49 protein-coding genes (2 of these 49 running past the window's edge) are annotated in these 57,671 nt (G+C 68.4%); 24 read left to right on the top strand and 25 right to left on the bottom strand.

What is annotated here, in order from left to right; all coding sequences use genetic code 11:
* The 4 genes from AC3A4E_RS14620 to AC3A4E_RS14605 all read left to right on the top strand — a co-directional run.
* Positions 1-1,671, top strand: the 3' portion of a protein-coding gene (locus AC3A4E_RS14620; RefSeq protein WP_487632428.1) for a TonB-dependent receptor. 1,425 nt of this gene lie to the left of the window's left edge; only the last 1,671 of its 3,096 coding nucleotides appear in the window; the start codon falls outside the window, past its left edge; it ends in the stop codon at positions 1,669-1,671.
* Positions 1,672-1,747: 76 nt separating this feature from the next.
* Complete coding sequence (locus AC3A4E_RS14615) at positions 1,748-2,647, top strand: pectinesterase family protein (protein WP_487632223.1); 900 nt, start codon at positions 1,748-1,750, stop codon at positions 2,645-2,647.
* 8 nt (positions 2,648-2,655) lie between these two features.
* Positions 2,656-3,705 (top strand): pectate lyase, encoded by a 1,050-nt coding sequence (pelA, locus tag AC3A4E_RS14610; protein WP_487632222.1) that lies wholly within the window; start codon positions 2,656-2,658, stop codon positions 3,703-3,705.
* Positions 3,706-3,760: 55 nt separating this feature from the next.
* Positions 3,761-7,576, top strand: a complete 3,816-nt coding sequence (locus tag AC3A4E_RS14605) for a LamG-like jellyroll fold domain-containing protein (protein ID WP_487632221.1) — start codon at positions 3,761-3,763, stop codon at positions 7,574-7,576.
* A gap of 59 nt (positions 7,577-7,635) precedes the next feature.
* Here the strand turns inward: AC3A4E_RS14605 and AC3A4E_RS14600 are convergent, their stop codons facing one another.
* The 3 genes from AC3A4E_RS14600 to AC3A4E_RS14590 form a co-directional block, all read right to left on the bottom strand.
* Complete coding sequence (locus AC3A4E_RS14600) at positions 7,636-8,511, bottom strand: rhamnogalacturonan acetylesterase (RefSeq protein ID WP_487632220.1); 876 nt, start codon at positions 8,509-8,511, stop codon at positions 7,636-7,638.
* 101 nt (positions 8,512-8,612) lie between these two features.
* Positions 8,613-10,217: a carboxylesterase/lipase family protein gene (locus AC3A4E_RS14595; RefSeq protein WP_487632219.1), complete on the bottom strand. Its 1,605-nt coding sequence runs from the start codon at positions 10,215-10,217 to the stop codon at positions 8,613-8,615.
* On the bottom strand, positions 10,214-11,167 hold the full coding sequence (locus tag AC3A4E_RS14590; protein ID WP_487632218.1) for an alpha/beta hydrolase: 954 nt from the start codon (positions 11,165-11,167) through the stop codon (positions 10,214-10,216). The genes AC3A4E_RS14595 and AC3A4E_RS14590 overlap by 4 nt, the downstream gene beginning before the upstream one ends.
* A 141-nt stretch (positions 11,168-11,308) precedes the next feature.
* Here AC3A4E_RS14590 and AC3A4E_RS14585 point away from each other — a divergent pair, with 141 nt between their 5' ends.
* From AC3A4E_RS14585 to AC3A4E_RS14570, 4 genes are read left to right on the top strand one after another with little or no spacing between them, the layout of a single operon-like run.
* Positions 11,309-12,163: a 2-keto-4-pentenoate hydratase gene (locus AC3A4E_RS14585; protein ID WP_487632217.1), complete on the top strand. Its 855-nt coding sequence runs from the start codon at positions 11,309-11,311 to the stop codon at positions 12,161-12,163.
* Positions 12,160-13,152 carry a TRAP transporter substrate-binding protein gene (locus tag AC3A4E_RS14580; protein WP_487632216.1) on the top strand — a complete coding sequence of 331 codons (993 nt, stop codon included), beginning with the start codon at positions 12,160-12,162 and terminating at the stop codon, positions 13,150-13,152. The genes AC3A4E_RS14585 and AC3A4E_RS14580 overlap by 4 nt, the downstream gene beginning before the upstream one ends.
* Before the next feature lie 29 nt (positions 13,153-13,181).
* Positions 13,182-13,700: a TRAP transporter small permease gene (locus AC3A4E_RS14575; protein ID WP_487632215.1), complete on the top strand. Its 519-nt coding sequence runs from the start codon at positions 13,182-13,184 to the stop codon at positions 13,698-13,700.
* A 1-nt stretch (position 13,701) separates the two neighbouring features.
* Positions 13,702-14,985: a TRAP transporter large permease gene (locus AC3A4E_RS14570; protein ID WP_487632214.1), complete on the top strand. Its 1,284-nt coding sequence runs from the start codon at positions 13,702-13,704 to the stop codon at positions 14,983-14,985.
* A gap of 99 nt (positions 14,986-15,084) precedes the next feature.
* On the opposite strand, the gene AC3A4E_RS14565 is transcribed toward AC3A4E_RS14570, so the two are convergent.
* The gene (locus AC3A4E_RS14565; RefSeq protein ID WP_487632427.1) at positions 15,085-15,954 is read right to left on the bottom strand and encodes a methylglyoxal synthase; all 870 of its coding nucleotides are present in this window, start codon (positions 15,952-15,954) and stop codon (positions 15,085-15,087) included.
* 319 nt (positions 15,955-16,273) lie between these two features.
* Here AC3A4E_RS14565 and AC3A4E_RS14560 point away from each other — a divergent pair, with 319 nt between their 5' ends.
* The 7 genes from AC3A4E_RS14560 (at position 16,274) to AC3A4E_RS14530 (ending at position 24,664) form a co-directional block, all read left to right on the top strand.
* The gene (locus AC3A4E_RS14560; RefSeq protein WP_487632213.1) at positions 16,274-17,899 is read left to right on the top strand and encodes a family 43 glycosylhydrolase; all 1,626 of its coding nucleotides are present in this window, start codon (positions 16,274-16,276) and stop codon (positions 17,897-17,899) included.
* 97 nt (positions 17,900-17,996) lie between these two features.
* Positions 17,997-19,052, top strand: a complete 1,056-nt coding sequence (locus tag AC3A4E_RS14555) for a LacI family DNA-binding transcriptional regulator (RefSeq protein ID WP_487632212.1) — start codon at positions 17,997-17,999, stop codon at positions 19,050-19,052.
* 135 nt (positions 19,053-19,187) lie between these two features.
* Positions 19,188-20,036, top strand: a complete 849-nt coding sequence (kduI, locus tag AC3A4E_RS14550; RefSeq protein WP_487632211.1) for a 5-dehydro-4-deoxy-D-glucuronate isomerase — start codon at positions 19,188-19,190, stop codon at positions 20,034-20,036.
* 46 nt (positions 20,037-20,082) lie between these two features.
* A complete protein-coding gene (kduD, locus tag AC3A4E_RS14545; protein ID WP_487632210.1) occupies positions 20,083-20,838 on the top strand; it encodes a 2-dehydro-3-deoxy-D-gluconate 5-dehydrogenase KduD in 756 nt (251 codons plus the stop codon).
* Positions 20,839-20,920: 82 nt separating this feature from the next.
* The gene (locus AC3A4E_RS14540; protein WP_487632209.1) at positions 20,921-21,559 is read left to right on the top strand and encodes an RpiB/LacA/LacB family sugar-phosphate isomerase; all 639 of its coding nucleotides are present in this window, start codon (positions 20,921-20,923) and stop codon (positions 21,557-21,559) included.
* Positions 21,560-21,631: 72 nt separating this feature from the next.
* Positions 21,632-22,756 (top strand): GDSL-type esterase/lipase family protein, encoded by a 1,125-nt coding sequence (locus AC3A4E_RS14535; RefSeq protein WP_487632426.1) that lies wholly within the window; start codon positions 21,632-21,634, stop codon positions 22,754-22,756.
* Between the two features lie 336 nt (positions 22,757-23,092).
* Complete coding sequence (locus AC3A4E_RS14530; RefSeq protein WP_487632208.1) at positions 23,093-24,664, top strand: SDR family NAD(P)-dependent oxidoreductase; 1,572 nt, start codon at positions 23,093-23,095, stop codon at positions 24,662-24,664.
* Positions 24,665-24,803: 139 nt separating this feature from the next.
* On the opposite strand, the gene AC3A4E_RS14525 is transcribed toward AC3A4E_RS14530, so the two are convergent.
* The 3 genes from AC3A4E_RS14525 to AC3A4E_RS14515 form a co-directional block, all read right to left on the bottom strand.
* Positions 24,804-26,078 carry a glutamate-5-semialdehyde dehydrogenase gene (locus AC3A4E_RS14525; RefSeq protein WP_487632207.1) on the bottom strand — a complete coding sequence of 425 codons (1,275 nt, stop codon included), beginning with the start codon at positions 26,076-26,078 and terminating at the stop codon, positions 24,804-24,806.
* Between the two features lie 17 nt (positions 26,079-26,095).
* Positions 26,096-27,238, bottom strand: a complete 1,143-nt coding sequence (proB, locus tag AC3A4E_RS14520) for a glutamate 5-kinase (protein ID WP_487632206.1) — start codon at positions 27,236-27,238, stop codon at positions 26,096-26,098.
* A 542-nt stretch (positions 27,239-27,780) separates the two neighbouring features.
* On the bottom strand, positions 27,781-28,002 hold the full coding sequence (locus AC3A4E_RS14515; RefSeq protein ID WP_487632205.1) for a hypothetical protein: 222 nt from the start codon (positions 28,000-28,002) through the stop codon (positions 27,781-27,783).
* 61 nt (positions 28,003-28,063) lie between these two features.
* Here AC3A4E_RS14515 and AC3A4E_RS14510 point away from each other — a divergent pair, with 61 nt between their 5' ends.
* Positions 28,064-28,840, top strand: a complete 777-nt coding sequence (locus AC3A4E_RS14510) for an SDR family oxidoreductase (protein ID WP_487632204.1) — start codon at positions 28,064-28,066, stop codon at positions 28,838-28,840.
* Positions 28,830-29,306, top strand: a complete 477-nt coding sequence (locus AC3A4E_RS14505; RefSeq protein WP_487632203.1) for a methyltransferase family protein — start codon at positions 28,830-28,832, stop codon at positions 29,304-29,306. Before AC3A4E_RS14510 ends, AC3A4E_RS14505 begins: the two co-directional genes overlap by 11 nt.
* On the opposite strand, the gene AC3A4E_RS14500 is transcribed toward AC3A4E_RS14505, so the two are convergent.
* From AC3A4E_RS14500 to AC3A4E_RS14450, 11 genes are all read right to left on the bottom strand, one after another.
* Positions 29,276-29,941, bottom strand: coding sequence for a DUF4124 domain-containing protein (locus tag AC3A4E_RS14500; RefSeq protein ID WP_487632202.1), 666 nt, complete (start codon positions 29,939-29,941; stop codon positions 29,276-29,278). The genes AC3A4E_RS14505 and AC3A4E_RS14500 overlap by 31 nt on opposite strands.
* Positions 29,941-30,627: a hypothetical protein gene (locus AC3A4E_RS14495; RefSeq protein WP_487632201.1), complete on the bottom strand. Its 687-nt coding sequence runs from the start codon at positions 30,625-30,627 to the stop codon at positions 29,941-29,943. Before AC3A4E_RS14495 ends, AC3A4E_RS14500 begins: the two co-directional genes overlap by 1 nt.
* A 268-nt stretch (positions 30,628-30,895) precedes the next feature.
* Positions 30,896-32,377, bottom strand: a complete 1,482-nt coding sequence (locus AC3A4E_RS14490; RefSeq protein WP_487632200.1) for an FAD-dependent oxidoreductase — start codon at positions 32,375-32,377, stop codon at positions 30,896-30,898.
* Entirely contained in the window at positions 32,377-36,834 is a 4,458-nt protein-coding gene (gene gltB, locus AC3A4E_RS14485) for a glutamate synthase large subunit (protein ID WP_487632199.1), read from the bottom strand. The genes AC3A4E_RS14490 and gltB overlap by 1 nt, the downstream gene beginning before the upstream one ends.
* Before the next feature lie 286 nt (positions 36,835-37,120).
* Positions 37,121-37,687 carry an L-threonylcarbamoyladenylate synthase type 1 TsaC gene (tsaC, locus tag AC3A4E_RS14480; RefSeq protein ID WP_487632198.1) on the bottom strand — a complete coding sequence of 189 codons (567 nt, stop codon included), beginning with the start codon at positions 37,685-37,687 and terminating at the stop codon, positions 37,121-37,123.
* 10 nt (positions 37,688-37,697) lie between these two features.
* Positions 37,698-40,274 (bottom strand): DNA topoisomerase I, encoded by a 2,577-nt coding sequence (locus AC3A4E_RS14475; RefSeq protein ID WP_487632197.1) that lies wholly within the window; start codon positions 40,272-40,274, stop codon positions 37,698-37,700.
* Positions 40,275-40,420: 146 nt separating this feature from the next.
* Positions 40,421-41,428 carry an RDD family protein gene (locus AC3A4E_RS14470; protein WP_487632196.1) on the bottom strand — a complete coding sequence of 336 codons (1,008 nt, stop codon included), beginning with the start codon at positions 41,426-41,428 and terminating at the stop codon, positions 40,421-40,423.
* A 58-nt stretch (positions 41,429-41,486) separates the two neighbouring features.
* Complete coding sequence (locus AC3A4E_RS14465) at positions 41,487-42,176, bottom strand: GYF domain-containing protein (protein WP_487632195.1); 690 nt, start codon at positions 42,174-42,176, stop codon at positions 41,487-41,489.
* A gap of 143 nt (positions 42,177-42,319) precedes the next feature.
* Complete coding sequence (locus tag AC3A4E_RS14460; protein ID WP_487632194.1) at positions 42,320-42,793, bottom strand: DUF494 family protein; 474 nt, start codon at positions 42,791-42,793, stop codon at positions 42,320-42,322.
* Between the two features lie 33 nt (positions 42,794-42,826).
* Entirely contained in the window at positions 42,827-43,978 is a 1,152-nt protein-coding gene (gene dprA, locus AC3A4E_RS14455; RefSeq protein ID WP_487632193.1) for a DNA-processing protein DprA, read from the bottom strand.
* Positions 43,979-44,065: 87 nt separating this feature from the next.
* Positions 44,066-45,229 (bottom strand): LysM peptidoglycan-binding domain-containing protein, encoded by a 1,164-nt coding sequence (locus tag AC3A4E_RS14450; protein ID WP_487632192.1) that lies wholly within the window; start codon positions 45,227-45,229, stop codon positions 44,066-44,068.
* A gap of 135 nt (positions 45,230-45,364) precedes the next feature.
* Here AC3A4E_RS14450 and def point away from each other — a divergent pair, with 135 nt between their 5' ends.
* From def to AC3A4E_RS14430, 4 genes are all read left to right on the top strand, one after another.
* Entirely contained in the window at positions 45,365-45,883 is a 519-nt protein-coding gene (def, locus tag AC3A4E_RS14445; RefSeq protein WP_487632191.1) for a peptide deformylase, read from the top strand.
* 115 nt (positions 45,884-45,998) lie between these two features.
* Positions 45,999-46,925, top strand: a complete 927-nt coding sequence (fmt, locus tag AC3A4E_RS14440) for a methionyl-tRNA formyltransferase (RefSeq protein WP_487632190.1) — start codon at positions 45,999-46,001, stop codon at positions 46,923-46,925.
* 1 nt (position 46,926) lies between these two features.
* Positions 46,927-48,222, top strand: coding sequence for a 16S rRNA (cytosine(967)-C(5))-methyltransferase RsmB (rsmB, locus tag AC3A4E_RS14435; protein WP_487632189.1), 1,296 nt, complete (start codon positions 46,927-46,929; stop codon positions 48,220-48,222).
* Positions 48,223-48,261: 39 nt separating this feature from the next.
* Entirely contained in the window at positions 48,262-49,110 is an 849-nt protein-coding gene (locus tag AC3A4E_RS14430; RefSeq protein ID WP_487632188.1) for a glycosyltransferase family 2 protein, read from the top strand.
* A gap of 20 nt (positions 49,111-49,130) precedes the next feature.
* On the opposite strand, the gene AC3A4E_RS14425 is transcribed toward AC3A4E_RS14430, so the two are convergent.
* Positions 49,131-49,877, bottom strand: coding sequence for a glycosyltransferase family 2 protein (locus tag AC3A4E_RS14425; RefSeq protein ID WP_487632187.1), 747 nt, complete (start codon positions 49,875-49,877; stop codon positions 49,131-49,133).
* A gap of 100 nt (positions 49,878-49,977) precedes the next feature.
* Here AC3A4E_RS14425 and AC3A4E_RS14420 point away from each other — a divergent pair, with 100 nt between their 5' ends.
* The gene (locus tag AC3A4E_RS14420) at positions 49,978-50,949 is read left to right on the top strand and encodes a glycosyltransferase (RefSeq protein ID WP_487632186.1); all 972 of its coding nucleotides are present in this window, start codon (positions 49,978-49,980) and stop codon (positions 50,947-50,949) included.
* 37 nt (positions 50,950-50,986) lie between these two features.
* On the opposite strand, the gene AC3A4E_RS14415 is transcribed toward AC3A4E_RS14420, so the two are convergent.
* The 5 genes from AC3A4E_RS14415 to AC3A4E_RS14395 form a co-directional block, all read right to left on the bottom strand.
* The gene (locus AC3A4E_RS14415; protein ID WP_487632185.1) at positions 50,987-51,436 is read right to left on the bottom strand and encodes a beta/gamma crystallin-related protein; all 450 of its coding nucleotides are present in this window, start codon (positions 51,434-51,436) and stop codon (positions 50,987-50,989) included.
* 81 nt (positions 51,437-51,517) lie between these two features.
* Positions 51,518-53,068: a PH domain-containing protein gene (locus tag AC3A4E_RS14410; protein WP_487632184.1), complete on the bottom strand. Its 1,551-nt coding sequence runs from the start codon at positions 53,066-53,068 to the stop codon at positions 51,518-51,520.
* Positions 53,055-53,573 (bottom strand): PH domain-containing protein, encoded by a 519-nt coding sequence (locus tag AC3A4E_RS14405; RefSeq protein ID WP_487632425.1) that lies wholly within the window; start codon positions 53,571-53,573, stop codon positions 53,055-53,057. Before AC3A4E_RS14405 ends, AC3A4E_RS14410 begins: the two co-directional genes overlap by 14 nt.
* Positions 53,574-53,622: 49 nt before the next feature.
* Positions 53,623-54,543: a lauroyl acyltransferase gene (locus tag AC3A4E_RS14400; protein ID WP_487632183.1), complete on the bottom strand. Its 921-nt coding sequence runs from the start codon at positions 54,541-54,543 to the stop codon at positions 53,623-53,625.
* A 184-nt stretch (positions 54,544-54,727) separates the two neighbouring features.
* Positions 54,728-55,594: an outer membrane protein assembly factor BamD gene (locus tag AC3A4E_RS14395; RefSeq protein WP_487632182.1), complete on the bottom strand. Its 867-nt coding sequence runs from the start codon at positions 55,592-55,594 to the stop codon at positions 54,728-54,730.
* Between the two features lie 90 nt (positions 55,595-55,684).
* Between AC3A4E_RS14395 and rluD the strand changes: the two genes are divergently transcribed.
* Complete coding sequence (gene rluD / locus AC3A4E_RS14390; RefSeq protein WP_487632181.1) at positions 55,685-56,674, top strand: 23S rRNA pseudouridine(1911/1915/1917) synthase RluD; 990 nt, start codon at positions 55,685-55,687, stop codon at positions 56,672-56,674.
* Complete coding sequence (pgeF, locus tag AC3A4E_RS14385) at positions 56,671-57,444, top strand: peptidoglycan editing factor PgeF (RefSeq protein ID WP_487632180.1); 774 nt, start codon at positions 56,671-56,673, stop codon at positions 57,442-57,444. Before rluD ends, pgeF begins: the two co-directional genes overlap by 4 nt.
* An 18-nt stretch (positions 57,445-57,462) precedes the next feature.
* Here the strand turns inward: pgeF and AC3A4E_RS14380 are convergent, their stop codons facing one another.
* Positions 57,463-57,671: the end of a TonB-dependent receptor plug domain-containing protein gene (locus AC3A4E_RS14380; protein WP_487632179.1), read on the bottom strand. The gene runs 2,233 nt beyond the window's last position; 209 of the gene's 2,442 nt are visible here — the last part of the coding sequence; its start codon lies off the right edge, out of view; the stop codon is at positions 57,463-57,465.

The following is a 57,671-nucleotide window of genomic DNA, read 5'->3' as shown; positions in this document are numbered from 1 at the left end:
ACGTTCCCGTTCGACACCGGCAGCGCCGACGCGTGGCAGTGGCTGGGCTACGGCGCGGTGCCGGTCAACAGCAACGGCACCGCCCGCGGCGCGAACATCAGCGAAGTGCGTCTGAATCCGAGCTACGTGAAGAACGCCTTCGATTCTGCCAAGGTCGACCTCTCGTTCGACATCAATCCCACTTTCACCTTCCGCACGGGCCTGGCGTGGAAGGACTACGACATGCGCAGCGAGGAGTACCGGCATATCAGCTACGGCCGTCTGCCGCAGGCGTTGCCGGCCGGCGTGACCATCGGTGACCTGAGCACCACGCTCGAGGGCTTCGGCAAGAACCTGTCGGGCAGCATGCCCGCCGCGTGGCTGATTCCGGACTTCGACAAGATCGCCGGTCTGCTGAACATCTACAGCGATGCCGACAACGGCGTGCCGGGCGGCGACTATCGCCTGGCCGGCGTCGGCCATTTCGGTGCGTCGAACAACAACTTCTCGGTCAACGAACGCAGCATGGCGACCTACGCCCAGCTCGACTTCAACAGCGACCTGTTCGACCGTCCGTTGCGCGGCAACCTGGGTGTGCGTCTGGTCAAGACCCAGATCAACGCCTCGGGCTACGCGCCGTGTCCCACCGGTGGCGAGGCGAACTGCGAAAGCGTGTTCGGCGTCGCGAACGCGACCACGGCCGCCGGCGACCGCTTCGTCGTGGAGAGTGTGGTCGGCCACAACTACACCGACGTGCTGCCGTCGCTGAACCTGTCCTGGGATCTCACCGACACCTTCGTCCTGCGCTTCGGCGCCGCCAAGACGATGGCGCGTCCGACGCTGGCCTACATGTCGCCGAGCGTCACCGGTGGCCCGACGAACTTCTTCGACGACGGACGCTTCTACTCGATCAACCTCGGCAATCCGAAGCTCGATCCGTTCCGCTCGACCAACTACGACCTGAGCGCCGAGTGGTACTTCGGCGAGGGCGCCCTGCTGTCGGCTGCCGTGTTCTACAAGGACATCGACAGCTACGTGCAGCGCACACGCCTGCTGAGCACGTGGTCGGACCTGGGTTACTCGCTGGATCTGCTGCCGCCCGGCTTCACCGCCGACACCATCTTCAACGTGCAGAGCTACTACAACACGCCGGGTGGTCCGCTGAAGGGCTGGGAGCTGACCTACCAGCAGCCCTTCACCTTCCTGTCGGGCATCTGGAGCAAGTTCGGCGTGCAGATGAACTACACGCATGTCGATTCGGACATCGAGTACATGTTCAGCACCGCGGCCAGCAACAACACCGCGGTCGTGACCCAGATCACCGAGAACCAGCTGGTGAACCTGTCGCCGAACTCCTACAACGCCACGCTGTATTACGACGACGGCCGCTTCAGCGCACGCGTGTCGACCAGCTACCGCGACGGCTACATCGGCGAAGTGCTGAGCCGCGAGAACGTGTGGGACCTGGACGGCAACCAGTTCGGCACTGCCGACGTGACCGGCAAGCACAGCGTGCGCAACGTGGACTTCAACACCTCGTACAAGGTCAACGACAAGCTCAGCCTGACGTTCGAGGCGATCAACCTGCTCGACACGCCGGACCGCCGCTATGTCGATTCCGATCTGATGCTGCCCGACCGCTACACCGTGACCGGTCGCCAGTACTACGTCGGTGCCCGCTATCGTTTCTGAGGTCTCCCGGCGTCGCCCACCGCCGCCGTCCGCACGACGGCGGCGGCAACGCATCTGCTTCGCGCTTGCGTTGTGGATGCTCGCGCCGGCCGCCATGGCCGCGCGCACCTTCGATGTCGGCACCGGCAACGGTGCCTTCGGCACGCTCCAGGCCGCGGTGGATGCCGCGGTCGCGGCCGGCGACACCGCCACCATCCGTATCGCCGCAGGGACGTGGCGCGGCGTCGTCGACGTGCCGCCGGACGCACCGGCACTGCGGCTCGTCGGTGCGGGCGCGGCGCAGACACGTATCGTCCACGACCACTACGCCAGCCGGATCGATCCACGCACCGGAAACGCCTTCGGCACCTACGGCTCGGCGACGATGTTCGTGCGCGCCGATGACTTCCATGCCGAGGCACTGACCATCGCCAACGACGCCGGCCCGGTCGGGCAGGCGGTCGCGCTGGTGGTCGATGGCACGCGCGCGTCCTTCGACCGCGTCCATCTGCTCGGCCACCAGGACACGCTGTACCTGCGCAAGGCCGGCACGCGTGCATGGTTCCGCGACTGCCGCATCGAAGGCACCGTTGACTACGTGTTCGGCGCAGCCACCGCCCTGTTCGAGCGCTGCACGCTGCACTCGGTGGGCGATGGCTACGTGACCGCACCGTCTACACCGGCGGATCAGGCCGACGGCTTCGTGTTCCGCGACTGCACGCTGAGCGCCGCGCCCGGTGTGCGTCGCGTGTATCTCGGACGGCCCTGGCGGCCGCACGGTGCCACGCGTTTCGAACGCTGCCGCATCGATGCACCGGTGCCGGCCGAGGGCTGGCACGACTGGGGCAAGCCGGAGAACCGGGCGACCGCGCGTTTCGTCGAGTACGGGAACACCGGCCGGGGCAGCGCGCTGGGCGGCCGCGTACCGTGGTTGCACGACACCGCCACCGCGGCCGACACCGCAACGCTGATGCAGGACTGGAGACCGTTCGAATGAGAATTCCGATGCGCGCGATGCAGTGCGCCGTGCTGCTGGCAGGTCTGGCCGTCGTCAGCGCCGCGCTCGCCGCCGGGGCGGATCCGGTCGCCGAGCGCATGCTGCAGGCGCAGACTGCATCGGGGGGCTGGCCGAAGCATCTCGCCGGCAAGGCCATCGATTACGCGAAGCCCTTCGACGCCGCCGCGACTGCGGCACTCGCGCAGGCCGATCGGGCCGACGACGCGACGATCGACAACGATGCGACCACGCGCGAGATCGTGGGTCTGGCCGAGGCCTGGCGCGCGCACGGCGACGACCGCTACCGCGATGCGGCACTGCGTGGCGTCGACTATCTGCTGGCTGCGCAGTACGCCAACGGCGGCTGGCCGCAGTTCCATCCCGACCGTTCCGGCTATCGCGGCCAGGTCACCTTCAATGACGACGCGATGACCCAGGTGGTCGGCTTGCTGCAGGACATTGCCGAGGGCGAGGGCGCCGTCGCGCCGTTGCAGCCGCTGCGTGGCGACGCCGCCGCGGCGGCCGCCGGGCGTGCGATCGCGCTGATCCTCGACCTGCAGGTGCGCATCGACGGCACGCCGACCATCTGGGCCGCGCAGTACGACGAGACGACCCTGCAGCCGGCGACCGCGCGCAGTTACGAGCTGGCGTCGCTGGCGACCGCCGAGTCGGTGACGATCGTGCGCCTGTTGATGCGTCAGGCGCCGTCGCCTGCCATCACCGGGGCGATCGACGCAGCGACCGCATGGTTCGAGGCGCATGGCCTCACCGATACCGCGGTCGAACGCATCGGGCAGGACGGCACGCGCCCGCGTGACGTCCGCCTCGTCGCGCAACCGGGCACCACGACCTGGGCGCGGTTCTACGATCTGCAGCGGCAACAGCCGTTGCTGGTCGATCGCGGCGGCGCGGTGGTCGCGTCGCTCGCTGACATGTCGGACGAACGCCGCACCGGCTATGCCTGGTACGGCATCTGGCCGCAGGCGCTGCTGGAAAAGGATCTGCCGCAGTGGCGCCGACGCCATGCGCTGGCGGGCCCCCGGGCCGACAATCCGTAACCCACGTGCCGGCGATTGCCGGCGCGTCGCTGTCGAGGAGAAAGGTTTGAACCAGATGTCGAAGCGAGTCCTGGCCGTCGCCTGTGCGCTGGGCCTGTCCGCCGCCGTCCATGCGGACGATACGCCCCGCCTGCTGTTCCACGTGTCGGCCGATCAGGATTTCGTCGCCGATACCGCGGCCGGCGATCCGGTGCCGAACTTCAAGGACAAGGTGCGCCTGGTCGATGATGGCGTGCGCGGCCGCGCGATCGAATGGGACGACGACGGCGTGCTGTCGTGGAACGCACCCGGCAACATCGACGCCGCGCGCGGCACGCTGAGCTTCTTCTGGCGCTCGCGCGATCCGGTCGGCGAGGCGCCGTTCGTGATCTTCCGCGTCGGCTATGCCGACCACTCCAGCTGGGACATGGCCTGGCTGCGCATCGACTGGAACGGCGAAGGCTTCGACGCCTTCGTGACCGACGCCAACCTGGCGCGTACGCGCGTGTCGTTCAAGATGGACGCAGCCCCCGCCGCCGATGCGTGGACGCATGTGGCGTTTGCCTGGGACGAGACCATCGGCGTGCGCCTGTACATCGACGGCCGCGAGGTCGCGCGCGAAGAACGCCCGGCGAATGCGCAGGCGGGCTTCGACTACGACGCGGGCCTGGACCAGTTCGGGCTCGCCGCGCGCATTCTTGCGCCGCACCAGGTGCAGAGCCGCTACAACTTCCTGCGCGGCAGCGATTTCGACGACATCCGCGTGCACGACCGCATGCTCGACGCCAGCGGCGTGCAGGCCGTGCGCAGCTTCCGCGCGCCGACCGCTGCGGTCGCGCCTAACGATCGCCATGCCGCGTGGCTGTTCCGCCACGGCTGGGAAAACGGCGCCGCGCCGCCGGTGCTCGACGCGCCGGTGACGACGATCCGCAAGGTCGAGTTCGCCGACACCAAGGACCTGAAGCAGTGGATGTGGAAGGCCACCGACGGCATCGCCGAGACGACGTGGCCGGGCGTCTATAACCGCTCGCGGCTGCGCGGGCGCGACGACTACTTCCAGCTGCCCGACTGGAACACCTATGTCGACGGCGGCAAGGCGCTGGATCTGACCCTGCCTGACGAGCCCTTCAACCGCATCGAACTGCGCGGCGCCGCCTACGGCGAAGCGACCTACGGCGCCGATGCCGACACCCAGCAGCCGTTGTTCGCGCGGCCGCAGGGTGTGGTGCGCAGCGTCGATGATTTCGAGACCCGCCAGGGCGGGCATCTGCGCTTCGCCAACACCGCGCAGGAAACCCCGATCCAGGAAATCTGGGCGTATCACGTCAGCGATGCTGCCGAGCCCGAGGGCTCGGTGAAGCAGGCCTACACGATCCGCAGCAATGCCGAGATCGACTACACCAACCTTGCCGATCTGCGCGAGTTCATCGAAGGCCGTTACGCCCCCGAGGAGCGCAGCATGGTGCTGGCGCTGCCGGGACGCGCGGCGTTCCGCGAACGGACCACGTCGCCGGTGCGCGAGGCCAAGCAACCGATCGTGCATGTGCTGATTCCGTCGGGCATCGGCAATGCGCCTGCCGCGCAGCCGTTGATCCGCAGCTGGGCGCACAGCTGGGAGAATATGTACGACGGGCTCGACGGCATCGCCATCGATATTCCCGCGCTGGACCTGCCGGCGACGCACAGCGTGGACGGTGCGGCCGCGATCCCGCTCAACATCCGCATCAAGGATCCGATCTGGCCGGCGCGCGACATGATCGACGTGTCGGTCTCGGTGACGCCGGGCGAGAAGCGCACGCTGTGGCTGGACATGCGCGACCGCATCCTGACCAAGGACAGCCTCTGGATCAGCATTGCCTCGGCCGCACCGGGCTTCGATGCGACCGCGCTCGACGGCGCCGAAGTGCGCATGGTCTACAAGCCGCGCGAAGAGGCCATTGCCGAGCACGTCGCCGACCGCTTCAACCAGGTCCGCGACAACTGGGGCTTCCTGGTCGAGGAGCACACCACGTCGAAGCGTCAGCGTCTGTATGCGCGCGCATTCGCCGACATCAGCGATCTGCTGCGGGTGGATCCGGGCCACGAACTGGGCCGGCGTTACTGGAACTACATGAGCTACAACAGCCAGGGCCTGCCGCCGTTCGAGCAGCCCGAGGCGCCGGCTGGCGTGCCGTTGTGGGCGTTCCGCCAGCTCGAAGACCTCAAGGCCGTGCGCCACTTCATCGAGTGGTGGATCGACGAGCGCCAGGTCGAATTCGGCGATTTCGGTGGCGGCATTTCCGATGACAGCGATCTGTCGCAGCAGTGGCCGGGTCTGGCGCTGATGGGCGTGATCCCGGACAAGATCAACGCCTCGATCACCGCGCTCGCGGATGCGGCCTACGAGAACGACATGTTCGTCGGTGGCCTGTCGACAATCGAGACCGACGAGCTGCATGCCTACGAGGAAGGCATCAACACCAACAGCGCGATGTACCTGCTCAACTGGGGCGACCCGCTGACGACAACGCGGCTGATGGAAACCGTGCGCGATCTCGACGAGAAGATCGTGCTGCGCAATCCGCAGGGTCACGTGCTGTTCTCGAGCAACTGGTTCGGCGGCAACAAGGTCTACCGCGAGCCGCGCTGGCAGTGGCAGAAGCCGTATTCGTTCCCGGTGCTGCATCCGGCGTTCCTGCTGGGCGTGTTCAATGCCGATCCGACCAGCCGCGCGATGATCACCGGCTTGGCCGATGGCTATCTCGCACACGCCTACACCGACGAGAAGGGCGCCTGGCAGCTGCCGAACGAGATCAACTGGGCGACCGGCGAGCGCCGCGGCGGCGATCTGTTCGACGGCTCCGGTGGCGCCGACACCATGCACCTGTACTGGGCCGCGTGGCGCTGGACCGGTGACGACAAGTACCTGCAGCCGCTGCAGTACCGCGTGGACCGCAGCGGACCGGCGGGCCTGTCGAATCTGGCCGAGAACTACGTCGACGTGCTCGGCAAGCGCGAGGACTGGGGCATGCGTCTGCAGCAGTCGGCCGACAAGGGCGACACCGGCGTGCAGAGCGTGTTCGCCTGGCAGCAGACCGGCAACAAGGCGTATCTCGAAGCCCTGCATGCCGACGGCATCCAGGCCAAGGCGATGCGCGAATACATGAACACCGAAGGCCACTGGTGGTCGGATCGCGTCGATGCGCCGAGCGAGTTCCTGCAGCGCGCTCGTCTCGGCGGTCTGGCCCTGCGTCGCAACACCACGTATCCCGGTCACACGGTGAGCTGGCGCTTCGCCGACGACGCGCAGGCGGAAACTGTCGCACTGCTGGTGTCGGCGCCATCGCGCGAGGCGTTCAAGGTGATCGCGCACAACACCGGCGCGCGTACCGCGAACGCGGCGATGACCGGCTGGAACGTCGCGCCCGGCCGCTGGCGCATCACCAGCGGTGTGGACCGCAACGGCGACGAGATCATCGACGGCCGCGCGCAGACGCGCGAGGTGCTGCTGGAGTCCAGCACGTCGGTGGAGCTGTCGTTCGCGTCCGGCCAGACCCAGGTGTTCGAGTTCGAGCTGATCGAAGCCGGCACGCCGGTGGAGATGCGCGCCGACATCGGCATCGGTCGCGGCGACGTGCGCGTGGTCGACGGTGCGGTCGAGGTGACCGTGCACAGCCTCGGCCATGCCGATGCGCCGGGCGGCGTCGCGATCCTCGAGGACGCGCGTGGCCGCGAACTTGCGCGTGCCGACATTCCCGCACTGGCAGCACCGCGCGATCTGCAACCGCGCACTGCCACGCTGCGTCTGGAACCTGCATCGGGCGTCGATCCGCGCGGTGGGCATGTGCGCATCGCCCTGCCGGGCGACGCGGAGGAAGTGACGCGGCTCAACAACGTCGCGCCGGTCCCCTGAGCAAGGACGCGCTTCGGCCCTGCTACGGGCCGGAGCGCGTACTTTCGAGGGATGCCGCGTCAGGGCATCAGATCGGGGCGTAGCGCGGGCACCTGACGTGCGAGTTCGTCTGCAACGATCGCCGCTGCCAGCGCGGCGCCGTCGGGTCCCAGATGCGTGTAGTCGAACGCAAGCTTGGGCGTGCCCATCGGTTCGACGGCGTTGTCGTCCTGGCGGGGTGTGCCGGCCGACGCGGTCGCGGAGACCGGGGCAGCGGGCGGTGCGCCGATCGTCGTACCGGCCTGGGCCGCGGTCACCTGTGCGGGCGCGGCGGGCCGTTGCGCCATCCGCATGGCCAGTACCGGTCCCATTCCCTGCACCAGCGCACGGCTGCGTGCATGCAGGTCGAGCAAGGGCACGTCGAGCTCGCGCGCCACCACCCGTGTCGCTTCCGCCCAGGGCGCCAGGTCGTCGATCAGCACACCGTCCTCGAACTGGCGGCGCGTCAGGGGTGTGAGCAGTACCGGAAGCGCGCCTGCCGTACGGATCTCGGCGACGTAGCGGCGCAGGTTGTCCGGATATTCGGTGGCGAGATCGGTCGAACGTCCCGGCTTGCCCGGCTGGTCGTTATGGCCGAACTGCACGAGCACGTAGACCGCATCGAATGGTCCGGCACGCATCTCGTGCAGGGCGATCGCCCACGAGCCTTCGGCGCGGTAGTTGTAGGTGCTGCGGCCGCCGCGTGCGAGGTTGGTGCAGGCGAGGAACGAGGCGACGTGGCGATCGCAGAACGCACCGCCCCAGCCACCCTGCACGGCGGTCGTGGAATCGCCGACCAGCACGATCTTGCTCGCGCGGATCGGTGTGACCGGCGGCCGCATGGGGTCATCGGCCGCGATCGCAGGCCACGGCGCGAGCAGCGCGCAGGCGAGGGCGGTGGCAAGACATCGACGCATCGGAACGGTTCCGGTCATGGAGCGGGAGGCGACGGTCCGTGTCGCGGAATCAGGCGGCGTGTAAGCCGCCTGCAGCGCGAGTGCGCAGGCCGAGGCCGCGCTTACTGGGTGCCGCGCTGGACGAACGGTGCCTGCTGGTAGAGCCGGCGCTCGCCGCCGCGTGGATCGTCCTCGAGACGCGGCGTCGCGTCGAACACCATCGTCTCGCGCGAGGCCATCGAGTAAGGCGCCCAGGCGGGCATGCCGGCGTGGTTGGGATCGCCGCTGCGCGCGAAGGCCAGCAGCGCGTCGCGCATGGTCGCAGCGACCGCGCGGGCGTCATCGGTGTTGCCGGTCTTCGCATCCGCCACGGCGGTGTTGCCGAATACCAGCGGAATGTCGAGCGTGTGGAACGCCCGCAGACGCGCGCCTTCTCCGGTGCGCGGATACCAGTCGAGCTGGTAGGCCCAGGTGTTGGTGCCCTGCGCGGCGCGCACTTCCAGTTCCTCGACGGCGCCACGCCACGAGCGTCCGGCCGTCGTCGCGGCGAAGAACACCTCCGACGGCGTGTAATCCGGATACAGCCGCCGGTACTCGGCGACGACGACTGCGGGATCGAGATCGACGAACTGCTGCGTGCGCAGCTTGCCCGGCAACGCGTCCCAGGTCAGCGTGAAGTTGTCCGGATCATTGCCGAGGAAGGCGCGCGTCTCGTCGCGCGTGTTGCCGATGACCATCGGAATGCCGGCCGACTGCGGCGGCGCATCCGGCCAGAACGGATGGCGCGGCAGATGCACGGTGTCGACGACCGGGCCGAAATACAGGGCGCTGTCTTCCACGCGCGAGGGGTCGCGCGCGCGCTGCGCATCGAGCAGGGCCTGCACGGGCAGCGTGCGCAGCCGGTCGAGATCGCCGGGCGCGATGCCGAGCGCATCGAGATAGATCTGTGCGCGTTGCGTGGCGGCGCGCGGTCCTGCGGCGGTGACCTGCTGGCCGCTCATCGTCCACGCGCGGTGGAACAGGCCGCTCGCCGCCGGCATCGCCATCAGCGTTGCGATCTTTGCACCACCGCCGGACTGGCCGAACACGGTCACGTTGCCGGCATCGCCGCCGAACTCGCTCGCGTGCGCACGCACCCATTCCAGCGCCTGCACCAGATCGAGCTGGCCGACGTTGCCCGCGTGCGCGAACGAGGTGTCGCCCAGATCGCGCAGATGCAGATATCCGAACGCGTTGAGCCGGTGATTGACCGTGATCACCACGACATCGCCACTGCGCGACAACGCGCCGCCGTCGTAGAGCGCATCGCTGCCCGAGCCGGTGTTGAACGCGCCGCCATGGATGTAGACCAGCACCGGGCGCTTCGCGCCATCGCGCAACGCAGGCGTCCAGACATTGAGGCGCAGGCAGTCCTCGCTGCCGGGGCCGTCACTGCCGCGCTGCGGCGCGGACGGGCCGTACTCGACCGCATCGCGCACGCCGCGCCACGCGGCTTCCTGCAGCGCCGGCTGCCAGCGCCGCGTCGCGGTATCGGCGCCGTAGGCCACGCCGCGGAAGACGTGCACACCGTTCTCGACGCTGCCGCCGATCCGGCCGCTGCGCACGCGCGCGATGGTGGTGCGGGGCGATGTGGCGGCGAATGCGCCGGGCAGCGCGGACAGGGCCGCGACGCAGGCGCCGACGCGCAACCAGTGGCGGCGGCCGGGATCGGTCGGGAAGTCGGTCATGGAGAGATGGTCTGTTCCTGGATCCAGTCGAGCGCGAGCTGCGGCCAGCGGGCGAGGGCGCCCGTTGCGCCGCGTGTGCCGAAGCCGTGCCCGCCATGCGGGAAGACATGCAGCGAGGCCGGTACGCCAGCGCGCATGGCGGCGGCATGCATCGCCAGGGCATTGCCGACCGGCACGACGTCGTCGTCCTGCGCATGCAGCAGGAACAGCGGCGGCGTTCGACCGTCGACATGCAGATCCGGCGAGTATCGGTCGAGCGCGGTCGCTTCGGGTGTGTCGACAGCGGCGAGTACACGCGTGCGCGAGCCGGCATGCGCCAGCGGCGCGTGCATCGATATCACCGGATAGACGAGCAGGGCGAAGTCGGGCCGCAGCGATTGTGTGTCGGCAGCATCGACGGCGGTGTAGACCGCAACCGGCGTCGTCGCCAGTCGTGCAGCGACGTGGCCGCCTGCGGAAAACCCCATGACCCCGACGCGTGCCGGATCGATGCCGTAATCGGATGCATGCGCGCGGATCAGTCGCATCGCGCGTTGCGCATCGGCCAGCGGTGCATCCGCGCCTTCGGCATGCGCGCGATCCGGCAGCCGATAGCGCAACACGAACAGGGTGATGCGGGCCGCGTCCACGAACGCCGGCACCAGTGCGGTGCCTTCCTTGTCGAGCACGATGCGCGCGTAGCCACCACCGGGCGTCACCAGCAGCGCCGTGCCGTTCGGACGTTCGGGTGCATACACGGCGAGGTAGGGTGCGCGGACGTCCTCGATGATGCGATCGGGCACCGCGGAATCGTCACTGCGCTCGGTGATCCGGCCTGCCGGTGCGCTTTCTTCAGCAGTCCACAGGACGATTTTGGGCACCGCATCGTCGCGTGCAGGTGCAGCATGAACAGCTGCAGGCAATGCGAGCAGGAATCCGCACAGGAGCGCTGTAAATCCGCGTTTCCGCATTGCAACCGCTTCCTCGTCCGAGTGCTTCTTCGTGTTTTTGCCGCACTGCACATTGAAGATGACACCGGTTTACCATACAAGACACCCCCAGGCACCGCGATCTGCGGTGCAGCAAACGGACCCAGGCCAGGAGCAACCCGCTTGAACAACGCCTCCGCGCATCCGTCGACGTCGAATCCGACGTCGAGCGACGCCACCCGCGGCATCGTCGACGCCTTTCTCGACGCGCGTCGCAACGGGCAGTCGCTGCCCGGTTTCCCCGGTGACATTCCCGACGACCTCGTCGCCGCCTATGCGGTGCAGGACGCTGCGATCGCGCAGTGGCCCGACACCTTGGTCGGCTGGAAGGTCGGTTACATCGCGCCGGAAAAGCGCGACGCCTCCGGCGACGAGCGTCTGCTCGGCCCGGTGTTCCGCAACCGCCTGCAGCAGGCCGGCGAGGCCACCGAGTTCCACGTCTTCGCAGGCGGCTTCGGCGCGATCGAAGCCGAATTCGTGCTGCGCCTCGACGCTGACGCACCGGTGGACAAGATCGACTGGACGCCGGACGAGGCCGCTGCACTGCCGGCGACGCTGTTCATCGGTCTGGAAGTCGCGAGCAGCCCGCTGGCCACGATCAACCAGCTCGGCCCGCGCGTGGTGGTGTCGGATTTCGGCAACAACAACGGTCTGGTCGTCGGCGGCGAAATCGCCGACTGGACGTCGCTCGACGAAACCACGCTGACCGCCGAGAGCTGGATCGACGACACGCGCGTCGGCACCGGCGGCGCGACGACGTTACCCGGCGGCCTGCGCGCGGCATTCGCCTTCGCACTGTCGCGCTCGGCGCGTCGCGGCCGTCCGCTGAAGCGCGGCGAGCTCATCGCGACCGGCAACGCCACCGGCATCCACGACATCCTGCCGGGCCAGCGTGCCCGTGTGGTGTTCGCCGGTCACGGCGAGCTGGTGCTGACGGCGCGCGCCGCGGCACCGCAGGCGGAGGAGAGCGCGGCATGACGACACGGCGCGCCTTCCTCGCCGGACTCGGCGCGGCCTGCGCCGCGCCGTTGCTCCCGTCCGTGTTGCGCGCCGACGAGGCGAACACGGTCCTGACCGCCACCGATGTCCACGTCGCCGATTACCCCACCGTCAACGCGGTGAAGTGGATCGGCGAAACGATGGACCGCGAAACCGGTGGCCGTGTGCGTCTGCGCCAGTACCACTCCGGCCAGCTGGGCCGCGAGTCGGAGGCGATCGACATGGCGCGCTTCGGCGCGATCGACATGACGCGCGTCTATGCCGGCGCGCTCAACAACGCATTTCCGCTGACTACCGCGCTGTGCCTGCCGTATGCGTTCGACTCCGTCGCGCACATGCGCCATGCGCTCGACCGTGGTGTCGCACAGACCGTGCTCGACGGCTTCGGCACGCGTGATCTCGTGGGTCTGGCGGTCTACGACAGTGGCGCGCGCTGCTTCTACAACACGCGCCATCCGATCGTCACGCCGAAGGACCTGCACGGCCTGAAGCTGCGCGTGGCCTCGTCGGACATGTTCATCGATCTGGTGCGTCTGCTGGGTGCTAACCCGACGCCGATGTCGCTGGGTGACACGTTCTCCGGCATGGAGACGCACATGATCGACGGCGCCGAAAACAACATGCGCAGCTTCCACTCCAGCCGTCATTTCGAGGCCGCGCACTACTGGTCGCAGAGCGAGCACTCGTATGCGCCCGACATCCTGCTGATCTCGCGCAGTTCGCTGGATGCATTGCGTCCGGGCGATCGCGACCTGCTGATCGATACCGCGCGTGCGTCGGTGCCGGTGATGCGCAAGATGTGGGACGAGTCCGAAGGCGCAGCCCGCCAGCAGGTCGCCGATTACGGCATCGAGTTCAACGATGTCGACATGGACGCGTTCCGTGCCGCGGCGCAGCCGATCCGCGACCGCTATCTGCAGCAGGCGGAACTGCAGACCCTCTACCGTCGCATCCGCGACCTCGCCTGATCCGACAGAATCCGACACGGGAATCCACGATGTCCGAAGACACGACCCTCGCGCCCGATGATGCGCCCAAGAGCGCGCTCGATCGCCTGGCCGATGCCGTCATCGCCATTGCCGCCACCGCCCTGTTCGGGCTGGTGATCGTGCAGGGCTGGCAGGTGTTCGCCCGCTATGTGATCAACGATTCGCCGAGCTGGACCGAGCCGGTGACCCTGCTGCTGCTGAGCATCGCGATGAGCTTGGGTGCCGCAGCCGGCGTGCACACCAAGCGCCATTTCGGCTTCTTCCTGCTGCAGGACCACATGCGTCCGGCGATCCGCAAGCTGGTGTATCTGGTGATCCCGCTCGTGATCATCTCGATCGGCGTCGTCATCGCCTACTGGGGCGCGGTGCTGCTGTTCGACGGCCTGCACATCAAGGCCGCCGGCGCCGCGCTGCCGCAGAGCATCAACTACCTGCCGCTGTCGGTGGGTGGTGCGCTGATGGTGGTGTTCGCACTCAATCAATTCGTGGGCGTGCTGCGCGCCGCGCCGGCCGGGGAGGGCCTCTGACATGGCGATCGCGCTTCTTTTCATCGTCTTCGCACTGCTGCTGATTCTCGGCGTGCCGGTGGCGTTCGCACTCGCGGCCGCGGCACTGGCGACCCTGCTCTATCTCGATCTGCCGTCCATCGTGCTGGTGCAGCAGGTGTCGGCCGGTATCGGATCGGCCTCGCTGATCGCGATTCCGCTCTTCATCTTCGCCGGCGAGATCATGATGCGCGGCGGCATTTCCGAGCGTCTGATCGCACTCGCCTCGTCGCTGGTCGGCCGCATGCGCGGCGGTCTGGGGCAGGTGTCGATCCTGTCGTCGCTGTTCTTCGGCGGCGTCTCGGGCTCGGCGATCGCCGACGTGTCGGCGGTCGGCGGCACGATGATTCCGCAGATGGTCAAGCGCGGCTATGACCGCGACTTCGCGGTCAACGTCAGCATCACCGCAGCGCTCGTCGCGCTGCTGGTGCCGCCGTCGCACAACCTGATCCTGTACACCGCAGCGGCCGGTGGTGGCCTGTCGATCGCCGACCTGTTTGCGGCCGGCATCATGCCCGCACTGCTGATGACCGCCGCGCTGATGGTGACCGGCTACTTCGTTGCCCGGCATCGCGGCTACGGCGTGGAGATCTTCCCGGGCTGGCGTGCGGTGCTGCTGCGGCTGGTGTCGGCGCTGCCGGGTCTGGGTCTGGTCGCGCTGATCTTCATCGGCATCCGTGCCGGCATCTTCACCGCGGTCGAGAGTGCGGCGATCGCCGTGGTCTACGCGCTGCTGGTGACGGTGGTGCTGTACCGGCAGCTGCGCCTGACCGAGTTCAAGGCGACGATCGTGCATGCCGCGCGCAGCACCGGTGTCATCCTGTTCGTGATCGCGACCGCATCGGTGTTCGGCTGGCTGCTGGCGTACCTGCAGGTGCCGTCGGCGGCGGTCGACTTCCTGCAGTCGTTCGCGCACAGCAAGCTTGCGGTGCTGCTGATGATCATCGTGGTGCTGCTGTTGCTGGGCACCTTCATGGATCTGGCGCCGCTGATCCTGATCTGCACCCCGATCTTCCTCCCGGTCGCCCGCGCCTACGGCATCGACCCGATCCACTTCGGCCTGGTGCTGGTGCTGACCGGTGGTCTCGGCCTGGTGACGCCGCCGGTGGGCTCGGTGCTGTTCATCGGTACCGCGATCGGCAAGATCACCGTCGGCGAGAGCATGCGGACGATCTGGCCGTTCTGGCTCGCCGGCCTGGGCGTGTTGCTGATCGTCGCGCTGTTCCCGGGACTGTCGCTGTGGTTGCCGGGCGTGCTGCGCGCCTGATCCGCAGACTGTTGATCGCATGAAGAAACGGCCCCGCTTGCGGGGCCGTTTCCGTTGCTGTGCCGCGGATGGCGGCGGGTGTCGCGTGGACCCGTCGTCTCAGGTCATTCCGGCCCGGATCCGCGCTGCCTGCGCCCACCGGTCCGCCACGGTGGGCGACGTCAGGCACGCGACGGTATCGGTCACCGTCGTCACCGCCCGCTCGAGCAACTGGATGTCCGCCTCGTGCTGCCGCGCGACATGCGGATCCTCGAAGAACACCGCGCGATGGCAGCGTCCGTCGAGGACGAGATCGGCGATCTGTGCGTCGCCACCCAGCGGGCCGCTCTGGAACCGCTGCGTCCACGCCGTGTCCTGCGGCCAGCCGCGGCGCCAGGCCAGTTCGTTGAGACGTTGGCCGGTGGTACCGGTGGCGACGCGATGCGCGAAGCGCGACAGCAGTTCGAAATGGCGGTCTGCGAAATCGAGCATGTGCGGCTTCATCGCGTCATGTGCGATCAGTGCCACGGTCTGGTCCGCGAAGGCATGCAGGTCATCGGCCCGGGGGTCCGCTGCGCCGCCGGCATGGATGCGTTCCGATTCCACCCAGTCGCGCGCCGAGGCCACCGTCGACAGGAACGGCTTGCCCTGGATCACGCACTGTCGCTTGAGTGCGATCGCCTCTGGGAAGATCGAAGAGGGATCGACCGGGTCGATCAGATAGACCACGCCATCGAGCGTGCGCCCTGCGCCCATGCCCACGACTTCGGCGACCAGCTTCATCAGGCCGCCGTCGCGACCGTTCGGATAGCGCTGCAATCCGTCGGGTGCGTCCAGCGCATGATGGGTGATGGCGTCGAACGTCCGGCCGACCGCATGCAACGCGACGCCCAGTTCGCGCAGCCCGTCGCCGCTGCTGCGAAGCCAGCGGAACAGCGCCGCATCCGCGTCGGCGTGGTGGCGACGATTCGCCGCGAGTCCCAATCGGATCATCTGTCCTGTGTTCCGGCATGCCCGCAAGGGCGTCTGCGCCTAGGGTAGGCGGAATGGCGTGGCGATCGCAGGGTGCATGTCCATCGGTGGCATCCGCGTGCGTGTCGATGCGATCGTCCGCCGGTGATGCCGGCATCTGGTGGACCTGCGTGGCGTGCGCCGCCGCACGCTGTGGCTGCTCGACGCTGCCAGCGACGGTTTCGGATGCACATCGTGCTGCGACGCAGGATGTCCGCCCGCGCACGCTCTGGTACGGTCCCGATGACCAGCGGTGTCATCACCGCTTTCCAACCGCCTTTAAAGCCTCCGGAGCACCATGCCCATCCCACGCGCCCTGTGTCTGTCCGCTGCCTGCGCAGTCCTTTTCGCATCGGGCGCTGTCGCCCTGGCCGCCCCGCAGACCGCGGACGGTGTGGCAGGCAGTCCGACGCCGCAATGGGCGCGCGGTATCGAGAACCAGCGCCAGGCGGATCTGGGTGACGGCACCTTTCTCAATCCGGTGTTCGCGGGCGACCGCCCCGATCCCTCGGTGCTCAAGGACGGCGACGACTACTACCTCACCCTGTCGTCGTTCGACGCCTATCCGGGCCTGCCGCTGTGGCATTCGCGCGATCTGGTGAACTGGCAGCCGCTGGGCCACGCGATCACGAAGAACGTCGGTTCGATCTGGGCGCCGGACATCATCAAGCACGGCGAGCGCTACTACATCTATTTCCCCGCGCGCACCGGCGGCACCGAAGGCAGCGAACGCAGCAACTACGTGGTCTGGGCCGACGACATCAAGGGCCCGTGGAGCGAGCCGGTCGACATCGGCCTCGGCCGCTACATCGATCCCGGTCATGCGGTCGGCGAGGACGGCAAGCGCTATCTGTTCCTCAGTGGCGGCGGGTACGTGCAGCTGTCCGACGATGGACTAAGCGTCGTGGGCGAGCCCAAGCATGTCTACGACGGCTGGCAGTACCCCGAAGAGTGGGATGTCGAGGCCTACGCGCAGGAAGGCCCGAAGATCAACTTCCGCGACGGCTGGTACTACATGACCACTGCCGTCGGCGGCACGGCCGGTCCGCCGACCGGACACATGGTGATCACCGCGCGCTCGCGTTCGATCCATGGGCCGTGGGAGAACTCGCCGCACAATCCGATCGTGCGCACCGTGGATCGCAGTGAGCCGTGGTGGTCGCGCGGCCACGCGACGATCGTCGAAGGCATCGACGACCGCTGGTGGATGATCTATCACGGCTACGAAAACGGCTACTGGACGCTCGGCCGCCAGGCGCTGCTCGAGCCGATCGAGTGGACCGACGACGGCTGGTTCGTCGGCAAGGGTGGCGATCTCGGCCAGCCGCTGGCCAAGCCTGCCGGCGAATCGGTGGGCCAGCACGGCATGGCGCTGTCGGACGATTTCAGGGGCAGCACCCTGGGCGCGCAGTGGTCGTTCTACAACCCGACGCAGACCGAGTACACGCGTTTGGGTTTCGGCGACGGCACGTTGTCGCTGCAGGGCAAGGGCACGCAGCCGCGCGACAGTTCGCCGCTGACGGTGATCGCTGGCGACAAATCCTACGAATTCCAGGTGGAAATGGAGATCGAACCGGGCGCGCAGGGCGGGGCGCTGCTGTTCTACAGCGACAAGCTCTACGTCGGCGTGGGCAGCAACGGCGAGCGCTTCATCATGCATCGCTACGGCGAAGAACGACCGAGCCAGATCGCGCCCAGCGCCACGGGCGGCAAGCTCTGGATGCGGGTCAAGAACGACCAGCACATCGTGACCATCCATACCAGCACCGACGGCGAGGCTTGGACCAAATACCCGGTGCAGATGGAAATCTCGGGCTATCACCACAACGTGGCCGGCCGATTCCTCGCGGTGAAGCCGGCGATCTATGCGGCCGGCGAGGGCAAGGTGCATTTCCGGAACTTCCAGTACCGCGCGGTCGACTGAGCGGTCCGCCCGCGTGGCCGGGGCGTCGACGACACGACGCTCCGGGATGTACCGCTAGAATGGAAACCGCGCGACAACCCGACCAACGGAACGACCGATGCCCGCAGTGACGAAGACAACGAAGGCAACGGTCCCGGCGGATCTGAAGCGCCCGGCGACGATCAACGACATCGCCCGGCTCGCGGGCGTGTCGAAGAAGACCGTGTCGCGGATCATCAACCACTCGCCGCTGGTCCGTCAGGACACGCGCGAGAAGGTCGAGACGCTGATGCGCGAGGTGGGCTACGTGCCCGACCCGCTGGCGCGCGGCCTGGCGTTCCGCCGCTCGTTCCTGATCGGCATGGTCTACGACAACCCGACCGCGCAGTTCATCGTCAACATGCAGTACGGCGCGCTGGATTCGCTGCGCGGTTCGGGCTTCGAACTGGTGGTGCACCCCTGCGACAGCCGCAAGCCCGACTACGTCGACGGCGTGCGGCGCTTCGTGCAGCAGCAGAAGCTGCATGGCGTGATGCTGGTGCCCCGCGTGTCCGAGGACCCGGCGCTGGCCGAAATGCTCGATTCGATCGGCGTGCGCTACGTGCGTATCGCGGCCGTGTCGATGGACAAGCCCGAGCGCATGGTCGTGACCCATGACCACGACGGCGCCTCCGAAGTCGCCGATTACCTGCAGTCGCTGGGCCATCGGGACATCGCCCTGATCACCGGTCCGCGCGATTACCGCTCCTCGATCGAGCGCACCGGCGGCTTCCTGTCGGCGCTGCAGAAGCGTGGCATCGAGCTGCCCAAGGCCCGCGTCGTGGAAGCGGGCTACACCTTCGAATCCGGCGTCGCCGCGGCGGAAAAACTGCTGCTGGCGAAGAAGCGCCCGACCGCGATCTTCTGCGGCAACGATGAGATGGCGGCAGGCGTCTATCGCGTGGCGATGCGGGAAGGCATCAACGTGCCGCGCGACCTGTCGGTCGTCGGCTACGACGACAGTCCGCTGGCGACCCGTCTGTGGCCGCCGTTGACGTCGGTCCGCCGCGACACCCGCGATACCGGCCGCATAGCCGCCGCGATGCTGATCCAGCCGGTCGACGGCCCGCGACCGCTGGCGAGCGTGCGTCCGCACCTGATCCTGCGCGACTCCTGCCAGCCGCCCAAAGCCTGATCCCCGCGCCACGCGCACGGGTTCCGCCGGGCGTCGGCGCGGCGCTCCGGCGAATGCCGCGGCGCGGTATGACACCGGTTACCGGACGGCCTACAATGGGGTCCCGATCGTTGTGTCAGCCGCTCCGGAGCCGTCATGTACGGGAAGACCTACTACGCCACCCATCCGGGTGTGATGCAGGGCATCGACAACGACGCGCTGCGCGATCTGTATCTGCTCGACGGTCTGTTCGTCGACGACGCAATCCGTCTGAGCTACACGCACTACGAGCGCTTCGTCATCGGCGGCGCCTCGCCGGTCGCAGGGCCGCTTTCGCTTCCGACGCAGACCGAGCCCGCATCCGCTGCCGGACGTCCGTTTCTGGAGCGTCGCGAGCTCGGCATCGTCAATGTCGGTGCAGGCGCCGGCACGGTCACCGTCGACGGCACCGCGTATGCACTCGCGCCGAAGGACGGTCTGTATGTGCCGATGGGCAGTGCCGAGGTCGTGTTCGCGTCCGACGATGCGTCCGCACCGGCGAAGTTCTATCTCGCCTCGACACCCGCGCACGCGCGCTTCGAGACGAAGAAGATCTCGATCTCCGACGCGGTGCCGCTCGAGCGTGGCGCGCTGGAAACCAGCAACGAACGCACCATCTACCAGTACATCGTGCCGGCCACCTGCCAGTCCTCGCAGCTGCTGCTGGGCCTGACGATCCTCAAGCCGGGCAGCGTCTGGAACACGATGCCGCCGCATCTCCACGACCGTCGCAGCGAGGTCTATTTCTACTTCGATCTCGGCGACGCCGATCGCGTCTACCACTTCATGGGCGAGCCCGACGCGCAGCGCCACATCGTGGTGCAGAACAACGAGGCCGTCGTCTCGCCGCCGTGGTCGATCCACATGGGCGCCGGCACATCGAACTACTGCTTCATCTGGGCGATGGGCGGCGAAAACCTCGATTACACCGACATGCACGTGCTGGACATCTGCCAGCTCAAGTAACCGGCCGCACGTGGCCACCACCCGTATCGCAACAGGGAGCAACGCAATGACGAATCCGTTCAGTCTCGAAGGCAAGGTCGCGCTGGTCACCGGCGCCAACACCGGCCTGGGACAGGGCATCGCAGTGGCACTGGCCGAAGCCGGCGCCGACATCGCTGCGGCAGGCATCAGCCCGCCGACCGAGACCGAAGCCAAGGTCAAGGCGCTGGGTCGCAGGTTCGTGTCGATCGAAGCCAACCTGACCAGCATCGAGCCGGTCGCGCGTCTGCTGCAGGAAACGCTCGACGGCCTCGGCGGCGTCGATATCCTGGTCAACAACGCCGGCCTGATCCGCCGCGCCGACGCGGTCGATTTCAGCGAGCAGGACTGGGACGACGTCATGAACGTCAACATCAAGTCCGCGTTCTTCCTGTCGCAGGCCGTCGGCCGTCATTTCATCGCGCAGGGCAGCGGCAAGATCATCAACATCGCGTCGATGCTGTCGTTCCAGGGCGGCATCCGTGTGCCGTCGTACACGGCCAGCAAGTCGGGCATCGCCGGCATCACCCGCCTGCTCGCCAACGAGTGGGCCGGCAAGGGCGTCAACATCAACGCCATCGCGCCGGGCTACATGGCGACCGACAACACCGCGCAGCTGCGCGCCGATGAAGCCCGCAACAAGTCGATCCTCGATCGCATCCCGGCCGCGCGCTGGGGCGAGCCTTCGGATCTCGGCGGCACGGCGGTGTTCCTCGCCAGCCGCGCGTCCGATTACGTCAACGGTGCGGTGATCCCGGTCGACGGCGGCTGGCTCGCGCGCTGATCCACGCACGTTTTCCGACCGGTCTGCCCTATCGGCGGGCCTGTCGTTTCTTTCCCCTTCGAACACGCAAGAGAGACACGCAATGAAAATCGCACTGATGCAGGAATTCAGCCAGGCCGCCAAGAACCCGGTCGTGCTGGAGCAGCTCAACACCGTCGCCGCGGACAAGGGCCACACCGTCTTCAACGTCGGCATGGACGGCGACAACGACCACCGCCTGACCTACATCCACCTCGGCATCTGCGCCTCGCTGCTGCTGAACTCGAAGGCCGTCGATTTCGTCGTCGCCGGTTGCGGCACGGGCCAAGGCGCGCTGATGTCGCTCAATGCATGGCCGGGCGTGTACTGCGGCTACTGCATCGAGCCGACCGACGCGTTCCTGTTCGCGCAGGTCAACAACGGCAACGCGCTGGCACTGCCGTTCGCCAAGGGCTACGGCTGGGGCGCGGAAATCAACATCCGCTACATCTTCGAGAAGGCGTTCGACGGCGAGCGCGGCCAGGGTTACCCGGCCGAGCGCAAGGAATCGCAGATGACCAACGCCGGCATCCTGGCCGACGTCAAGAAGGGCGCGTCGAAGGACTTCGTCGAAGGCCTGAAGGCGATCGACCAGGAGCTGGTGAAGCAGGCCGTCGGCGGCGAGCGCTTCCAGAAGGCGTTCTTCGACAACGCCCAGGACGACGCCATCGTCGCCTACGTCAAGGGTGTGCTGGGCAAGTAAGCCCCGCGCGACACCGTTGCACGACGCAGGCCGCCGCCAGAGTGCGGCGGCCTGTGGTGCCAACCCCGATTCCTGCGGAGCGCCCTCACGATGAAATATCTGTTGCTGCTGTTGGGTGCCGCGGGCACCGCGTTCGCCGCATCGCCCGCACCGCACCGCATCTTCATCGCCGGTGATTCCACCGCGGCGACCTACGGCGCCGAGCGCGCGCCACAGGCCGGCTGGGGCCAGAAATTTCCGGACTGGACCGCCGAAGGCTGGGAGGTCCGCAACCACGCGGTGGGCGGGCGCAGCACGCGCAGCTTCATCGACGAAGGCCGGCTCGACGCGATCGCCAGCGAGATTCGCGCAGGCGACGTGCTGCTGATCCAGTTCGGCCACAACGATGCCAAGCGCGAGGACGCCACGCGCTACACCGATCCCGCGACCGACTACCCGCAGCAGCTGCAGCGTTATGTCGAAGTCGCACGCACACACGGCGCCACGCCGATCCTGATCACCCCGGTCGCGCGCCTGCTCTACGACTTCCGCTCACTGGTCGACACGCATGGCCGCTACACGCTGGCGATGCAGGCGCTGGCGGAACGCGAAGGCGTTGCGCTGATCGATCTCAACGCCACATCCAGCGACTGGATCCGCGCGCACGGCGAAGAGGGAGCCAAGCCCTACTTCATGCATGTGCCTGCGCAGGGCAAGACCGATGGCACCCATTTCAGCGAGGCCGGCGCCAATGCGGTCGCCTGTCTCGTCGCCGCCGGCTGGCGCGGCATCGACGTCGAGGCGCCGGTCAAGGCCGCAAGCGCGGCCGAGTGCAACGCATTGCCTGCGCCGGCTGCAGCGCCGGTGTCGCCGTCGGTGGTCGTGCAGGAACGCGACATCGCGATCGAACAGCCCGGCCCGCACGAGGGGCAGGGCAAGACGACGGCGTATCCGTTCTTCTCCGACGCCACCGGCTTCGACCTGATCTTCCGCAAGCGCGCCTTTCACCCCGGCGCGACCATCGGCGATCACGTCAACGACAAGGACGAGATCTATTACGTGCTGTCGGGACGTGGCCGGTTGACGCTGAACGACACGGTCCGCGAGGTCGGGCCGGGTGACGCGATCCTGACCCGCAATGGCGACCGCCATGCGCTCGACCAGATCGGCGACGAGGAACTGGTGATCTTCATCGTCTATCAGCCGGTGAAGCGCTGACCGATCCGCTGCAGGTCGCGGACGGCATGCGCCGGTCACCACGCGGGCCCGTTCACGTCGGGTCCGCGCCGCGGCTTGAACGATCGCGCCCGAGGGCGCGGACGGCTGGAAACCGGGCAGGAACGCGGTCCGATGGCACAGCCCCCGCCGATCGGCGAAAATGGGGCCGTCGCTGATCCCGAACGATCGGCGGCACGGCCATGCACCAGGCGCCTCGCGTCACTGTCGTGACCGCTCCACGCCCGCGACGGCCGACCCGCCGATGCACTGCACGCTTCCCCCGCACGACACCGGCGCCCCGCGTCCGACTAGTCGCGCACGCCCACGGACATGCTCTTGAATTCGACTTCTGCTCCGCTTCCGGCCTCCGACGCCGACGATTCCCTGCCGCAGCGCGCACGCATCGCGTTCGAACTGCTCGAGGCGATCCGCGACGACCGCAGCGTGCTCGACGGTTTGCCGGACGAAGACCGCATCCGCCTGCTGCAGGCGGTCGCGCTCGTGCACCATCCCGAGCCGCGCGCGCGTCGCAAGCAGGCCAAGGAAGCGTTGCGCGAGGCCAACCGCGAGAAGGTGCGCCGCACCGAGGCGCTGCTCGACCAGACCGGCATTCGCACGCTGCGCCGCAAGCCGGTGTTCACCACGCCGAACTACTTCCCGCCGCAGCCGCCGGGCCAGCACGATCCACACAACGCCGCGCCGGAAGCATTGCCTTACTCGGAATCGCCGGAGCTGCTGCATTGCTACGTCTGCAAGCAGAAGTACACGCAGGTGCATCACTTCTACGACCAGTTGTGCCCGACCTGCGCGGAACTGAATTTCCTCAAGCGTACCGAGACGGCCGACCTCACCGGTCGCGTCGCGCTGCTGACCGGTGGCCGGGTCAAGATCGGTTACCAGGCCGGTCTCAAGCTGCTGCGCGCGGGCTGTTCGCTGATCGTCACCACACGTTTCCCGCGCGACTCCGCGCAGCGCTACGCGCAGGAGCCGGACTTCGGCGAGTGGGGCGACCGGCTTGAAGTGTTCGGCCTCGATCTGCGCCACACGCCGAGCGTCGAAGCGTTCTGCGCCGAACTCGTCGCCACGCGCGACCGGCTCGACTTCATCGTCAACAACGCCTGCCAGACGGTGCGCCGTCCGCCCGCGTTCTACGCGCATATGATGGCCGGCGAAACCGCCGCGCTGCACGAACTGCCCGAACACGTGCGCAAGCTGGTCGGTGGTTACGAAGGCCTGCGCGCGGCGGATCTGCTGCCGGGCGGCAGCCAGTCGCTGGTCGAGAGCAGTGCAGGACGCGCCGGTCTCGCACGCGCCGCGGAACTGTCGCAGGTGCCGCTGCTCGCCGACGAACTGGTCGGCCAGGCGCATCTGTTCCCCGAAGGCCGCGTCGACAAGGATCTGCAGCAGGTCGACCTGCGCGGGCGCAACTCATGGCGCCTGCAGATGGATGAAGTGCCGGCGGTCGAACTGCTGGAAACGCAGCTGGTCAATGCGGTCGCGCCCTTCATCCTCAACGCGCGTCTGAAGACGCTGATGGTGCGTACGCCCGAACGCGACAAGCACATCGTCAACGTGTCCGCGGTGGAGGGGCAGTTCTATCGCAACTTCAAGACCACCAAGCATCCGCACACCAACATGGCGAAAGCCGCGCTCAACATGATGACGCGCACCTCGGCCGCGGATTACCACGGCGACGGCATCCACATGAACGCCGTCGACACCGGCTGGGTGACCGACGAGGATCCGGTGGAGATCGCCGAGCGCAAGATCGTCGAGGAGCGCTTCCATCCGCCGCTCGACATCGTCGACGGCGCGGCGCGCATCGTCGATCCCATCATCGACGGCATCAACACCGGCACCCACGTCTGGGGCCAGTTCCTCAAGGACTACAAGCCGACGGACTGGTAAGGCGCTGCCGGGCGCACGCTGTGAGGCGCTGCGCCCGCGACGTCCCGAGGGCGGGCGCCTTGCACGCGCGTCTGCGCGCGACCCGCTTCAGCGGAGAGCGTGCCGGCATCCACGCAGGACGTCGGCACGCGTGCCTCACTCAACCGGCGGCGAGCGCCGATTCCGGATGCCGGACCTGGCCGGCGCCGCGGATGACGTAGCGCTCGATGGTCAGCGATTCCAGACCCATCGGGCCGTAGGCATGCAGGCGCGTGGTCGAGATGCCGATCTCCGCGCCGAGGCCGAGGCTGCCGCCATCGTTGAAGCGCGACGAGGCGTTGACCATCACCGCCGAACTGCGGATGCCACGCACAAAACGGTCCGCCGCGGCGGTGTCGCCAGTGGCGATGACTTCGGTGTGGTCCGAGCCGTGCGTCTGGATGTGCGCGATGGCGGTGTCGATCGAATCGACCACCCGCACCGCCAGGATCGGCGACAGGAACTCAGCCGCGTAATCCTCTTCCGTGGCCGCGCTTGCGCCCGGAAACAGCGCACGTGTCCGCTCGCAGCCACGGATCTCGGCGCCGCGCGCGCTGAGTTCGGCCAGTGCACCGGGCAGCCAGCCGTCCGCGATTTCGGTGTGGACCAGCATCGTTTCCAGGGCGTTGCACACGCCGGGGCGCGAGAGCTTGCCGTCGATTGCCAGCTGCAGGGCGAGCGCCGGATCCGCCGCGCGGTCGACATAAAGATGACAGACGCCCTTGTAGTGCTTGATCACCGGTACGCGCGCGTTCTCGGCGACGAAGCGGATCAGGCGTTCGCCGCCGCGCGGGATCGCCAGGTCGACGAGATCGCTGAGCTGCAGCAGTTCCAGCACGTGCTCGCGCGCGGTGTCCTCGATCAGCGCGACGGCTTCGACCGGCAGCCCGTGCGCGCGCAGCGCCGCATGCAGGCACGCGGCGATCGCGGCGTTGCTGTCGCGCGCCTCCGAGCCGCCGCGCAGCAGCACAGCGTTGCCGGCGCGCACGCACAACGCGGCGGCGTCGGCGGTCACGTTGGGACGGGCTTCGTAGATCATCGCGATCAGGCCGAGCGGGATGCGCACCTTCTCGACCACCATGCCGTTGGCGTGGGTCTCGGTCCGGGTGATCTGGCCGACCGGGTCGGGCAGGATGGCGACCTCGCGGATCGCGGTCACGATGCCGTCGACGCGGTCGGCGTCGAGACGCAGGCGGTCGAGCATCGCGCCGACGGTGCCGGCCTGTTCCGCACGCGCCATGTCGGCAGCGTTGGCGGCGAGGATGGTGTCGCGACCTGCAGCAACAGCGTCGGCCATCGAGACCAGCAGGGCAGCGCGCTGCGCCGGCTCCAGGCTGGCGATGACGTGCGAAGCGGCGCGGGCGCGCTCGGCGAGGGGGCGGACATAACCGGTCATGGGGGACTCCTTCAGGTTCATTGCAACACCGACGCGGCCGGGCTCAGCAGCACCAGGTCTTCGCGGCGGATGACGGATCGGCCGTTGTGGAAGCCGAGCACGCCTTCGATCTCGCGGCTGTGCCGACCGGCGATGCGCTGCAGGTCAGCCGAATGATATTGGACCAGTCCGCGGGCCAGGCGGCGGCCTTTGACGCAGATGACGTCGACCATTGCCGAGGGATTGAAGTCGCCTTCGACCGCGACCACGCCGCCGGGCAGCAGGGACGCGCCGCGCTCGGTCATCGCCTCGAATGCGCCGGCATCGACGCGCAGCACGCCGCCGCTCGGCGGCGTATGCCGCAGCCACAGCTTGCGCGCCACCAGGCGTTCGCCATGCGCGGGAATGAAGGTGCCGCGCAGGCGGTCGTTGCCCAGGGCCGACAACGCGGCGGGGTCGCGGCCGCAGAACAGCGCGGTGTGCACACCGGCGGCCGCGGCCTTGGTCGCCGCTTCCAGCTTGGTGTACATGCCGCCGGTGCCCAGCGTGCCGGCGCCGCCCTGGGTCATGCGCATGATCTCGGGCGTGATCGCGTCGATGCGCGACAGCGGACGCGCGTCGGGATCGTGCGTGGGATGGCCGCTGTAGAGGCCGCCGGTATCGGTCGCGATCAGCAGGATGTCGGCGTCGACCAGCGTCGCGACGGCTGCGGCCAGATTGTCGTTGTCGCCGAGCTTGAGCTCATCGACGGCGACGGTGTCGTTCTCGTTGACGATCGGCAGCGCGCCGATGCGCAGCAGCTCGAGCAGCGCCTTCTGCGCGTTGAGATAGCGCCGACGGTTGCGGAGGTCATCGTGGCTCAGCAGCACCTGGGCCACCGGCTGCTCGACCATGCCCTGCCACAGCGCCAGCATCGGCGCCTGTCCGAGGGCAGCCAGTGCCTGGCGCTGGACCAAGCCGTTACGCGTGCCAGCCATCAGGCCGCGGCCTGCGGCGACTGCGCCGGATGACACCAGCAGGACTTCGCGGCCCTGCGCATGGAACTGGGCAATGAGGCCGGCGAGCGCTGCGGCATTGCGCTTGCCGAGCCGGCCCTTGCCATCGGTCAACAGGCTGCTGCCGACCTTGATGACGGCGCGGCGCCAGTTCGGGAGAGGTTGTTCGGGAAAAGGATGCGACATCGTGTACGGGGTCCTCGTCGTTGGAGAAGTGGACGCGCCCAGGTCATCGATGCAGACACGCAGTGCGCCGTGCCGACAGCGGTCGGCAAAGGGCGCATACCAGACAGAACACGCTGGCGGTGCCGGTCATCGGCGGGGCAGCGCAGGTGTGGACCGGACATCGGAAACGCGGAAACCGCGCCGGAAAACCGGTCCAACTGGGATGCATCATAACATCCGTGCTCGAACGGCCTTTGACATCACCATCGGTGCACGCCGTATCGTTTCGATGTCCGGCGCCGATCATCGGGCGAAAAATCGCTTCATTTCAGCTGTTTCGCGCAGGTCAGGAGCCGCGTCTGCAATGCGACATGGCACGTGCAATCTGTGGACGCACGGGTTCGCGACGTCAGCGCGCGTCTGTGCGCATCGCAGCACGGAAGCGGTCAGTGCATGCAGCAACGCGGCCATGCATCAGGACAACCGAACGCGTGCAGTGCAGGCGTCCGTCAGCTCGCAGGCGACTCGGACCCCCCGCATCCTCGAGGCGCGCAGCGCTGCCGTTACGCACTGTCGTCGGATGTCCAATGCGTCGCATGCGCGGCGTCGCGTGGCGTCTGCATCGCGTCGCGTACCTGCATGGCCTGCGGCTCGGTCGGCTTTTCGGTCGGCGCGTCCGGCGGTGGCATGCAGGCCGCGCAGGCCATCAGCAGCAGTGCGCTGACGCCGGTACGGGCGTAGCGGTGGACGGTGGCGACGAACGGAAACACGCGTGGACTGGACATGCGGCACTCCGACGGGCGGGCTCGGCGCTATCCTAACGCCGACGCAGACTGGGGAATGTCGATGGATCCGCACCGCTGGCGCCTGGATGGACAACTGGCCCTCGTCACCGGCGGCAGCGCCGGCATTGGCCGCGCGATCGCACGCGAACTGACCGGCTTCGGGGCGACGGTGCTGATCGTCGGCCGCAACGGCGACGCACTGGAATCGACGCGCGACGAACTGCTCGAGGAGTTTCCGCAGGCAGACGTGCGCGCGATGATCGCCGACGTCGTCGACGAAGAGCAGCGACGCGAGATTCTCGACTGGGTCGAGGACCAGGGCGACGGCCTCGACATCCTGGTCAACAACGCCGGCGGCAATCTCAGCCGCGCGACGAACGATTACGCCGAAGACGAATGGCGCGAGATCTTCGAGGTCAACGTGTTCAGCGCCTTCGAGCTCGCGCGCTACGCGCATCCGCTGCTCGCGAGTCGCGGCAGTTCGGCGATCGTCAACGTCGGCAGCGTGTCGGGCATTACCCATGTACGCAGCGGCGCGCCCTACGGCATGAGCAAGGCGGCGCTGCACCAGATGACCCGCAACCTCGCGGTCGAATGGGCCGAGGACGGTATCCGCGTCAATGCGGTCGCGCCCTGGTACATCCGCACGCGGCGGACCTCGGGTCCGCTGTCGGACCCCGACTATCTCGACGACGTGCTGTTGCGCACGCCGATGGGCCGCATCGGTGAACCGGAGGAAGTCGCCGCGGCGGTCGCGTTCCTGTGCCTGCCGGCTTCGGCCTACATCACCGGGGAGTGCATCGCGGTCGACGGCGGATTTCTGCGCCATGGCTTCTGAGCGCGCACCCTGGCTGGTGCGCTCGACGTCACCGTTGCATTTCTGTGTGGCATTCGCGGTGGCCGCGCTGCTGCAGACCCTTTTGGGCCTGCCGATCCCCACAGGTCCTGCGCTCGACACCGTGCATCTGGTAGGCACTGCGCTCGCGAACACAGGGCTGGCGCTCGCACTGTGGTGCATCGCGCTGTTCGCGTTGCGCCGCACGACGATCATGCCAGCGCACATGCCGGCACGTCTGATCGTGCGCGGCCCGTATCGCTGGACGCGCAATCCGTTCTATCTGAGCCTGCTGCTGAGCTACGCGGGACTGGCCGCGATTCTCGATGTGCCGTGGGCGCTGGCGCTGATGCCGATCCCGCTCGCGATCCTGCGCAAGGCGATCATCCCGTTCGAGGAAGCGTGTCTGGATGCGCGCTTCGGTGCCGACTATGCGGACTACCGCGCGTCGGTACCGCGCTGGTTCTGAGCAGACGCTGCGTCGCCTGCGGGGCCGCAACTGCTGTCGCGCCAGGTGGCGAACACGTCTTCGTACTCCCGGCGCAACGGGTCCTGTGCACGTCCCTGCGCGTAGCGCCAACGGAACTCGGCCTCGCGCACCCGTGTCTCCCAGCTGCGGCACAAGGCGTCATCGGGCACTGCTTCGCAGACATCGGTGACCTGCTCGCAGGCTTCGCCCGCGCCCAGTCCCGGCAGCCCGCCGATACCGACGGTCTGCATCGGCCGACAGCGCAGCGGCGGCGTGTCGTCCTCGCGCCAGTAGGTGCTGTTGTCGAATACGCGGCAGGCGAACAGGGGCGGTGGCGGTCCGGACGACGTATCCCCGCCGGTTCCGTCGGGTGTCTCCACTGCCTGCAACTGCGAGATCAGCGGCACCTGCGGCGCGCGCACCGGACGGGCAGGTGGCGGCTCGTAGGTCGGCATGGGCGTCGCCATCTCCACGACGCGCCGCTCCTGGCGGTGCCCCGCCGGGCAGGCCGTGCCGTTCTGGAACGTGACCGCACCGGCGGCGTCCGTACAGCGATAGATGATCGTGGTCGCGGCGTGGCCGTCACCACTCGCGAGCATGCAGGCGAACGCGGCCCAAAGAAGCAGCCGACGCATCAACGGCCGCAGTCCTGCGCGAGGCGCGTGTTGATCGAGCGCTCTTCGGTGGTGAGTTCCGCACGCTCGGTCGGTTGTGCATTGAAGAAGCGGCGGCGGATCTCCCCGCGGCGGTCCGTCAGTACCCCGCAGATCTCTTCCTGGGGCATCGGGCGGCATTCGTCGTACACCCACGTGCCCGCGCCGTAGTAGCCGCCCTGCGGACGCCGTCCGGTGCGGGTGTCGATCTCGATACCGGCACCGTCGCTGCCCGCCCCGGCCTCGACGCGGGTCGACGGTCCACGACGCGCCGGCCGATAGCCCTGCGTCCACAACGGCACCCAGCGCGGATTGCCCTGCGACGAATCGCTGGTGTAGCGACTGCCGTCGGGACGCACACAGCGGTACATCGGTTGCGCAGGCCGCATGACGATCACCTGCGATGCAGGCGCTGCCGCAGGCTCGGGGGTCTGCGGGGCAGGGCGGGGCACCGGAGCGCCATCCACCGGCCGCAGCATGCTGCGGACCTCCTGCGCCTGGCCGTCGGCGCAGGGCGAATCGCGCAGGGACACGCGTCCGCTGGCATCGGTGCAGCGATAGACCGTCACCCCGGGCTGGGACTGGGCGACCACCGCCGGTGCAAGCGCGGACGCGCACAGCAACAGTGCCAGGCTCATCAGGGCGCGCGGGCGGTAGGCGGCGTGCATGTTCCCATCATGGGACTTTGCCGGCGCAACGCAAATCGGCGCCTCCTGCGGACCGGATCCGGACCAACGCCAGGATGTGTCACCTAGATGGCGGATCGGATCGCCCGGACGATCGCGGCTGCCGGGTGCAGCTATCTGGAGGCAGGGATTCAACCCGCCTCCGCGCCCTTCGAGGTCGCATCGCGATCGCAGCAGCGACGGTGATTGCAGCGGCCTCCGTGCGCGTCTGCAGGCAGCCCGCGGGACCTCCGATGCCGCCGGACGCGCCTCAGGCGGCGTCGAGCGCCGCGCTGGTCGGGCGCGTGGCCTTGCGCAGCATGCGCGCGATGCTGGCCGCGGCGTCGCGGCCTTCCTGCACCGCGGTGACCACGAGATCGGCGCCGCGCACCGCATCGCCGCCGGCGAACAGCTTCGGGTGCGCCGTCTGGTACGGCAGGCGACGTTCGCCGCCCACGCCGATGCGGCCGTTGCCCTTGGCTTCGACGCCGTGCGTGGTGAGCCACTCGGGCACCACCGGCGAGAAGCCGAACGCGATGATCACGACGTCGGCGTCGAGCAGAGATTCGGTGCCGTCGATCGGCACCGCGGCGCGGCGGCCGTTCGCATCCGGCTCGCCGAGCTTCGTCTCGACCACGCGCACGCCGGCGACATCGCCGGCGTCGTTGGCGTCGACGCCCAGCGGCTGGCGGTTGAACAGGAAACGCACGCCTTCCTCGCGCGCGTTGCCGACTTCGCGCGCCGAGCCGGGCATGTTGGCTTCATCGCGCCGATACGCGCAGGTCACGCTGGCCGCGCCGAGGCGCACCGCGGAACGCACGCAGTCCATGCCGGTGTCGCCGCCGCCGAGGACGACGACGCGCTTGCCTTCGAGCTTCGGCAACGTCAGCGAGGTTTCCCAGCCGGCGACCGGGCGGCCCCAGGTATCGCCACCGGTGACGATGCGGCCGTTGTGCACGAGGAAGGGAAGGGCCGGCAGCACGCCCGGCAGATCCTGGCCCTGCAGACCACCATCGGTGTAGCGGTAGGCGCCGGTGCCGACGAACACCGCATCGAATTCTTCGAGCAGGGTGTCGATCGCGATGTCCTTGCCGATCTCGACGCCGAGCCGGAACTCCACGCCCATGCCTTCGAGCACGGTGCGGCGCGTCGCGATCACCGACTTGTCGAGCTTGAAACTCGGGATGCCGAACTGCAGTAGACCGCCGATCTGTTCATAGCGGTCATAGACGACCGCGGCGATGCCGGCACGCGCCAGACGGTCCGCGCACGACAGGCCCGCAGGCCCGGCGCCGATCACCGCCACGCGCTGGCCGGTTGCGACGACCTTCGACAGATCCGGCCGCCAGCCCTGTGCGAACGCGGTGTCGACGATGTACTTCTCGACCGCGCCGATGGTCACCGCGCCGAAGCCGTCGTCAAGCGTGCACGCGCCCTCGCACAGACGATCCTGCGGACACACGCGGCCGCACATCTCGGGCAGCGGATTGGTCTCGTGGCACAGCGCCGCGGCTTCGAGCACGCGGCCTTCCTGCACCAGCTTCAGCCAGTTCGGAATGTAGTTGTGCACCGGGCACTTGGATTCGCAGTAGGGATTGCCGCAGTCGAGACAGCGATCGGCCTGATGGGCCGCCTCGCGGTCTTCGAAGCTGCCGTAGAGCTCGTTCCAGTCGCCATCGGTGCGCAGGGTGAGCGGCACCTTGTCGGGCATCTCGCGTGGTTCGTTCAAGAACCGGAACACATCGCGCTTCATCAGGCGGCTCTCCTCAGATCTTCGGCCAGCGCTTCGAGGCTCGCGGCCTTCGGCTTGACCAGCCAGAACTTGCCGACGAAATCGCGGAACTCGTCGAGGATGCGTCCGCTCCACGCGCTGCCGGTCAGACGCGCGTGGGTCTCGATCAGATCGCGCAGGTGCGAGCGGTAATTGTCGAAGGCCTCGGGCGTGACGCGCAGGATGTCGATCAGTTCGTGGTTGTAGCGGTCGACGAAATCGCGATCGAGATCGAGCACGTAAGCGATGCCGCCGGTGAAGCCGGCACCGAAATTCAGGCCGATGCGGCCGAGCACCGCGACCGCGCCGCCGGTCATGTATTCGCAGCAGTGATCGCCGGCGCCTTCTATGACCGCGACCGCGCCGGAGTTGCGCACGCCGAAGCGTTCGCCCGCGCGACCCGCGGCATAGACTTCGCCGCCGGTCGCGCCGTACAGGCAGGTGTTGCCGAGGATCGGCGTATTGCGCGATTCGAACACGCTGCCCGCAGGCGGGCGCAGCACGATGCGACCGCCAGCCATGCCCTTGCCGACGTAGTCGTTCGCTTCGCCTTCCAGATCAATGTGCAGGCCGCCGGCGTTGAACGCGCCGAGACTCTGGCCGGCAGTGCCACGCAGGCGCAGCGTGACCGGGCGATCGCTCATCGCGGTATTGCCATGGTGACGCGCGATCAGGCCGGACAGGCGCGTACCGATGCTGCGGTCGGTGTTGCGGATCTCGAAATCGAATTCACCACCGTCGCCGCGTTCGACTGCTTTCGACACGCGCGCATCGAGCGCCGCGGCCAGACCATCGGGCGGCGACTGCAGCGCAGGCGTGCCGCAATACGACAGCGGCTTGTCCGGATCGCGACGCAGCAGCATCGACAGGTCGATGTCGACCGCATCGCGGGTGTGGCGCAGATGCTGTTCGAGCAGATCTGTGCGGCCGACGATCTCGTCGAGCGAGCGCACACCGAGCGCGGCCAGATGTTCGCGCACGTCCTCGGCGACGTTGCGGAAGAACGTTTCCACCCGCTCGGGCAGACCCTTGTAGTGGTTCGCGCGCAGGCGCTCGTCCTGCGTGGCCACGCCGGTCGCGCAGTTGTTGAGATGGCAGATGCGCAGGTACTTGCAGCCCAGCGCGATCATCGGCGCGGTTCCGAAGCCGAAGGTGTCGGCGCCCAGCATCGCGGCCTTGATGACATCGAGACCGGTCTTCAGGCCGCCGTCGGTCTGCAGCAGCACCTGTCCACGCATGTCGTTGAACTGCAGCGCCTGGCGCGCTTCCGACAGGCCGAGCTCCCACGGTGCACCGGCGTAGCGGATCGAACCCAGCGGGCTCGCGCCGGTGCCGCCGTCATGGCCGGAAATCGTGATCAGATCCGCGCCGGCCTTGACCACACCGGCGGCGATCGTGCCGACGCCTGCATGACTGACCAGCTTCACCGAGATCAGCGCATCGGGATTGACCTGGCGCAGGTCGAAGATCAGCTGCGCGAGATCCTCGATCGAATAGATGTCGTGATGCGGCGGCGGCGAGATCAGGCCGATGCCGGGCTTCGCGTAGCGCAGGCGCGCGATCAGCGGATTGACCTTGCTGCCGGGCAGCTGGCCGCCTTCGCCGGGCTTGGCGCCCTGCGCGACCTTGATCTGCAGCACCTCGGCGTTGATCAGGTATTCCGGCGTGACGCCGAAACGGCCCGACGCGATCTGCTTGATCTTGCTGCGGCGATCGGTGCCGTAGCGCTCGGGATCCTCGCCACCTTCGCCGGAATTGCTGCGGCCACCGAGACGGTTCATCGCGATCGCCAGCGCTTCGTGCGCTTCGGGCGACAACGCGCCGAGGCTCATCGCCGCCGAATCGAAGCGGCGCACGATCGACGCGACCGGTTCCACGCCGTCGATCGAGATCGGCGTCGCCGCCTTCGGGCGCAACAGATCGCGCAGCGCGGCAGGCGGGCGCGTGTCGACGAAATCCGAATAGCGCTTCCAGTCTTCGCGATCGCCGGTCAGCACCGCGCGCTGCAGCGAGGTCACCACGTCCGGATTGAACTGGTGGTATTCGCCGCCGTGGACGTAATGCAGCAGGCCGCCCGGTTCGGGCAGGGCGGCATCGTCCCAGCCCTGTTCGGCGAGATGGCGCGCATCGGCTTCCAGGCGCGCGAAACCGGCGCCGCCGATGCGCGACGGGGTCGCTTCGAAACAGAGGTCGACGACTTCGGGCGCAAGGCCGACGATCTCGAACAGCTGCGCGCCGCGATAGCTGGCGATGCTGCCGATGCCCATCTTGGACATGATCTTCAGCAGGCCCTTGCGGATGCCACGGCGGTAGCTGCGGCCGAGCTGCAGATGCTCGTTGCCGACCTTGGTCGCGAGCACGCCACGGCGGCCAAGCGCATGCAGGGTCTGGAACGCGAGATACGGATAGACCGCCGTCGCGCCGAAGCCGATCAGGCAGGCGAAGTGATGCGGGTCGCGCGCGGTGCCGGTTTCGATGACCAGATTGACGTCGCAGCGCAGGCCCGCGCGCACCAGATGCAGATGGATCGCACCGGTCGCGAGCAGCGCGTGCACGGGCACGGTGCCGCGCTTGGGATAGCGGTCGCTGAGCAGCAGGATCTCGACGCCCGCACGCGTCGCGGCCTCGGCCTCGGCGCACAGACGATGCAGCGCGCCTTCGAGCGTTTCGGTATCGGCGTCGAAGTACAGATCCAGCAGCAGGTTCGATTCGGCGAACCGCGGCAGCGCCAGCAGCTGACGCAGTTTGCGCTGCGACAGCACCGGCGAGTTCAGCAGCACGTGGTGCACGTTCTCGGCGCGGTCGAGAAAGATGTTGCCCTCGCGGCCGATCTGCGTGGACAGCGTCATGACCGCGCCTTCGCGCAGCGGATCGATCGGCGGATTGGTGACCTGCGCGAACGCCTGGCGGAAACAGTCGTAGAGCGGACGCACGCGCTGGCTGATCGCGGCCATCGGCACGTCGTCGCCCATCGAACCGATGCCTTCCTGCTCGGTCTCGGCCAGTGGCCGCAGCACCGATTCCTGTTCCTCGCGCGTGAGCTGGAACAGCTTCTGGAACGCAAGCAGGGTGTCGGGCGCGAACGGTTCGGCGGCGAGCGCGGGATCGATCAGTTCGGTGTGCAGATAGCTCATCCCGCGCTTGAGCCACTGCTTGTACGGCGCGCGCGCGCGATTGACCTCGTCGATCGCGTCGTTGTCGAGCAGCGTGCCGGTGGTCAGATCGATCGCGATCATCTCGCCCGGGCCGAGCTTGCCCTTGGCCTTGACGCGCCCGGGCGCGACGTCCCAGACGCCGGCTTCGGAGGCGATGACGAAGATGCCGTCCTGCGACAGCGTCCAGCGCGCGGGGCGCAGGCCGTTGCGGTCCAGCGTGCACGCGGCATGGCGGCCGTCGCACATCACCACGCCCGCCGGGCCGTCCCACGGCTCGGAATTGATCGCGTAGTACTCGTAGAACGCGGCGAGATCGGCGTCCTTGTATTCCAGCGACTGCGTGGCCGGCGGCATCAGGATGCGCATCGCCTGCAGCAGGTCCATGCCGCCGAGCAGCATCCACTCGAGCATGTTGTCGAGCGCCTGCGAATCGGAGCCGTGCATGGTCACGGTTTCTTCGAACTCGCCGATGTCGAGTTGCGGCGACGCCCACACGCCACGGCGCGCCTGCGCCCAGCGCCGGTTGCCCTCGATGCTGTTGATCTCGCCGTTGTGCGCCAGGCGCCGGAACGGATGCGCCAGCGGCCAGCGCGGCAGCGTGTTGGTCGAGAAACGCTGATGGAACACGACGGTCTTCGCTGCGAGATCTTCGCGCGCGAGATCCGGGAACAGCTGGGTCAGATGGCTCGGCAGCACCATGCCCTTGTAGCCGAGCAGGCCGGGCGTCAGACCGACGACGTAGAAATGCTCATGCGCACGCAATGCCTGTTCGGCGCGGCGGCGGGCGAGATAGAGAACGCGTTCGAAGGCCTGCGCGTCGTCACCGTCGGCAGTCACGAACACCTGTTCGATGCGCGGCTTCGAATTGCGGGCGAGTGCCCCCAGCGCTGCATCGTCGAGCGGCACTTCGCGCCAGCCGGCGACGCGCACGTCGGCATCGCCCAGCAGCTGCGTGAGCGTCTCGCGGCACTGCGCAGCGGCATCGGGCTCGTGCGGCAGGAACACCATGCCGGCGGCGCGGCGCGCGCCGGTGAATTCGAATCCGGCTTCGGCCGCCAGCGTGTCGACGAAGGCATCGGCGGCATACAGCAATACACCGCAACCGTCGCCCGAGAGGCCGTCTGCGGCGATGCCGCCACGATGGGCCATGCGGGACAGCGCCTGCAGCGCACCGTCCACGATTTCGCGCGAGGCGTTGCCGCCGATCGTCGAAATCAGGCCGAAACCGCAGGCATCGCGTTCGTCAGCGGGGTCGTAAAGACCCCGACCCGGGAGTTCCCGCATCGTCGTCATCGCAGTCCGTGGAGAGGTGCATGGCCCGGCGCGGGGATCGGAGCGCCAAGGTCCTTGCATCGCGACAACGCATCCACACCGGGTCACGACTAGATCACAGTTTGTGCAGTGCGGCAACCCGGTACGCCACGCGATTTCAGTTGCGAATGCAACCGCAATCCAACGGGTGCGAACGCACGCGAATGACGCGGATTCAGGGTGTTGCCAACGCTGCGCCAGTCGCAGACCGGATGACGTCCGACCGCACGCCAGCGCGGCGTCTGTAACCGGTCACCGGTCAGGCCCGGAGCACATCACCGGTCATCGCATCGCGGATCGTCGACGGCGCGCTGCGCCCCCCCGTCGCACCCACGAGGACGCCATCGATGCGTGCGAGCAGACGGGCGTCGAGCGCGTCGGGATCCGCGACTGCCGGCTCACCGGTCAGGTTGGCGCTGGTCGAGACCAGGGCGCCACCGAAGGCTGCGCACAGCGCCACGACGTCGGCATGTGCGGTGACGCGTACCGCGACGCTGTCATGTGCGCCGGTGATCCAGGCGGGAACGTCGGTGCGGGCGGGCACCACCCAGGTATTCGGCCCGGGCCAGCTGTCGGTCATGCGCTGACGCGCGGCGTCGGACAGCTGCGTCCAGTCGACGAACGGGTCGAGTTGCGCAAGCGCGCCTGCGATGACGATCACGCCCTTGTCGACCGGGCGCTGTTTGATATCGAGCAACCGGGTGACCGCGTCACGATCGAAAGGATCGCAGCCCAGGCCCCACACGCCTTCGGTGGGGTAGGCGACCACGCCGCCGCGCGCGAGCAGCGCGGCGGCGGCGGGGATGTCGAGCACGGGCGCGATCATGCGCGGTGCGTCAGAACGGCGCGTCGTCCGTGACCGGTTTGTCGCTGCCGGCCTTGATCACGCGCTTCTTGCCCGGCGCGACCTTGGACGCGGTCAGCAGCGACTTCGCCGGCTCGACCGCAGGCGCGACCGGCTTGGTGGTCTTCTTGGTCGCCTTTTTCGCAGTCTTCTTTGCGGCCTTCTTCGCAGGTGCCTTCTTGGTCGCGGCCTTCTTCGCGGCAGGTTCCTTCTTCGCCGCGACTTTCTTCGCGGCGACCTTCTTGGCCGGCGCCTTCTTGCCGAAGCCCTTGCGCACCGGCTTGCCGGTCTCTTCGAGCAATTTGGTCACTTCGTCGAACGTCAGCGACGCCGGCTCGCGATCCTTGGGGATCTTGCCGTTGAGCTTGCCGTCACTGATGTAGGGGCCGAAGCGGCCGTTGAGCACCTGGATGTCGCTGTCCGGGAACTCCTTGATGATCCGGTTGCGCGCGATCTCTTCCTTCTCTTCGATCAGGAACACCGCACGCGCGAGATCGATCTTGTACGGATCGTCTTCCTTCTTCAGGGACGCATAGGTGCTGCCGCGCTTGGCGAACGGCCCGAACCGGCCGATGCCGACGCTGACGTCCTCGTCCTTGTCTGTGCCCAGCGCGCGCGGCATCAGGAACAGCTCCAGCGCGTCCTCGAGCGAGATCGTGTGCATGGACTGGCCCGGACGCAACGATGCGAACTTGGGCTTGTCCTCGGCGTCCTCTGCGGTGCTGCCGATCGCCGCGTAGGGTCCGAAGCGGCCCAGGCGCACGCTCACCGGCTTGCCGGTCTTGGGATCGGTGCCCAGCTCGCGCGCGCCGGTCGCTTCGTTGCGATCGACGGATTCCGACTTGTCGTCGACGAGTTCCTTGAACGGACCCCAGAACTTCTCCATCAGCGGAATCCAGTCCTCCTCGCCGCGGCTCACCGCGTCGAGCTCGTCCTCGAGCTTTGCCGTGAAGTCGTAATCGACGTAGCGGGTGAAGTGGCTCGAGAGGAACTTCGACACCGCGCGGCCGACGTCGCTGGGGCGGAAGCTGCGGCCTTCCATTTCGACGTACTTGCGGAACTGCAGCGTCTGGATGATCGAGGCGTAGGTCGACGGGCGCCCGATGCCGTACTCCTCGAGTGCCTTGACCAGCGCCGCTTCGGTGAAGCGGGGCGGCGGCTGGGTGAAGTGCTGTTCGGCGATGATGCGGTCCAGCGGCACACGGTCGCCGGGCTTCATCGCCGGCAGCTTGCGGCCTTCGTCCTCGTCTTCCTTGCCCTTGGTGTCCTTGCCTTCTTCGTACACGGCGAGAAAGCCGGCGACGACGACGGTGGTGCCGCTGGCGCGGAAGCTGTGCTCGCTGCCCGCGGCCAGATCCACCGACACGGTGTTGAGTGTGGCCGGGATCATCTGCGAGGCGACGGCGCGCTTCCAGATCAGCTCGTACAGGCGACGCTCGTCGTCGGTCAGGAAGCGGGCGACCTGTGCCGGCGTGTGGAGCGCGGAGGTCGGCCGCACGGCCTCATGCGCTTCCTGCGCGTTCTTGGATTTGGTCTGGTAGGTATTCGGCTGGTCGGGCAGCGAGCTGGTGCCGTAATCGCGGGCGATCACGTCACGGATTTCACTGACCGCGTCCTGCGACAGGCTGACCGAGTCGGTACGCATGTAGGTGATCAGGCCGACGGTGCCTTCGTCGCCGAGCGCGATGCCCTCGTAGAGCTTCTGCGCGACCTGCATGGTCTTGCGCGTGGTGAAGCCGAGCTTGCGCGCGCCCTCCTGCTGCAGCGTCGAGGTGGTGAAGGGTGCGGCCGGACGACGCTTGCGCTCCTTCGCGCCCACGTCGGTGACGTGCAGTGCGCCCTGGGCCGCGGCCTGGATGCGCGCACGCGCCGATTCGGCGGTGTCGCCGTCGGTGACGGTGAACTGTTCGAACTTCTGGCCGTCGAGCTTGGTCAGGCGCGCGGTGAACGGCTGCACCTGGTGCGCGCACGCGGCGTCGATCGACCAGTACTCGCGCGCGTTGAAGGCTTCGATCTCTTCCTCGCGTTCGACGATCATGCGCAGCGCCGGCGACTGCACGCGGCCGGCCGACAGGCCGCGCTGCACCTTGCGCCACAGCACCGGCGACAGATTGAAGCCGACGAGATAGTCCAGCGCGCGGCGCGCCTGCTGGGCATCGACCAGATCACCGGCGATCGCACGCGGCTTGAGCATCGCTTCCTTGATCGCGCGGGGCGTGATCTCGGTGAACACCACGCGCTGCAGGGTCTTGTTCTCGAGCAGGCCGCGCTCTTTCAGGATTTCCGCGATGTGCCAGCTGATCGCCTCGCCCTCGCGGTCCGGGTCGGTCGCCAGATAGATGTCGTCGGCGCTCTTGGCAGCCTTGGCGATCGCCTCGACGTGCTTCTCGTTCTTCTCGATCAGGTCGTAGCGCATCGCGAAGTTCTGCGACGGGTCCACGGCGCCCTCTTTGGGAATCAGGTCGCGCACATGGCCGTAGGAGGCGAGGACGTGGAAATCCTTGCCCAGATATTTGTTGATCGTCTTCGCCTTGGCGGGCGATTCGACGATGAGAAGGTGCTTGGCCATGGCGGCGGGGTCCGGGGCACGCCGGGGGGGCGGCCCAACAAAAAAGGTGAAGATGACGACGCCCGGGGACGGGCCCCGGGCGTCGGTTGCTTTTATAGTGGAATCACGGGCAGGGGGGTGTGTCAAGCCGCCCCGGCGGCTGCCGGTCAGGAAAGCACTGCGATTCCGATCGCGACGACGATCGCCAGAGCGACCAGTCCGGCCAGGATGCCGCCGATTGCGAGCACTACCACGGTCACCGTACCCAGCTCGTGGCGCTGCAGTTCGGGACGGTCGGTGAACGCCCAGCGGTCGACCACCAGCGTGTCGCAGATCATGTCATGCAGGGTCTGCTTGCGCTCGGTGAACGCGGCCATCAGGAAGCCGATGCCCAGGATCAGGCCGCTGAGGATCGTCGCGAAGTAGCGCCCGATGCTGCGCGGCAGCGAGATGCGCGCGCCGTCGGTCCGGACCACCTTGATGCCGATCGCCATCTTGCCGGGGGTCGCCATCGACTGGGATGCGTGGAACCAGGCGTAGTAGGCAGCGGTGATGAGCAGCGATGCGAGGTTGGCGACGACCTGGATCACCGCCAGCATGGTGCTGCCCGCCGCGCCGCTGACATGCCAGAGTCCACCGATGACGCCGCCGATCACACCGCCGACGATCATGCCGGCGATGCCGACGATGACGCTGTCGATGAGATAGGCCGCCACCCGCTTCCAGAAGCCTGCCAGCACCACTTCGCCGCCGTGCACGACGGTGTCGGGACGCGCGACATTGGCCGCCGGCGGGGCGTAGGGCGAACTGCCGGCGCGATTGTCGGGCGGGATGACGCCGCCCGGTGGCGTGGCCGCGCCCTCGGTGAGCGGGCGCCAGCCATCATCCGGCGTGACCACCGTCCCGGCGTCCGTCTCGGGCGGCGTCACCGGCTCGAGGGCCCAGGCATCGGAGGCGCTGGCCGCAGGCGCTACCGGTGCGGCAGGCGCCGTCGGTGCGGCCGTGGCACCCAGTTCGTGGGCCAGTTCGCGCAGGGGCATCCAGTCGGACAGGCCGTCGCGCCACACCAGGGTGGCGTCATCGACGCGACCGTCCTCGCGCAGCTGCAGCAGGTCTGCCGGTGTGACGGGGCCCTGGCGGGCATGGCTGGTGTCGGCGTAGTACCACTGGATCATCGGGCGTCCTTTTCAACGCAACGTGGGTCGGGGTGAGGCTGGCGGTTGCGGGCCGGGATCAGGTCCGGCACGAGGGCGGCAGGAAGCGTGGCGCGACGGATCCCGAGCAGGTCCACGTGCCCGAGGACGGATCGAGGGCCCAGACGAGCTTTCGACCGTCGATCTGGTCGTGATCGAAGCCCTGCAGGGTGACATCGAAGCGGCAATGACCCGGCGCGGCATCCGTGTTCACCTGCACACCTGCCACGTGGCGATGGGCGCGCAGATCGGACAAGGCGGTGTGCAGCGTGGCAGCCGTCTGCGTGCCGGTCTCGGCTTCCGGCGGTACGTCACAGTCGTGACCGTCCGCGACCGCCTCGTACATCGCCAGGCGCGTCAGCGTGGTCGAGATGGACACCTCGCTGACGCCGGCGCGCAGGCGGTAATCGTTGTAGGCCGGCAGCGCGATCGCAGCGAGGATCGCGACCGTCGGCACCAGCACGACCGCCAGCACGGTCACCACGATCCAGATCCAGTGCATGCCGCGGCGCGGCGCCGGCTGCGGCACGTGGGGCAGCGGCGGTGGCATCGGCGGCAGGCCCAGCGACGTCGCGACCGATGCCAGTGGCACCCAGTCGGGCATGCCCTCACGCCAGACGGGCGTGGTCGCACCGATACGGCCCGCCTGGAACAGGCGCAGCAGATCGTCGGCATGCATCGGACCATTGCGTCCGCCGCCGGTGGTCGCATGGAACCAGGTTTCAGACATCGGTGATCCTGTCGGGCCGGTGATCCGGCCGCTCCCCGCGGGCATCCTACCGTGCGGTCGCCGCCGGCCCAAGGCGCCAGATACACGACAGGCGCCCGGTGGGCGCCTGTCGTGAAGCAGCGTCGAAGCGGGACCCGCCGGCGTCAATGCACCGGGTCGGGCTCGTCGACGAACATCTGCGTTTCCATCCAGGCATAGGCGGCTTCGCTGCCGGGCTGGTTGAACAGCACCATCAGCACGACCCACTTCAGGTCGTCGAGGTCCAGCTCGTCCTGGTCCAGCGCCATCGCCCGGTCGAGCACCAGTTCACGCTGGTCGGCGTCGAGGACACCGTGCTGCTCGAGGAACAACAGGAAACCCCGGCAGTCGACGTCGAGACGGTCGAGTTCCGGGCCGTAATACACGCGGGTCGGGCCATTGGCGCGGACCACCGACACAGCCGGACGCTGGTCGGCCAGGGCGTCGAGCCAATCGAAGGCTTTGCTGACTTCGGCGGGACTGAAACCGGCCTGGAGCAGGCCGCTCTGGAGGGAGTCGCGATCGCGGACGAGGTCCGCATCCTCGGTGAAATAGTGCTCGAACAGGTACAGCAGGACATCCAGGATGCTTTCTTTCATTTCCCCTCGGCCTGCGCCCTTGGGCGCGTCGTTTCAGGACTTTCGGGAATACCGACCGTGCAGCAGGGCCACACGTCCATCCAGCTCCATGGACAGCAGCATGGCCGACGCCCGGGCGACCGTCAATCCGGTGCGCGCGACCAGTGCATCCATACCGGTTGGGTCGTGCCCGAGGGCCTGCCACAACCGGTTGTAGTCCGGGTCGACGCTGCCGGGATCGGGCGGAGCACCCGCGCCAGCCGTGTTCAGTATCGTGTCGGGGCTCTGGATGGGGGCGTGCAGGCGGCCACGCAAGGCGTCGGCCAGTTCGCCGGCGATCGCCGACAGGGCCCCGGTCACCTCGTCGGGTGTTTCGACCAGGGTGGCGCCATCCCGCAGCAGCCGGTGGCAGCCGCGCGCCATCGGGTTGTGGATCGAGCCGGGGACCGCGAACACCTCGCGACCGGCGTCGGCCGCCAGGCGCGCGGTGATCAGCGCGCCCGAACGCTGCGCCGCTTCGACCACCAGGGTGCCCAGCGCGAGTCCGGCGACGATGCGGTTGCGGCTCGGGAACTGCTCGCGGCGCGGCGGCGTCCCGGGCGGGTACTCGCTGACCAGCGTGCCGGCGCGCGCGATCCGGGCGTGCAGTCCGGCATTCGAGCGTGGGTAGGGCACGTCGATGCCGCTGCCGAGCACGGCGATCGTGGGGCCGTCCACGTCCAGTGCGGCCAGATGCGCTGCCGCATCGATACCGCTGGCCAGTCCGCTGATCACGGTGAAGCCGGCTGCAGCGAACCGGCGCGAAAAGGCCGTGGCGATATCGCGGCCGCCGGCGGTCGGCGCCCGGCTGCCCACCACCGCAATGCCGGCGCGCCACAGAAGGCAGACATCACCCTCGACGAACAGCGCCAGAGGTGGGGCGGGCATCCGGCGCAGCAGGGCGGGGTAATCGGGATGCTGCCAGCCGATCACCTGGCGGGCCGGTGCCGCTGCGCACCACGCCTGCCAGCGCGCCACCGCTGCTTCCGGACCTGACAGGGCAGCGCGTTGCGCGGCATCGAGTCCGGCGTTGCGCCAGTCGGCGGCACCGCCCGCCAAAGCAGCCGCCGGGCCCGAAGGATGTTCGAGCAGCCGGCGGCGCGGCGCGGCAGCGCCACCGGCGTGGATCAGGCGCAGCAGCGCGTGCTGGTCGGCATCGTCGTCCATGTCCGCAGCCTAGGCCGCACATGGAAACGGTACCCGAAGGTGCCGTCGTCTGAAACCGTCGGGAAAGCCCGCGTGGGCGGGCGGCCCTTACTGTTCGGCGTCCGGATGCTTGACCGTGTAGCCGACGCGGGTGGGCTTCTCGCCTTCCATGACCAGCGCGTAGCTGACGAAGTCGAAGGTCAGGAACACCATCGCGTGCGCGGCATATTCGTCGGGCAGGCGGTCGCGTCGCGTGCCTGCATTCGGCGACTCGGTGATGCGCGAGGTGTTGGGGTGGTTCACGCGATCCACCACATGGGAACCGCTGTTCCAGACCGAGAACACGGTGCCGTTGTCCACGCCGTTCTGGTGTCCGGCCGAGATCGCGATCACGTCACGCGGGCCACCGGTGGTCAGCATGTCGGCCACGGCGATCACGCGCGCGTCGGCGGACAGCGCATCGGCGCTGGGCGGGTGCGGGAAGAACTGCAGGTCGTAGGGCTGCGGATTGACCGGGACGATGCGGTCGCCCGCACGCGCTTCGTAACCGTCGTTGTCCAGCGCCAGCGTGGTCGCCTCGCTCTGTGCGCTCGGCCCGTTCACGACCGTGCCCACGCCCATCTGCACCATCTCGTACCCGAGGAACGCGTCCTGCTGGCGCGAGCGCGGCTGGGTCTGCGACCAGAGGTGGGACTCGCCGGGGATCCGGCGGCCGCGGAAGTCGAGGTCGCGGTTGCGGCGTGCGCCGTAGAACTCGGTCGCCGCACGCAGCACGGCGTAACGCTCGCCGGGACGCGCGTCCGGCAGTCCCTTGACGTAGACGTTGCGGTCGGTGCTGCCCCGCATGCGGCCGTCTTCAAGGGCCAGCACGTGCGGCAGGTCGTGGAAGTCGAACACGACGCGGCGGTTCTTCAGGAACGGCTCGACATCCGAAAGCGGGATCGCATTGATCGGCGAGGCGTCGACCGGGCGCGGACCTGGTCGTGTGGTCATCGTCACGCGGTCCAGATAGGCCAGGCTGATGACATCGCCGGGATAGATCAGGTGGGGGTTGGCGATCTGCGGATTGGCCTGCCAGATCTCCGGCCACAGCCACGGCTTGTCGAGGAACCGGCCGGCGATGCCCCAGAGGGTGTCGCCGCGGACCACGACATAGGTCTCGGGATGATCGCCGCGCATCTGCTGGGCAGCTGCGAACGTGGTGACAGTCAGCAACGCGACGGCGCAGCCCGTGCGGAACGACCTTGAAAGGCGTTGAAGCTTGCCGGCCATCTACCTGCTCCCCTTGGATTTTTCCCCTTGCAGCGGCGCAATATAGCCTGAAAGGTCCGCGCAGACGCAAGTGTGCGGCACGTTACAATGGTCGTTTCGTCCCCGCGGCTGTGACCGCTTTAACGCTTCGACGCCATGGCCCTGCTCGAGATCCTCGAATACCCCCATTCCCGCCTGCGCAAGCTGGCCGAGCCGGTCGCGGCCGACCGCTTCGCCGACCCTGCGTTCCAGAGTCTGCTCGACGACATGTTCCAGACCATGTACGAAGCCCCCGGCATCGGTCTGGCAGCCACGCAGATCGACACGCACGAGCGCTTCATGGTCATCGACGTGACCGAAGGCCGTGACCAGCCGCTGGTGTTCGTGAATCCGGAAATCCGTGATCGGTCGGCAGACCTGCGCGTCCATACCGAGGGTTGCCTGTCGATCCCCGGCGTGTTCGCCGATGTGACCCGCGCGGACGGCATCACGGTCACCGCGCTCGACCGCCACGGCAAGCCGTTCGAGCTGAGCGTCGACGGCCTGCTGGCAACGTGCGTGCTGCACGAGATCGACCATCTCGACGGCAAGCTGTTCATCGACTACCTCTCGCCGCTCAAGCGCGACCGCGCGCTCAAGAAGCTCGAAAAGCTGCGCAAGGGCGAGCGCGACTGAGCCGTCCGGCGCACGCGGCGCCGATGGATCCGACCCGCGCGCGCCGCATCATCGCGCGCCGTCGCCGCGCCACGCGGCCCGCCCACGCGGGACGCCTTCCAGGACACAACGCCTCATGAAAATCGTCTTTGCCGGCACCCCCGATTTCGCCGTGCCGTCTCTGTTCGCGGCCGATGCGCGCGATGAAGTGGTCGCCGTCTACACCCAGCCCGATCGCCCCGCCGGGCGCGGCCGCACGCTGACCGCCTCGCCGGTCAAGCAGATGGCGCTCGAGCGCGGTCTGACCGTGCACCAGCCCGAGCGCCTGAAGGGCGCGGACGTGCTCGACACGCTGCGCGCGCTGGAGCCGGACCTGATGATCGTCGTCGCCTACGGCCTGCTGCTGCCGCAGGCGGTGCTCGACATCCCGAAGTACGGCTGCTGGAACGTGCACGCCTCGCTGCTGCCGCGCTGGCGCGGCGCCGCGCCGATCCAGCGCGCTATCCAGGCTGGCGACACCGAGACCGGCGTGTGCCTGATGCAGATGGAGAAAGGCCTCGATACCGGCCCCGTCCTGCTGCGCCAGAGCACACCGATCACGCCCGAAGACACCGGCGGCAGCCTGCACGACCGGCTCGCCGACCTCGGCGCGCAGGTGCTGGCCGATGGCCTGGGCTTGCTGCGCGCGGGGATGCGTCTGGGGCCGACCCGGCAGCCGGAGGCCGGCGTGACTTATGCCCACAAGCTCGACAAGGCCGAGGCGCGTCTGGACTGGTCGCGCCCGGCGCGTGCGCTGGCCGATACCGTGCGTGCCTTCAGTCCCTGGCCGGTGGCGGAAGCGGATGTCGCCGGCGAGCGCCTGCGCATCCACGGTGCGCAGCTTGCACCGCTGGTCCACGGCCGGGCACCGGGCAGCGTGCTGGCCGCCGGTCGCGAGGGCATCGTCATCGCCTGCGGCGAAGGTGCGCTGCGTCTGCAGCGCGTGCAGCGCGCAGGCGGCCGTGTGATCGACGTGGCCGACTACCTCAATGCGCGCAGTGATCTGCGCAGCGCGGGCGTCTGACATGGACAACGGCGCACAGGCCCGGGCGGCGGCAGCACGCGTCATCGATGCGGTGCTGCAGCACGGGCGCTCGCTGAAGGGCGAGCTGGCGACGGCGCTGGCCGGCATCGACGATGTGCGCGATCGCGCGCTGGTCGAGGCGATGGCCTTCGCCGCCGTCCGTCACCAGGGGCGTTACGCCGCCGCGTTGTCGAACTGGATGCCGCGGCCCCTGGGGCAGCGCGACGCGCTGCTGCGCGCGGTGCTGTATGCCGGCTTCGCCCAGCTCGACCCGATGGAACTCCCGGCGCATGCCGCGCTCAATGCCACCGTCGACGCGGCGCGGCTGCTGGGGCGCGCGCACCAGGCCGGCCTCGTCAACGCATTGCTGCGGCGTGCACAGAAGGAAGGCCTGCCGACCGCGGGCGCCGATGCCGCGTGGCCGGCGTGGCTGTTGCAGGAAGTGCGCACCGACTGGCCGCTGGATATCGAGGGGATCCTCACTGCAAGCGCCGCCGCAGCCCCGCAATGGCTGCGGGTCAATACGCGCCGCGGTACGCGCGATGCCTATTACACGCGCCTGGTCCAGGCGGGCCTGCCGGCCGATGTGCCGGACGGCATGCCGGATGCGCTGCGGCTCGCGACGCCGGTGCCGGTCGATGCATTGCCGGGCTTTGCCGATGGCGATGTGTCGATCCAGGACGGCGCCGCGCAGCGCGTGCCCGATGCGCTGATGCCGGCCGCCGGTGCACGCCTGCTCGACGCCTGCGCCGCACCCGGCGGCAAGAGTGCACATCTGCTCGAACGCGATCCTGCACTGCAGCTGCTGGCGATCGACATCGCCGCGCCGCGTGTCGCGCGGATCGATCAGACCTTCCGGCGGCTGGGCATCGGCGCGCAGGCAGGCGTGCGCGCTGCCGATGCGCTCGATCACGCGCGCTGGTGGGACGGCACACCGTTCGATGCGGTGCTGCTGGACGCGCCGTGTTCGGCGACCGGCATCGTGCGCCGCCAGCCCGACGTGCTGCTGCACCGGCGCCCCGCCGATCTCGAAGCGCTCGCCGCGCTGCAGGCGCAACTGCTCGATGCACTGGCCACCGTCGTCGCGCCGGGCGGCACGCTGCTGTACGCGACCTGCTCGATTCTGCGGCGCGAGAATGCCGCGCAGGTCGAGGCCTTCCTCGCGCGCCACCCGGACTTCGCGCTCGAACCGCTCGATGCGCGCTTCGGCCGGGACACCGGCGCCGGCCACCAGCGTCTGCCGGGCGAGTCGGGCATGGACGGCTTCTTCTACGCGCGGCTCAAGCGCCTGCGCTGAGCACGTCCGCCCACGGAGCGCGCGCTTAGAATCACCGGCATGCAGACACCCGCCGCCAGCTTGATCATCAGCACCTACAACAACACCGACTGGCTGCAGCGGTGTCTGTGGGGCTATGCGCAGCAGGACCGGCAGGATTTCGAACTGATCGTTGCCGACGATGGTTCCGGTCCGGCGACGCGGGAAATGCTCGCGGCGATCACGCCGGAACTGCCGTATCCGCTACGGCACGTCTGGCACGAGGACGCCGGGTTCCGGAAATGCACGATCCTCAATCGCGGCATCGAGGATGCGCGGTCCGATTATCTGGTCTTCTCCGATGGCGACTGCGTGCCGCGCGCGGACTTCGTCAGCCAGCATCTGCGCCTGCGCGAGGCGGGGCGCTATCTCGGCGGTGGCTACTGCAAGCTGCCGATGGACCTGAGCCTCAAGATCGACCACGACGTCATCGTGCGCGGCCTGCACACCGATCTCGACTGGCTCAAGGCCAATGGTCTGCCGCGCAAGAAGCGTTCGCTGAAACTCTGGGCGCGCCCCGGCTGGCGCGAGCGCGTGCTCAATGCAACGACGCCGACGAAACCGCGATGGGCCGGCAACAATGCGTCGGGCTGGAAAGCGGACCTCGTGCGCGTCAACGGTTTCGACGAGCGCATGACCTACGGCGGCGAGGATCTCGAACTCGGCGAGCGGCTCGCGAATGCCGGCGTGACCGGGAAGCAGATCCGCTTCTCCGCAGTGTGCATCCACCTCGACCACGCGCGTGGTTACGTGAAGCCGGAAATGAAGGCGGCCAACCAGGCGATCCGCGATGCGGTCGCGGCCGGGCGGCTGACGTGGACCGAATTCGGTCTGGTGCACGGACCGAAGCGCCAGGCGATTCGCGATTGAGGATTGGCTGAAGCGCGGCGTCAGGACAGCTCGCGCAACCGCCGGTACTTCTCCAGCACGTAATCGGCCTGCGCCTTGTGGAAGCGCCAGCCCGGCGCGCCGTCGAGGAACGCGCTGCGCAGCAGGTACTGCTTGAGCAGATAGGCGGCCGCATGCAGCGGGCCATCGAGCCCGTTGGCGCGCTTGCCCGCATCGCGACGCTGCTGCGCCCAGAGCGCGGCGTACTTGGACAGCTTGGCGACGTGCTCGGCATGGCTGCGCGAGGTGTCGTGTTCGAAATCCGCGTCGAGCTTCGCGACCGTCTTGCCTGCGAGATCCGGGCGTTCGTGCACCTGCGAGGGCAGGTAGCGCCAGCCCGCGCGGACCAGCCGCTCCATCGGCTCGCCGCCGCGCAGGCGATGGCCGAGGAACCAGTTGCGACGGGTCAGCAGCCAGGCGTCGGCGGTCTCGACACGCCCGTCCGCGAACAGCGCGCGGATCTCTGTATCAGTGCCAGGCGACAGCCATTCGTCGGCGTCGAGCAGCAGCAGCCAGTCATGTACGGCCAGCGTATTGGCGAAGGTCTTCTGCGCCGCGTAGCCCAGCCAGTCCTGTTGCACGACACGTGCGCCGTGCGCGGTGGCGACCGCGACGGTGTCGTCGGTCGAACCGGAATCGACCACGATCAGCTCGGCGCACAGCGCGCGCATCGAATCGAGGCAGCGGCCGATGCGGTCGCCCTCGTTCTTCGTGATGACGACGCCGGAAATAGGAAGCGCTTGGGACATGGGCGCGATGATATCGGAGGCGCAGGGGCGTCGCTGATCGCCATGACGTAACGCATCGTGCATCCTGCGCGGCAAGAACTTCCTGCGCGACGATCGGCCAATGGCACACATCCGCATCATTTCCCGAGACAACGGCGTCGGGCTGACCCGCGACATGGCGCTGGTCGCCGGGTTGTTCACTGACGCCGGACACGATGTGGACGTCATCGCCTACGGCGGCAACCGGATGCTCGACCGGTGCATGGAGTTCGGGCAGCGGCTGCGGCATGCAACGGGCAAACGGGTGGACGTGCAGATCTTCCTCGAGCGCGTATACCCCCGGTTTTTGCCACTCGCCCGCTGCAATCTGCTGATACCGAACCCGGAGTGGTTCCAGGACGGGTGGCGCCGGTTCCTGCCCCGCTTCGACGCGGTGCTCTGCAAGACCCGGCATGGCGCGGGCATCTTCTCGTCGCTGGGCTGCGACGTGCGTGAGATCGGGTTCACCAGCGACGACATCTACGACCCGACGGTCGAGCGGGTACCCGAGTTCTTCCATCTCGCCGGGCGCAGCAGCGCCAAAGGCACCGAGGCGGTACTCGACGCGTGGGCCAAGCATCCCGAATGGCCGCGGCTCACGGTCGTCCAGAACCCGAAGACGGCGACCCGCCGGGTCGAGCGCCCGAATGTCGCGCACAGGCTGGAGTACATCGATGCCGGCACGCTGCGTCGACTGCAGAACCGCAGCCTCTTCCATCTGTGTCCATCGGAGATGGAAGGCTTCGGCCACTACCTCAACGAAGCACTGTCAGCTGGTGCCATCGTGCTGGCGACGGACGGCGCACCGATGCACGAACTGGTGACGCCGGAGTGCGGCGTGCTGCTGACGCCTGCCGCCCGTCGCAGTGAAGGGCTGGTGGAGCGCTTCATCGTCGACGTCGCCGGTATCGAGGCGGGCGTGGAACAGGCGCTCGCACTCGACGCGGCGGCGGTCGCACGCATGTCCGATGCCGCGCGGGCGCGTTTCGTCGATGGCGACAGGCGTTTCCGGAGCAGACTGGTGCCCGAGTGCCTGGCGATCGCCGCTGCCTGAGGGCCGTTGGGGGCCGGCCCTCGGACGACCACGGGTATCAGCGACCGCGGCGACGCCCTTCGACCGGGCGCAGAGAGGAAATGCGGTCGTTCAAGCCGCCGCGCTCGAAGTTGCGGACGTCGCGCGACAGGGTTTCGCAGCGGCCGTTGTAATCCTCGTGCTCGCAGACCTCCCAGGTGCCCCGCAACTGGACGGAGCTGATCATGTCGTTCATGCCCACGCTCTTGAGGTTGCGGATCCCGCGATCGAACGACTGCGAACGGCCGCGGAAGTCCGCATGTTCGTAGACCGTGATCGAACCGCTGTTGCGGTCGCCACGGCCCCCGCGATCCCGTTCGCGGTCGTAGCGGCCATCACGGTCATATCGACCGTCGCGGTCGTGACTGGAATTCCGGCGGTCGTGGTCCTGGGGCGCGGCGTGCACGACGCCTCCCATCGACAGCGCGAATGCGGCAAGGGTCAATGCAGGCAGCAGGCGGATGGACATGCGGATTCCAGTGATGGGACAGACAGGCCTCAAGTTATCCAGCGGCAGCTGAAGAGTGGCTGGCCGGATTCCGGGTCCGGATCACCAGCGCAGCGGTCGCCGCGCGATCGCACGCGCCAGCGTCGCATGGATGCGCTCGGCATCGTCGAGCGACAGGAAACGCAGGCGCAGGGGCGTAGTCAGCGCATTGGCGCCGGCGGTGTCGAGCCAGACCGAGGCCATGCCGAAGTGGCGGTCCAGCGGCGACTGTCGCAATTCGACGGCCTGCAGCTTGCCCAGCTCGGCAAACCGCCAGGTGCGCGTCCACCAGCCTTCGCGCACCGCCACGACCGCTTCGTCGACCACGTAGCCGGCGCGTGCGGCGTGGCGGCGCGCGACGAACATCGACCACGGCAGCCACAGCAGGCCCAGCGCGCCCCACCACTGGAAGAACCAGGCCAGCACGGCGCACAGACCGACGGTCGCGAACAGATCGCCAAGCATCAACCGCTGCCAGGCGCGCGGGTGCAGGGACTGCCAGTCCACCGGCGGCCATGACGGCAGCAGGGCGATGTCGCGCACGATCGCATCGCAGGTGTCCGGTGGTGCGATCGGCGCCAGGGCATCGAGCCCGCGCTGCGCGTCCGCATTGCCCTGGCCGTCGCCGCCGCGCGCGCTGGCGGTGTCGATCTCCAGCGTGCGCCGTGCGAAGAGACGGTGCAGCACGCCTTCCTGCTGTGTCCATGCCTGGATGCGTCGCCGCGGCACGCTGCTGCGGGAGCGGTTGAGCAGGCCGCGTTCCACGGTCAGGCGGCGGCCCTGACGCTGCAGCCGGAAGCCGTGGTAGCGCATCAGTGCCAGCAGGACCGAGAACGCGCGGATCAGCAGCAGCGCCACCGCGAGCACGCCCATCAGCGCGAGGCCCTTGGCCATCCAGGTCGTCGCGAAGCCGCTGGCATAGCCGAACGCCTCGCGGCCGTACTCGAACAGCCACCGACCCATGGTGCGTTCGGGCAGGATCTGGAACGAAACTGCCACTGCGCCGGCGACGACGATCAGGCCACGGTTGGAAATCAGCCCCAGCTTGACCACTTCCCAGGTCGACATCGCCAGCAGCGTGGTGCCTGCCGGCGTGGCGACGGTGGTGCCGTCGGGCGCGTCCTGCGTGGCATCGGCGTGGCTGCGATCGCGGATCAGCTGTTCGAGCGCGAGCGCTTCGGGCATGCGCAGCACGCGCATCTGCGCTTCGGGTTTGGTACCGCCGGCCGACTCCAGCCGCACCTCGGCCACGCCCATCAGCCGATGCAGCAGGGTCTGGTGGATCGCGACGTTGTGGATGCGCGAGTACGGGATCTGCCGGACGCTGCGCTCGAACAGGCCGCTGCGCACGATCAGGCGGTCGTCGTCGATGCGGTAACGGAAGGTCAGGTACTGCCACACCGACACCACGACCAGCACGCCCACGCCGATCATCGGCAGCCACCACGGCCAGCCGTCGTCGCGGCGTCCGCCGGCGAACAGCAGCACCGCCAGCGGCACGATGAACTGCCGCAGGTTCTGCAGCAGCACGAACAGCCACGAGCCGGGATGCAGGCGACGCTCGTGGTCCTCGGGCAGCAGCGCCTCGGGCGCGGCCGGCTCAGGCGTCGTCATGGTCGTCGTCGCGTGCGGCGCGTGCGGCCAGCGTGTCGCGCAGGCGTTCGGCCTCTTCGAAGTCGAGACCGGACAGCGACAGCGCGCTGTTGCGGGTGCCGGCGGTGTGCACGATCAGCGTCGCCAGTCCGAACGCGCGTTCCAGCGGACCGCGGCGCACGTCGAGATGCTGCACGCGGTTGCCAGGCACGCGCGTGTCGCTGCGCCACAGGTGTCCCCGGCGCACGCCGAAGCCGTCGTCATCGAGCCGCCAGCGTGTGCGCAGCCAGCGCCGGCGCGCGATCCACACCGCCCATGCCGGAATCACCAGCAGCAGCGCGCCCGCGATCGCGAACGACAGCGGTTGGCGGTTGGCGGCGATCAGACCGACACCCAATGCGATCGCCAGCGGGACCAGCGTGCCGGCAAGGGCGGTGATCGTCGCCAGCGTGCGCGCACGGGCCGGCAGTGGCTGCCAGACGTCGGTCTCGACCTGCGGTGCGGGCGACGCCGGCACCGCGGGCAGCGGCGGCGGAAGGGAGGCTTCGGTGTCGCTGGCAGTCATCGGCGCGTGCTCATCGGCGGCGTTCGAGGTCGAGATAGGGGTTGTCGTCATGGGAGCCCGACGGCCGCGCCTTGTAGCGCTTGTAGGTCCACTGGTACTGCGCCGGATCGCGCCGCGCGATGTGTTCGACGCCGGCGTTGAGCGCCGTGGTCGCGCGCACCAGATCGGCATCGGCGATCGCGGGATGCGCAGGTTCGATGCGCAACGCGAAATCCGGACCGTTGCCGATGCGCTCGCAGTATGCGAACAACACGGTCGCACCGGTGCGCTCGGCCAGGCGCGAGGCCAGCGTCATCGTCAGTGCGGGCATGCCGAAGAACGGGGCGAACTCGCCGTCGCCGGCCTTGGGCTGCTGGTCGGGCAGGATGCCGACCACGCCGCCGTCCTTGAGCGTCTTCCACAGCTGGCGCACGGCCGGGCCTTCGGCGCGCACCTGGCGCACGCGATCGGCTGCGCCGGCGCGCACGCGGCGCAGGAACGCTTCACCGACCGCCGAGTCCGGCGCGCGGTAGAGGATCGAGATCGGCGTACGCGCGGCCAGCCACTGGTTGAGCAGTTCCCAGTTGCCGTAATGCGGTGCGCAGACGATCAGGCCGCGGCCATCGGCCAGTGCCGCGTCGAACAGGCCCACGCCGTGCTGCTCGCGCAGCATCTGCAGGTTGCGCGCATGCGGCCGCGTCCACAGGCGCAGCGTTTCCAGTGTCTGCAGCACCGTAGTGCGCAACACCGCCCTGTGCAGCGCATCGCGTTCGTCGCCGGTCAGTTCGGGATAGGCGAGTTCGAGGTTGCGCAGCGCGACCCGGCTCTCGCGGCTGCCGGCGGCGCGCCCGAGCGCGGCCACCATCCCGGCGATGCCACGTTGCACCGGTGCCGGCAGCATCCCGGCCAGCGTGGCCAGCAGATAGAGGAGTCGTGCGGTGAGGTCCGGCATGTCTCGAAGTCTAGGCGGTGTCGCGCGGGTGGGGATAGGTCGAAAGCCGCTGGCGGATCGCTGCGACCCCTGTCTCCACGGTCATCGGGTCACGCGGCGGACGGCAGCGTCCAGGCTGCGTCTGTGGACGTCCACAACGGAAAACGCCGCCCGAAGGCGGCGTTCCGTGAAGCACGTCCGGCACTCAGTCGCGATCGGTGTCGATCGCGGTGCGCTCGGTCGCGAACGGGTTCAGGCGGCGGATGCGCCACGGCTCGTCAGGCCACTTGCCGGTGAGGGCGGCATGGTCGGGCTCGTTCTGCTCCAGCACGCGGCGGGCATCGGCGGCCAGCGTCTCGTTGCCCAGCTCCGTGTAGCTGATCGCCAGCAGGGCGACCGCATCGTTCTGGTACTCGCTCTGCGGATAGGTCTCCAGCAGATAGGTCGCGCGCTGGGCGGCCGCCACGTAGGCACCGCGGCGCAGGTAGTACAGGCCGCTTTCGATCTCGTGGCGCGCGAACGTGTTGCGCAGCGCGACCATGCGCTGGCGCGCGTCGGCGGCATAGCGGCTGTTCGGGTAGCGGTCGGTGACGGTGTTGAAGTCCGCGTACGCCTGGTTCGGCGAGGCGAGATCGCGACGGCTGCTGTCCAGACTCCACACGCGCTGCAGGAACACCGTGTCGCGGTTGGAGTTCACCAGGCCGCGCAGGTAGTACATGTAGGGGATGTTGCGGTGCGTGGGATAGGTGCGGATGAAGCGGTCGATGCCCGAGATCGCTTCCTCGTTGTTGCCCATCTTGTAGTTGGCGTAGGCGGTCTCGACCAGCGCCTGTTCGGTGTAGGGGCCGTACGGGTACTGGGCGACCAGGCGACGGAACGACGTGGCGCCGTTGCTCCAGTTGCCCTTGCGCATCGACTCGTGGCCCTTCTGGTAGAGCTCGGCGACGGGGACGCCCTCGTTCTCGTCGTCCCTGGTGTTGCGGGAGCAGCCCGCGGCGACCATGACGACCAGCAGCAGAAGCATCGAAGTGCGGGCCAGGGCGCGGAACGGCGAGGCGGGAGGTGAGGTCATGAGGGCGATTGGGCGTATGGGCACGAACCGCGGATAATAACAGTCCGGGTGGATCGCCCGGCTTTCCCCGCCTGAACCCGAGCCGTCCCGATGCAGCAAGACCCCAGCGACCACCCCGACCACCGCACCGCCACGGTGCCGGATGCCGCGGCAGGGCGCCGTTTCGACGCCGTGCTCGCCGAACTGTTCCCCCAGTTCTCGCGCTCCAAGCTGACCACCTGGATCAAATCCGGCGAGGTGCTGCTGGACGGCGCGGTGCCGCGCCCGCGCGACGCGGTGGTGGGCGGGGAGACCGTGAGCCTGAACGTCGTGCTCGACACCCAGACCACCGCCGAGCCGCAGGACATCCCGCTGTCGGTCCTGTTCGAGGACGACCAGGTGATCGTGATCGACAAGCCGGCCGGGCTGGTCGTGCATCCGGGGGCCGGCAACCATGACGGCACTCTGGTCAACGGGCTCCTGTTCCGCGACGCTTCGCTGGCGACGCTGCCGCGCGCCGGCATCGTGCACCGGCTCGACAAGGACACCTCGGGCGTCATGGTGGTCGCGCGCACGCTCGAGGCGCACAACGCGCTGGTCGAGCAGCTGTCGGCGCGTGACGTACATCGCCAGTACCTGGCGGTCGTGGTCGGCGCGCTGGTCTCGGGCGGCACCGCGGATGCCCCGATCGACCGCCACCCGCGCGATCGCCTGCGGATGGGCGTGCGCGAGGACGGCCGCGAAGCCGTCACCCATTACCGTCTGCGCGAACGCTTCCGCGCGCATACCGCGCTCGAATGCCGGCTCGAGACCGGCCGCACGCACCAGATCCGTGTGCACATGGCGCATCTGCGCCATTCGATCCTCGGCGACCCGCTCTATGGCGGCTCGCTGAAGCTGCCCAAGGGCGCGTCGGACGAGATGATCGCGATGCTGCGCGGCTTCCGCCGCCAGGCGCTGCATGCCGAAACGCTGGAGTTCAAGCATCCGGTCACCGGCGAGGCCGTGCGCTGCACAGCGCCGCTGCCCGAGGACATGCAGGCCCTGCTGAAGGTGCTGCGTGCGGACGCGATCCAGCACGCGGAGATGGGGCAGCGGTGAGCGCGCTGCTGCACGCCGCCTGGCCCGCGCCGCGTGGCGTGCGGGCGCTGACGACGCTGCGCCACGGCGCAGGCGTGTCGCAGGCGCCGTTCGACAGCTTCAACCTCGGCAACCACCGCAGCGCTTCCGGTGACGCGCCGGCTGCGGTCGCGCGCAATCGCGACGTACTGGTCGACATCGCCGGCCTGCCATCGCCGCCGCACTGGCTGCAGCAGGTGCATGGCGTCGAGGTCGCACGTTTCGTTGCGCCGGCGGGCGCTGCGCAGCAGGCGCTGGTCGAGGCCGATGCGTCGGTGACGTCGGAAGCGGGCGTCGTGCTCGCGATCCTCACCGCCGATTGCCTGCCGGTCGTGTTCGCCGCCGATGACGGCAGCGAGATCGCCGCCGCGCACGCAGGCTGGCGTGGACTGGCAGCGGGCGTACTCGAAGCGACGGTCGCGGCGATGCGCACGTCGCCGTCTCAGTTGCAGCTGTGGCTCGGCCCGGCAGCGGGACCGGCGTCGTACGAAATCGGGGCCGAGGTGCGCGATGCGTTCGTTGCGGGCGATCCGGGCGCGGATGCCGCGTTCGTCGCCACGCGTGACGGTCACTGGCGCGTCGATCTGTACGCGTTGGCGCGTCGGCATCTCGAAGCGGTGGGAGTCCGGGTGGATGCGATCCATGGTGGCGACCGCGACACGATCGCCGAAGCCGATGCGTTCTTCTCGCATCGCCGCGACGCGCGGACGGGCCGCATCGCGACACTCGCGTGGATCGCACCGCCGGGCTGAGCCCGGCGGTGCGGGATCTCAGAACGCGTACCGCACCCGCGTGTAGTAGTACGCGCCGCTGCTGCCGATGCCCGACAGCACGTCGTAGGGCAGGTTGCCGAAGTAGAAGATGTCTTCGTTCGAGAGATCCGCGTATTCGTCGGTCAGGTTCTGGCCGCCGATGGCGAGCGTCCACTTGTCGCCGAGGCGTACTTCGGCTTCCGCGTCGAGCTGCCACTTCGCGCCGT

The organism is Luteimonas sp. Soil_N_1, assembly GCF_057656255.1.
The sequence above is the reverse complement of the archived record's forward strand: the minus strand, read 5'-3'. Positions and strand labels throughout refer to the sequence as shown.

Excerpts from the sequence above, each read along its gene's own strand:
- AC3A4E_RS14615 (WP_487632223.1), top strand. The coding sequence starts at position 1,748 with ATGCTCGCGCCGGCCGCCATGGCCGCGCGCACCTTCGATGTCGGCACC.
- pelA (WP_487632222.1), top strand. The coding sequence starts at position 2,656 with ATGCGCGCGATGCAGTGCGCCGTGCTGCTGGCAGGTCTGGCCGTCGTC.
- AC3A4E_RS14605 (WP_487632221.1), top strand. The coding sequence starts at position 3,761 with ATGTCGAAGCGAGTCCTGGCCGTCGCCTGTGCGCTGGGCCTGTCCGCC.
- AC3A4E_RS14600 (WP_487632220.1), bottom strand. The coding sequence starts at position 8,511 with ATGCGTCGATGTCTTGCCACCGCCCTCGCCTGCGCGCTGCTCGCGCCG.
- AC3A4E_RS14595 (WP_487632219.1), bottom strand. The coding sequence starts at position 10,217 with ATGACCGACTTCCCGACCGATCCCGGCCGCCGCCACTGGTTGCGCGTC.
- AC3A4E_RS14590 (WP_487632218.1), bottom strand. The coding sequence starts at position 11,167 with ATGCGGAAACGCGGATTTACAGCGCTCCTGTGCGGATTCCTGCTCGCA.
- AC3A4E_RS14580 (WP_487632216.1), top strand. The coding sequence starts at position 12,160 with ATGACGACACGGCGCGCCTTCCTCGCCGGACTCGGCGCGGCCTGCGCC.
- AC3A4E_RS14575 (WP_487632215.1), top strand. The coding sequence starts at position 13,182 with ATGTCCGAAGACACGACCCTCGCGCCCGATGATGCGCCCAAGAGCGCG.
- AC3A4E_RS14570 (WP_487632214.1), top strand. The coding sequence starts at position 13,702 with ATGGCGATCGCGCTTCTTTTCATCGTCTTCGCACTGCTGCTGATTCTC.
- AC3A4E_RS14560 (WP_487632213.1), top strand. The coding sequence starts at position 16,274 with ATGCCCATCCCACGCGCCCTGTGTCTGTCCGCTGCCTGCGCAGTCCTT.
- AC3A4E_RS14555 (WP_487632212.1), top strand. The coding sequence starts at position 17,997 with ATGCCCGCAGTGACGAAGACAACGAAGGCAACGGTCCCGGCGGATCTG.
- kduI (WP_487632211.1), top strand. The coding sequence starts at position 19,188 with ATGTACGGGAAGACCTACTACGCCACCCATCCGGGTGTGATGCAGGGC.
- kduD (WP_487632210.1), top strand. The coding sequence starts at position 20,083 with ATGACGAATCCGTTCAGTCTCGAAGGCAAGGTCGCGCTGGTCACCGGC.
- AC3A4E_RS14540 (WP_487632209.1), top strand. The coding sequence starts at position 20,921 with ATGAAAATCGCACTGATGCAGGAATTCAGCCAGGCCGCCAAGAACCCG.
- AC3A4E_RS14525 (WP_487632207.1), bottom strand. The coding sequence starts at position 26,078 with ATGACCGGTTATGTCCGCCCCCTCGCCGAGCGCGCCCGCGCCGCTTCG.
- proB (WP_487632206.1), bottom strand. The coding sequence starts at position 27,238 with ATGTCGCATCCTTTTCCCGAACAACCTCTCCCGAACTGGCGCCGCGCC.
- AC3A4E_RS14515 (WP_487632205.1), bottom strand. The coding sequence starts at position 28,002 with ATGTCCAGTCCACGCGTGTTTCCGTTCGTCGCCACCGTCCACCGCTAC.
- AC3A4E_RS14510 (WP_487632204.1), top strand. The coding sequence starts at position 28,064 with ATGGATCCGCACCGCTGGCGCCTGGATGGACAACTGGCCCTCGTCACC.
- AC3A4E_RS14505 (WP_487632203.1), top strand. The coding sequence starts at position 28,830 with ATGGCTTCTGAGCGCGCACCCTGGCTGGTGCGCTCGACGTCACCGTTG.
- AC3A4E_RS14500 (WP_487632202.1), bottom strand. The coding sequence starts at position 29,941 with ATGCGTCGGCTGCTTCTTTGGGCCGCGTTCGCCTGCATGCTCGCGAGT.
- AC3A4E_RS14495 (WP_487632201.1), bottom strand. The coding sequence starts at position 30,627 with ATGCACGCCGCCTACCGCCCGCGCGCCCTGATGAGCCTGGCACTGTTG.
- AC3A4E_RS14490 (WP_487632200.1), bottom strand. The coding sequence starts at position 32,377 with ATGAAGCGCGATGTGTTCCGGTTCTTGAACGAACCACGCGAGATGCCC.
- gltB (WP_487632199.1), bottom strand. The coding sequence starts at position 36,834 with ATGCGGGAACTCCCGGGTCGGGGTCTTTACGACCCCGCTGACGAACGC.
- tsaC (WP_487632198.1), bottom strand. The coding sequence starts at position 37,687 with ATGATCGCGCCCGTGCTCGACATCCCCGCCGCCGCCGCGCTGCTCGCG.
- AC3A4E_RS14475 (WP_487632197.1), bottom strand. The coding sequence starts at position 40,274 with ATGGCCAAGCACCTTCTCATCGTCGAATCGCCCGCCAAGGCGAAGACG.
- AC3A4E_RS14470 (WP_487632196.1), bottom strand. The coding sequence starts at position 41,428 with ATGATCCAGTGGTACTACGCCGACACCAGCCATGCCCGCCAGGGCCCC.
- AC3A4E_RS14465 (WP_487632195.1), bottom strand. The coding sequence starts at position 42,176 with ATGTCTGAAACCTGGTTCCATGCGACCACCGGCGGCGGACGCAATGGT.
- AC3A4E_RS14460 (WP_487632194.1), bottom strand. The coding sequence starts at position 42,793 with ATGAAAGAAAGCATCCTGGATGTCCTGCTGTACCTGTTCGAGCACTAT.
- dprA (WP_487632193.1), bottom strand. The coding sequence starts at position 43,978 with ATGGACGACGATGCCGACCAGCACGCGCTGCTGCGCCTGATCCACGCC.
- AC3A4E_RS14450 (WP_487632192.1), bottom strand. The coding sequence starts at position 45,229 with ATGGCCGGCAAGCTTCAACGCCTTTCAAGGTCGTTCCGCACGGGCTGC.
- def (WP_487632191.1), top strand. The coding sequence starts at position 45,365 with ATGGCCCTGCTCGAGATCCTCGAATACCCCCATTCCCGCCTGCGCAAG.
- fmt (WP_487632190.1), top strand. The coding sequence starts at position 45,999 with ATGAAAATCGTCTTTGCCGGCACCCCCGATTTCGCCGTGCCGTCTCTG.
- rsmB (WP_487632189.1), top strand. The coding sequence starts at position 46,927 with ATGGACAACGGCGCACAGGCCCGGGCGGCGGCAGCACGCGTCATCGAT.
- AC3A4E_RS14430 (WP_487632188.1), top strand. The coding sequence starts at position 48,262 with ATGCAGACACCCGCCGCCAGCTTGATCATCAGCACCTACAACAACACC.
- AC3A4E_RS14425 (WP_487632187.1), bottom strand. The coding sequence starts at position 49,877 with ATGTCCCAAGCGCTTCCTATTTCCGGCGTCGTCATCACGAAGAACGAG.
- AC3A4E_RS14420 (WP_487632186.1), top strand. The coding sequence starts at position 49,978 with ATGGCACACATCCGCATCATTTCCCGAGACAACGGCGTCGGGCTGACC.
- AC3A4E_RS14415 (WP_487632185.1), bottom strand. The coding sequence starts at position 51,436 with ATGTCCATCCGCCTGCTGCCTGCATTGACCCTTGCCGCATTCGCGCTG.
- AC3A4E_RS14410 (WP_487632184.1), bottom strand. The coding sequence starts at position 53,068 with ATGACGACGCCTGAGCCGGCCGCGCCCGAGGCGCTGCTGCCCGAGGAC.
- AC3A4E_RS14400 (WP_487632183.1), bottom strand. The coding sequence starts at position 54,543 with ATGCCGGACCTCACCGCACGACTCCTCTATCTGCTGGCCACGCTGGCC.
- AC3A4E_RS14395 (WP_487632182.1), bottom strand. The coding sequence starts at position 55,594 with ATGACCTCACCTCCCGCCTCGCCGTTCCGCGCCCTGGCCCGCACTTCG.
- rluD (WP_487632181.1), top strand. The coding sequence starts at position 55,685 with ATGCAGCAAGACCCCAGCGACCACCCCGACCACCGCACCGCCACGGTG.